Source organism: Gordonia otitidis NBRC 100426, assembly GCF_000248075.1.
Classification (GTDB): Bacteria; Actinomycetota; Actinomycetes; order Mycobacteriales; family Mycobacteriaceae; genus Gordonia; species Gordonia otitidis.
In genome coordinates, this window is the sequence record NZ_BAFB01000036.1 from 1 (window position 1) to 56095 (window position 56095).

The 56095-nt window shown below is 65.3% G+C and carries 54 protein-coding genes, 1 tRNA gene and 1 pseudogene (1 of these 56 cut by a window edge); 22 read left to right on the plus strand and 34 right to left on the minus strand.

Going from position 1 to position 56095, the window contains the following annotated elements; all coding sequences use genetic code 11:
• The coding region (locus GOOTI_RS03840; protein WP_007237251.1) for an NtaA/DmoA family FMN-dependent monooxygenase at positions 1-909 on the minus strand (909 nt) is incomplete at its 3' end.
• Between the two features lie 104 nt (positions 910-1013).
• Here GOOTI_RS03840 and GOOTI_RS03845 point away from each other — a divergent pair.
• Positions 1014-1514, plus strand: a complete 501-nt coding sequence (locus GOOTI_RS03845; protein WP_007237252.1) for a mycothiol transferase — start codon at positions 1014-1016, stop codon at positions 1512-1514.
• A 45-nt stretch (positions 1515-1559) separates the two neighbouring features.
• Here the strand turns inward: GOOTI_RS03845 and GOOTI_RS03850 are convergent, their stop codons facing one another.
• From GOOTI_RS03850 to GOOTI_RS03875, 6 genes are all read right to left on the minus strand, one after another.
• Positions 1560-1979 (minus strand): DUF6764 family protein, encoded by a 420-nt coding sequence (locus GOOTI_RS03850; RefSeq protein WP_007237253.1) that lies wholly within the window; start codon positions 1977-1979, stop codon positions 1560-1562.
• A 94-nt stretch (positions 1980-2073) separates the two neighbouring features.
• The gene (locus GOOTI_RS03855) at positions 2074-2688 is read right to left on the minus strand and encodes a response regulator transcription factor (RefSeq protein ID WP_007237254.1); all 615 of its coding nucleotides are present in this window, start codon (positions 2686-2688) and stop codon (positions 2074-2076) included.
• Positions 2685-3791, minus strand: coding sequence for a sensor histidine kinase (locus GOOTI_RS03860; RefSeq protein WP_039993346.1), 1107 nt, complete (start codon positions 3789-3791; stop codon positions 2685-2687). Before GOOTI_RS03860 ends, GOOTI_RS03855 begins: the two co-directional genes overlap by 4 nt.
• A 67-nt stretch (positions 3792-3858) precedes the next feature.
• Complete coding sequence (locus tag GOOTI_RS03865; protein ID WP_007237256.1) at positions 3859-4665, minus strand: ABC transporter permease; 807 nt, start codon at positions 4663-4665, stop codon at positions 3859-3861.
• Between the two features lie 45 nt (positions 4666-4710).
• Positions 4711-5655, minus strand: a complete 945-nt coding sequence (locus GOOTI_RS03870) for an ABC transporter ATP-binding protein (RefSeq protein WP_007237257.1) — start codon at positions 5653-5655, stop codon at positions 4711-4713.
• An 84-nt stretch (positions 5656-5739) separates the two neighbouring features.
• On the minus strand, positions 5740-7611 hold the full coding sequence (locus tag GOOTI_RS03875; protein WP_007237258.1) for an APC family permease: 1872 nt from the start codon (positions 7609-7611) through the stop codon (positions 5740-5742).
• A gap of 382 nt (positions 7612-7993) precedes the next feature.
• On the opposite strand from GOOTI_RS03875, the gene GOOTI_RS03880 reads away from it, so the two are divergent.
• The 3 genes from GOOTI_RS03880 to GOOTI_RS03890 all read left to right on the plus strand — a co-directional run bounded on the left by GOOTI_RS03880 (position 7994) and on the right by GOOTI_RS03890 (position 10506).
• A complete protein-coding gene (locus tag GOOTI_RS03880; RefSeq protein ID WP_007237259.1) occupies positions 7994-8674 on the plus strand; it encodes an MspA family porin in 681 nt (226 codons plus the stop codon).
• Between the two features lie 36 nt (positions 8675-8710).
• Positions 8711-9391, plus strand: a complete 681-nt coding sequence (locus GOOTI_RS03885) for an MspA family porin (RefSeq protein WP_007237260.1) — start codon at positions 8711-8713, stop codon at positions 9389-9391.
• 122 nt (positions 9392-9513) lie between these two features.
• Complete coding sequence (locus GOOTI_RS03890; protein WP_007237261.1) at positions 9514-10506, plus strand: cation diffusion facilitator family transporter; 993 nt, start codon at positions 9514-9516, stop codon at positions 10504-10506.
• Positions 10507-10530: 24 nt separating this feature from the next.
• Here GOOTI_RS03890 and GOOTI_RS03895 read toward each other — a convergent pair whose 3' ends face one another.
• Positions 10531-10980 (minus strand): nuclear transport factor 2 family protein, encoded by a 450-nt coding sequence (locus GOOTI_RS03895; protein WP_007237262.1) that lies wholly within the window; start codon positions 10978-10980, stop codon positions 10531-10533.
• A 93-nt stretch (positions 10981-11073) separates the two neighbouring features.
• On the opposite strand from GOOTI_RS03895, the gene GOOTI_RS03900 reads away from it, so the two are divergent.
• Entirely contained in the window at positions 11074-12000 is a 927-nt protein-coding gene (locus GOOTI_RS03900) for an LLM class F420-dependent oxidoreductase (protein WP_007237263.1), read from the plus strand.
• A 16-nt stretch (positions 12001-12016) separates the two neighbouring features.
• Here the strand turns inward: GOOTI_RS03900 and GOOTI_RS03905 are convergent, their stop codons facing one another.
• The 6 genes from GOOTI_RS03905 to GOOTI_RS03930 all read right to left on the minus strand — a co-directional run bounded on the left by GOOTI_RS03905 (position 12017) and on the right by GOOTI_RS03930 (position 17644).
• Complete coding sequence (locus tag GOOTI_RS03905) at positions 12017-12817, minus strand: pirin family protein (RefSeq protein WP_007237264.1); 801 nt, start codon at positions 12815-12817, stop codon at positions 12017-12019.
• A gap of 7 nt (positions 12818-12824) precedes the next feature.
• Entirely contained in the window at positions 12825-13328 is a 504-nt protein-coding gene (locus GOOTI_RS03910; protein WP_007237265.1) for a MarR family winged helix-turn-helix transcriptional regulator, read from the minus strand.
• A complete protein-coding gene (locus GOOTI_RS03915) occupies positions 13325-14299 on the minus strand; it encodes a pirin family protein (protein WP_007237266.1) in 975 nt (324 codons plus the stop codon). Before GOOTI_RS03915 ends, GOOTI_RS03910 begins: the two co-directional genes overlap by 4 nt.
• A gap of 176 nt (positions 14300-14475) precedes the next feature.
• Positions 14476-15669 carry a CoA transferase gene (locus tag GOOTI_RS03920; protein ID WP_051997853.1) on the minus strand — a complete coding sequence of 398 codons (1194 nt, stop codon included), beginning with the start codon at positions 15667-15669 and terminating at the stop codon, positions 14476-14478.
• Positions 15666-16412 (minus strand): 3-oxoacyl-ACP reductase FabG, encoded by a 747-nt coding sequence (fabG, locus tag GOOTI_RS03925; RefSeq protein ID WP_007237268.1) that lies wholly within the window; start codon positions 16410-16412, stop codon positions 15666-15668. The genes GOOTI_RS03920 and fabG overlap by 4 nt, the downstream gene beginning before the upstream one ends.
• Before the next feature lie 41 nt (positions 16413-16453).
• Positions 16454-17644 carry an acyl-CoA dehydrogenase family protein gene (locus GOOTI_RS03930; protein ID WP_007237269.1) on the minus strand — a complete coding sequence of 397 codons (1191 nt, stop codon included), beginning with the start codon at positions 17642-17644 and terminating at the stop codon, positions 16454-16456.
• A gap of 143 nt (positions 17645-17787) precedes the next feature.
• Here GOOTI_RS03930 and GOOTI_RS03935 point away from each other — a divergent pair, with 143 nt between their 5' ends.
• On the plus strand, positions 17788-18474 hold the full coding sequence (locus GOOTI_RS03935) for a GntR family transcriptional regulator (RefSeq protein ID WP_007237270.1): 687 nt from the start codon (positions 17788-17790) through the stop codon (positions 18472-18474).
• 5 nt (positions 18475-18479) lie between these two features.
• On the opposite strand, the gene GOOTI_RS03940 is transcribed toward GOOTI_RS03935, so the two are convergent.
• Complete coding sequence (locus tag GOOTI_RS03940) at positions 18480-19379, minus strand: SMP-30/gluconolactonase/LRE family protein (RefSeq protein WP_039993347.1); 900 nt, start codon at positions 19377-19379, stop codon at positions 18480-18482.
• A 116-nt stretch (positions 19380-19495) separates the two neighbouring features.
• Between GOOTI_RS03940 and GOOTI_RS03945 the strand changes: the two genes are divergently transcribed.
• Together GOOTI_RS03945 and GOOTI_RS03950 are read left to right on the plus strand one after the other, a co-directional pair.
• The gene (locus GOOTI_RS03945) at positions 19496-20317 is read left to right on the plus strand and encodes an SDR family NAD(P)-dependent oxidoreductase (protein ID WP_007237272.1); all 822 of its coding nucleotides are present in this window, start codon (positions 19496-19498) and stop codon (positions 20315-20317) included.
• A 75-nt stretch (positions 20318-20392) separates the two neighbouring features.
• Positions 20393-21256, plus strand: a complete 864-nt coding sequence (locus GOOTI_RS03950; protein WP_007237273.1) for an alpha/beta hydrolase — start codon at positions 20393-20395, stop codon at positions 21254-21256.
• On the opposite strand, the gene GOOTI_RS03955 is transcribed toward GOOTI_RS03950, so the two are convergent.
• Both GOOTI_RS03955 and GOOTI_RS03960 read right to left on the minus strand, forming a co-directional pair.
• On the minus strand, positions 21249-22484 hold the full coding sequence (locus GOOTI_RS03955) for an SAM-dependent methyltransferase (protein ID WP_007237274.1): 1236 nt from the start codon (positions 22482-22484) through the stop codon (positions 21249-21251). The genes GOOTI_RS03950 and GOOTI_RS03955 overlap by 8 nt on opposite strands.
• 126 nt (positions 22485-22610) lie before the next feature.
• Positions 22611-24035 (minus strand): aldehyde dehydrogenase family protein, encoded by a 1425-nt coding sequence (locus tag GOOTI_RS03960; protein ID WP_007237275.1) that lies wholly within the window; start codon positions 24033-24035, stop codon positions 22611-22613.
• A 152-nt stretch (positions 24036-24187) separates the two neighbouring features.
• Between GOOTI_RS03960 and GOOTI_RS03965 the strand changes: the two genes are divergently transcribed.
• Entirely contained in the window at positions 24188-24508 is a 321-nt protein-coding gene (locus GOOTI_RS03965; RefSeq protein ID WP_007237276.1) for a putative quinol monooxygenase, read from the plus strand.
• 178 nt (positions 24509-24686) lie between these two features.
• Complete coding sequence (locus tag GOOTI_RS03970; RefSeq protein WP_007237277.1) at positions 24687-25838, plus strand: TDT family transporter; 1152 nt, start codon at positions 24687-24689, stop codon at positions 25836-25838.
• 6 nt (positions 25839-25844) lie between these two features.
• On the opposite strand, the gene GOOTI_RS03975 is transcribed toward GOOTI_RS03970, so the two are convergent.
• The 4 genes from GOOTI_RS03975 to GOOTI_RS03990 all read right to left on the minus strand — a co-directional run bounded on the left by GOOTI_RS03975 (position 25845) and on the right by GOOTI_RS03990 (position 30151).
• On the minus strand, positions 25845-27386 hold the full coding sequence (locus GOOTI_RS03975; protein WP_007237278.1) for an alkaline phosphatase family protein: 1542 nt from the start codon (positions 27384-27386) through the stop codon (positions 25845-25847).
• A gap of 139 nt (positions 27387-27525) precedes the next feature.
• Positions 27526-27750, minus strand: coding sequence for a hypothetical protein (locus GOOTI_RS03980; protein ID WP_007237279.1), 225 nt, complete (start codon positions 27748-27750; stop codon positions 27526-27528).
• Positions 27751-27766: 16 nt separating this feature from the next.
• The gene (locus tag GOOTI_RS03985) at positions 27767-28582 is read right to left on the minus strand and encodes a PE-PPE domain-containing protein (RefSeq protein WP_007237280.1); all 816 of its coding nucleotides are present in this window, start codon (positions 28580-28582) and stop codon (positions 27767-27769) included.
• Between the two features lie 81 nt (positions 28583-28663).
• Positions 28664-30151, minus strand: a complete 1488-nt coding sequence (locus GOOTI_RS03990) for an alpha/beta hydrolase (protein ID WP_007237281.1) — start codon at positions 30149-30151, stop codon at positions 28664-28666.
• A gap of 90 nt (positions 30152-30241) precedes the next feature.
• Here GOOTI_RS03990 and GOOTI_RS03995 point away from each other — a divergent pair, with 90 nt between their 5' ends.
• Both GOOTI_RS03995 and GOOTI_RS04000 read left to right on the plus strand, forming a co-directional pair.
• Positions 30242-31690 (plus strand): dihydrolipoyl dehydrogenase family protein, encoded by a 1449-nt coding sequence (locus GOOTI_RS03995; RefSeq protein ID WP_007237282.1) that lies wholly within the window; start codon positions 30242-30244, stop codon positions 31688-31690.
• A 51-nt stretch (positions 31691-31741) separates the two neighbouring features.
• Positions 31742-32572: a sulfurtransferase gene (locus GOOTI_RS04000; protein WP_007237283.1), complete on the plus strand. Its 831-nt coding sequence runs from the start codon at positions 31742-31744 to the stop codon at positions 32570-32572.
• 66 nt (positions 32573-32638) lie between these two features.
• Here GOOTI_RS04000 and GOOTI_RS04005 read toward each other — a convergent pair.
• Positions 32639-32712 (minus strand) — tRNA-Leu (locus GOOTI_RS04005).
• Between the two features lie 71 nt (positions 32713-32783).
• Complete coding sequence (locus GOOTI_RS04010) at positions 32784-33236, minus strand: hypothetical protein (RefSeq protein ID WP_233425414.1); 453 nt, start codon at positions 33234-33236, stop codon at positions 32784-32786.
• 94 nt (positions 33237-33330) lie between these two features.
• Here GOOTI_RS04010 and GOOTI_RS04015 point away from each other — a divergent pair, with 94 nt between their 5' ends.
• From GOOTI_RS04015 to GOOTI_RS04025, 3 genes and pseudogenes are all read left to right on the plus strand, one after another.
• A complete protein-coding gene (locus GOOTI_RS04015; RefSeq protein ID WP_007237285.1) occupies positions 33331-35664 on the plus strand; it encodes an MMPL family transporter in 2334 nt (777 codons plus the stop codon).
• Positions 35618-36360, plus strand: a pseudogene (locus tag GOOTI_RS04020) (TetR/AcrR family transcriptional regulator). Before GOOTI_RS04015 ends, GOOTI_RS04020 begins: the two are co-directional and overlap by 47 nt.
• Before the next feature lie 31 nt (positions 36361-36391).
• The gene (locus tag GOOTI_RS04025; protein ID WP_007237288.1) at positions 36392-37255 is read left to right on the plus strand and encodes a Bax inhibitor-1/YccA family protein; all 864 of its coding nucleotides are present in this window, start codon (positions 36392-36394) and stop codon (positions 37253-37255) included.
• A gap of 77 nt (positions 37256-37332) precedes the next feature.
• Here the strand turns inward: GOOTI_RS04025 and GOOTI_RS04030 are convergent, their stop codons facing one another.
• Together GOOTI_RS04030 and GOOTI_RS04035 are read right to left on the minus strand one after the other, a co-directional pair.
• Positions 37333-38556, minus strand: coding sequence for an acetyl-CoA C-acetyltransferase (locus GOOTI_RS04030; RefSeq protein WP_039993349.1), 1224 nt, complete (start codon positions 38554-38556; stop codon positions 37333-37335).
• A gap of 10 nt (positions 38557-38566) precedes the next feature.
• Positions 38567-39241 (minus strand): TetR/AcrR family transcriptional regulator, encoded by a 675-nt coding sequence (locus GOOTI_RS04035; protein WP_007237290.1) that lies wholly within the window; start codon positions 39239-39241, stop codon positions 38567-38569.
• Positions 39242-39308: 67 nt separating this feature from the next.
• On the opposite strand from GOOTI_RS04035, the gene GOOTI_RS04040 reads away from it, so the two are divergent.
• A complete protein-coding gene (locus GOOTI_RS04040; RefSeq protein ID WP_007237291.1) occupies positions 39309-40700 on the plus strand; it encodes an MDR family MFS transporter in 1392 nt (463 codons plus the stop codon).
• Here the strand turns inward: GOOTI_RS04040 and GOOTI_RS04045 are convergent.
• Positions 40693-41454 carry a LamB/YcsF family protein gene (locus GOOTI_RS04045; RefSeq protein ID WP_007237292.1) on the minus strand — a complete coding sequence of 254 codons (762 nt, stop codon included), beginning with the start codon at positions 41452-41454 and terminating at the stop codon, positions 40693-40695. The two genes, GOOTI_RS04040 and GOOTI_RS04045, sit on opposite strands and share 8 nt — an antisense overlap.
• A complete protein-coding gene (locus GOOTI_RS04050; RefSeq protein WP_007237293.1) occupies positions 41451-42371 on the minus strand; it encodes an SGNH/GDSL hydrolase family protein in 921 nt (306 codons plus the stop codon). Before GOOTI_RS04050 ends, GOOTI_RS04045 begins: the two co-directional genes overlap by 4 nt.
• Positions 42372-42433: 62 nt before the next feature.
• On the opposite strand from GOOTI_RS04050, the gene GOOTI_RS04055 reads away from it, so the two are divergent.
• From GOOTI_RS04055 to ilvA, 3 genes are read left to right on the plus strand one after another with little or no spacing between them, the layout of a single operon-like run.
• Positions 42434-43834 carry a cystathionine beta-synthase gene (locus GOOTI_RS04055; protein ID WP_007237294.1) on the plus strand — a complete coding sequence of 467 codons (1401 nt, stop codon included), beginning with the start codon at positions 42434-42436 and terminating at the stop codon, positions 43832-43834.
• A 41-nt stretch (positions 43835-43875) separates the two neighbouring features.
• A complete protein-coding gene (locus GOOTI_RS04060) occupies positions 43876-45030 on the plus strand; it encodes a cystathionine gamma-synthase (protein WP_007237295.1) in 1155 nt (384 codons plus the stop codon).
• Between the two features lie 60 nt (positions 45031-45090).
• The gene (gene ilvA / locus GOOTI_RS04065; RefSeq protein ID WP_039993341.1) at positions 45091-46287 is read left to right on the plus strand and encodes a threonine ammonia-lyase; all 1197 of its coding nucleotides are present in this window, start codon (positions 45091-45093) and stop codon (positions 46285-46287) included.
• Positions 46288-46296: 9 nt separating this feature from the next.
• Here the strand turns inward: ilvA and GOOTI_RS04070 are convergent, their stop codons facing one another.
• Positions 46297-46812, minus strand: coding sequence for an SRPBCC family protein (locus GOOTI_RS04070; protein WP_007237297.1), 516 nt, complete (start codon positions 46810-46812; stop codon positions 46297-46299).
• Positions 46813-46882: 70 nt separating this feature from the next.
• Here GOOTI_RS04070 and GOOTI_RS04075 point away from each other — a divergent pair, with 70 nt between their 5' ends.
• A complete protein-coding gene (locus tag GOOTI_RS04075; protein WP_007237298.1) occupies positions 46883-50158 on the plus strand; it encodes an AfsR/SARP family transcriptional regulator in 3276 nt (1091 codons plus the stop codon).
• 73 nt (positions 50159-50231) lie between these two features.
• Here the strand turns inward: GOOTI_RS04075 and GOOTI_RS04080 are convergent, their stop codons facing one another.
• Both GOOTI_RS04080 and GOOTI_RS04085 read right to left on the minus strand, forming a co-directional pair.
• Positions 50232-51068, minus strand: a complete 837-nt coding sequence (locus tag GOOTI_RS04080; protein ID WP_007237299.1) for an ABC transporter permease — start codon at positions 51066-51068, stop codon at positions 50232-50234.
• Complete coding sequence (locus GOOTI_RS04085) at positions 51068-52129, minus strand: daunorubicin resistance protein DrrA family ABC transporter ATP-binding protein (RefSeq protein WP_039993343.1); 1062 nt, start codon at positions 52127-52129, stop codon at positions 51068-51070. The genes GOOTI_RS04080 and GOOTI_RS04085 overlap by 1 nt, the downstream gene beginning before the upstream one ends.
• Positions 52130-52292: 163 nt before the next feature.
• On the opposite strand from GOOTI_RS04085, the gene GOOTI_RS27185 reads away from it, so the two are divergent.
• Entirely contained in the window at positions 52293-52550 is a 258-nt protein-coding gene (locus GOOTI_RS27185) for a hypothetical protein (protein WP_233425417.1), read from the plus strand.
• Here the strand turns inward: GOOTI_RS27185 and GOOTI_RS04090 are convergent.
• Complete coding sequence (locus GOOTI_RS04090; RefSeq protein WP_007237301.1) at positions 52477-52806, minus strand: hypothetical protein; 330 nt, start codon at positions 52804-52806, stop codon at positions 52477-52479. The genes GOOTI_RS27185 and GOOTI_RS04090 overlap by 74 nt on opposite strands.
• Positions 52807-52973: 167 nt before the next feature.
• Between GOOTI_RS04090 and GOOTI_RS04095 the strand changes: the two genes are divergently transcribed.
• Positions 52974-53900, plus strand: a complete 927-nt coding sequence (locus GOOTI_RS04095; RefSeq protein WP_233425415.1) for a hypothetical protein — start codon at positions 52974-52976, stop codon at positions 53898-53900.
• A 55-nt stretch (positions 53901-53955) separates the two neighbouring features.
• On the opposite strand, the gene GOOTI_RS04100 is transcribed toward GOOTI_RS04095, so the two are convergent.
• The 3 genes from GOOTI_RS04100 to GOOTI_RS04110 all read right to left on the minus strand — a co-directional run.
• Entirely contained in the window at positions 53956-54843 is an 888-nt protein-coding gene (locus tag GOOTI_RS04100; RefSeq protein ID WP_007237303.1) for an SGNH/GDSL hydrolase family protein, read from the minus strand.
• 282 nt (positions 54844-55125) lie between these two features.
• Entirely contained in the window at positions 55126-55617 is a 492-nt protein-coding gene (greA, locus tag GOOTI_RS04105; RefSeq protein ID WP_005174949.1) for a transcription elongation factor GreA, read from the minus strand.
• Between the two features lie 206 nt (positions 55618-55823).
• On the minus strand, positions 55824-56095 hold the end of the coding sequence (locus GOOTI_RS04110; protein WP_007237304.1) for a queuosine precursor transporter. The gene runs 478 nt beyond the window's last position; only the last 272 of its 750 coding nucleotides appear in the window; the start codon falls outside the window, past its right edge; its stop codon occupies positions 55824-55826.

Here is a 56095-nt window from a genome sequence, read left to right on the forward strand (position 1 = left end):
GTCGGTGATGATCGTCAGCAGCGTATAGATCCGCGCGTCGTAGGGGTCGCGTCCGGCCAGCTCGAGTTCGTCCCTGATCCTGGCGACCGTGTCGCGCAGGATGTGCTTTGTCGGAGCTCCGACGAAGATGGCCTCGGCGTTCTGCGCCGCGAACCGTCGTCCGCGCGGCGACGCGCCTGCCTGGTAGATGACCGGCGAGCCCTGCGGCGACGGTTCGGACAGGTGGATTCCCGGCACGGTGAAGTGGTCACCGCGGTGACCGATGTGATGCACCTTCGACGGGTCGGCGAAGATGCCTGTGCCCCGATCGCGAAGCACCGCGTCGCGTTCCCACGAGCCCTCCCAGAGTTTGTAGAGCACGGTCAGGTACTCGTCGGCGTGGTCGTAGCGGCTGTCGTGCGCGAGTTGGTCGTCATCACCCATGTTGCGAGCAGCCGACGGTAGGTAGCCCGTCACGACGTTCCACCCGATCCGGCCCTTGGTGAGGTGGTCGAGTGTCGAGAGGCGGCGTGCGAACGGATATGGGTGCTCGAATCCGGTGCCCGTGGTGATCCCGAAGCCGAGGTGTTGAGTGGCGTGAGCCATCGCGGAGACGAGCAGCAGCGGGTCGTTGACCGGGATCTGTGCGCCCTGGCGGATGGCCGCCTCGTCGGTGCCCGCGTACACGTCGTAGGTGCCGAGCACGTCGGCGATGAACAGGCCGTCGAAACCCCCGGTCTCGAGCAGGCGGGCGAGGTCGACCCAGTAGTCGAGAGTGTTGTAGTCCCAGGACCGGTCGTCCGGGTGTCGCCACAGACCGGGCGATTGATGGGCCACGCAGTTCATGTCGAACGCATTGAAACGGACACGCCGCCGCGGGGAGGGGCCGGTTGACTCGGCGGGACGATGCGGCGCGGCAGAGTCGTGCACGGTAGAGAAATGATCACTGGTGGACACTCGGTCGATCGTGCGGGCTCCCGGCCAACCCCACCAGGTTTGTGCGCACGGCGGGTCGAAGGGGTACAGATGGGGAGATGAATGCCTCCGAAATTCTTCTCGACGGATTCAGCCGCATCAAGGACGGGGTGCACGGCGTCCTCGACGGGATCGATGAACAGCGACTGGGCCTCAGGGTGGCGCCGGACGCGAACACCATCGCCTGGTTGATCTGGCACCTCACCCGAGTCCAGGATGCGCAGGTTGCCGACGTCGCGGGTCACGATCAGGTCTGGACGACGGGCGGCTGGTACGAGAGCTTCGCCTTGCCGTTCGGTCCGGAGGCCAGCGGCTACGGGCAGTCACCGGAAGAAGTGCGGCGGGTCGTCGCAGAACCGGAGCAACTTCTCGGCTACTACGACGCCACGCACGAGGCAACGGTCGCGTATCTGTCGACGCTCGACGACGACGATCTCGACCGAGTCGTCGACGACAACTGGGATCCGCCCGTCACCCTCGGAGTGCGACTGGTCAGCGTCGTCGACGACGACGCCAAACACCTCGGGCAGGCCGAGTTTCTGCGCGGACTCGACGCCTGACAACAAGGCCTACCCGGTGTGCGAACTACTGGGATACGTTCTGGCTCACGGCTTCCAGCAGCCCTTGAGGGTCTGGAAGTCGCCCGCGAACGAGGTGCCTCCGACGCAGGTGGGTCCGTTCTTGCCGTCGACGGTGACCGTGGCGCCGGGCCCCGCGATGCCGATGGCGAGTCCCGGTTTGATCCCGGTCATGGTGACAGATGCTTTGGGCCCCACGGCAATCGCCGCCGGACCAGCGTAGTTGTCGGCCTTCGATGAAGCCGTGCCGCCGTTGTCCGTGACCGCGAGACTCAGGCCGGTCGCACCCGATTCGGCCGTGCAACTCGACATGGTCGAACTCTGACCGGGCAGTGCCGGGCACACCTGCGGTGCGGCCGCAGCATTCGGTGCGGCGGCGAATGCGATAGCTCCCGCGCCGGCGGTGGTGATCATGGCTCCGAGCGCGATACGGGCTGCGTTCCGCATGGAATTCTCCTTGGTTGTCGGTGGACGATCACCAGCGATTCGGAACAGCGTCCGACGCCGGATGGGAGCCGTCGGGCAGAAATATGGTGTCGGGTCAGATCCACCCGCGGTCACGGGCGATATGGGCGGCTTCACCGCGAGTGGCAGCACCGGTTTTCCCGATGGCAGACGACAGGTGGTTGCGCACCGTTCCAGCGGACAGATGTACCGTGGCCGCGATCGTTGCGACGGTTGCGCCGGACAGCGCTGCACGCAGTACGTCGGTCTCGCGCACTGTCAACGGATTCTCACCGCTGGTGAGGCTTTCTGTCGCAAGCATCGGGTCGACCACGCGCAGGCCTGCGTGTACCCGCCGGACGGCATCGGCGAGTTCGGCTGCCGGGGTGTCCTTGACGACGAAACCCGACGCTCCTGCGTCGATTGCCCGTCGCAGGTATCCAGGACGCCCGAATGTCGTGACGATCAGCGAACGTACCCCCGGCAGTTGTGTGCGAATGGCTGCTGCCGCCTCGATGCCGTTTGCTCCCGGCATCTCGATGTCGAGCAGGCACACCTGCGCATCGGAATCGCGCGCAGCGTCGATCACCTCGTCGCCCCGTCCCACCTGCGCCACGACCTCGAGGTCGGGTTCGAGGTCGAGAAGCGCAGCGAGCGCTCCGCGGACGAGCGCCTGATCGTCGGCGAGTAGTAGCCGGATCGGGTCACTCATGAGATCTGCACCCGCACCGTCATTCCCGTTGAGTCGGAGTCGAAGAGCACTGTGCCGCCTGCCGATTCAACACGTTCGCGTAGGCCGCGCAGCCCATTGCCGTGTTCGGCGTCGCCGAGCCCGCGCCCGTCGTCGTGAACGGAGATCGAGGAGGCGTCGATGCGCACATCGCAGTGCCGCGCTCCGCTGTGTCTGACCACGTTGGTGACGGTTTCGCGCAACACCCAGGCGAACAGTTCGGCGTGATCTGTGGCAACAGTAGGTTCGGGCAGTGTCGCCTCGATACCCGCGGCGCGTAGCGCGCTGTCGGCACCGGCGATGGTGTCGGGGAGATCGGGTGTCCGCATGCGGCCGACGGTTGCCCGTACCTGTGCGAGAGCATCGCGAGTCAGTTGGTTGATCTCGCCCAACTCGCGTTGTGCACGCGGCGGGTCGAGTTCGACGAGTCGCTGTGCGAGTTCGGTTTTCACGCTGATCACCGTCAGTGAGTGTCCGAGGATGTCGTGTACGTCGCGAGCGACGCGTTCGCGTTCGGCGACGATGGCCAGTCGGGCGTCGAGCTCGCGGCGACGTTCTTCCTCACGTTCGCGTTCACCCTCGCGAATGGCGATGAAACGAAAACCGACCATGGTCAATCCGACAGCGAGCAGTACGAGGACGATGCTGGCGTCGGTACTCCAGCCGAACAGGCGTGGCAGCGCAACCGAGGAGACGACGAGGGCGCCGATACAGAGCAATGCCCAGCGTGTGGGAAAGCAGAAGGCGGCGACGACCATCAGGAAAGGCGCTGCGCCGAAGGCATTCTCGTTGATGATGGGCAGCAGCGCCACCATCAGGCAGGTCAGCAGCACGAAGAAGGGTATGCCCCGCAGATCGGTGGCGTTGCGGCCGGTGAGTAGATAGACGCTCGCCCACAGGTATCCGCATGCGAAAACGGTGAGGATCGTGAGTCCGATCGTTTTCGTCACGGTCGAGTGACCGGAGGTGACGACGGCGGTGATCGGGTAGGCGAGGAAGATCATCCAGACAGCGGTGAACACCCAGCGCAGGTTGCGCCAGGGTGCCACCACGTCGCTGGCGAGACCGAACCGCTGCGCCATCATGGGCTCCCGATGGTCATGGGCCTCGTTCTCCTGCTTGTACATCGTTGGTCGGGGCTGCTGCCGTCTGCTACTGGCGTTGCGTACTGCGACTGTAGAAGACCGCGGCAGCAATGGAGAACACAGCGGCCCAGACGACCAGATTGGCGATAGCGACCCAGAGCCCGATATGCGTGCCGTAGACCGTGACACCGTGGTCGAGCGGGTAGCGGGCAAGCGTCACCACTCCGAACATCGGGGTGAACTGGGAGATGGTCAGCATGGTGCCCTTCAGCGGCACGAACACGTTGCCCGCAAAGGCGAGGAGAGCCAGCACGCCACCCATGACCTGCATGGCCCCGTCGGAGCGCATGATGCTTCCGACGGCCAGTCCCAGTGCGGCGAACACCGACGCCCCGATCCACCCGAGCAACAGGCACGCGATCGCGACACCGATGGGTGCGTGAGCGCCGGTGGCCACTCCGGCGATGCAGAGCACCACGATCGGTAGTGCTCCCATTGCCAGGGCCACACCGACTTTCGTGGCCACATAGCCCGCCGGCTGCAGTGGTGTCATCATGAGCGTTCTGGTCCAGCCGGCTTGCTGTTCGATCGCCACCGAGGCCGCGTTCGTGGCTGCGGCGAGGATTGCCCCGTAGACGGCCATACCGATGAGTACGTAGAAGGCGACATTGCCCGATCCCACAGTGTCGTTCGTCTTTTGGGTCGCACCGAAAACGAGATAGAGCAGAGCGGGCATCGCCACGGTGAAGATCATTGCGCGGCGATTGCGCAGCACGCGGCGGATGTCGAGGCGTAGATAGGTGGGTGAGGGGAGGAATCCGCGCAGGGAGTCCGAACCGGACGTGGTCGGAGCGTCGGAAGTGTGCACGTTCATGATGGCGCGCCTTTCGGTGTGCAGGGTGTGTGCGATGGTCGTCGGTCAGTCTGTGGTGAGCGCGACGAACGCGTCTTCGAGGTTGTGGGTTGCGATCTCGAGCTCTCGCGCGTCGGTCGTGGTGAGCAGGCACCGCGCGAGTGCGTCGGAATCGTTCGCGGACAGATAGGTTCGTCCACCACGTCGTTCGACGACCTCGAGGTCGGGAAACTCGCTGGCGACGACAGACACGCTGTCCTCGTCGAGGATCGCCGAGACCACGCGTCGACTGGCGATGTTGCGGATCTCGGCGGTGGAACCGTCGGCGACGATGCGCCCGTGCGACACCATCACGAGGCGGTCGGCGAAATCATCGGCCTCTTCCAGATAGTGGGTGGCGAAGACGACTGTGCGACCGGCGCCGGCGTCGGCGCGGATCGCCGACCAGAAGGCGCGCCGGGATTCGACGTCCATGCCCGCCGTGGGTTCGTCGAGAACGATGAGGTCGGGATCGGGAAGTGTCGCCAACGCGAACTTCAGGCGCTGCTGCTCGCCGCCGGAGCATCGGGAGACCTTGCGTGCCGCGATGTCTGCGACGCCGGCGCGAGCCATTGTCGCCCCGACGTCGCGCGTGCGGCCGTGCAGGTCGGCGATGATCCGCATGGTCTCCTCGACCGTGAAGTCGGGCAGGAGTCCGCCGCTTTGCAGGACCGCGGCGACCCGCCCCGTTCGCGCGGCCTTGCGCGCGGGCAAACCGTCCACCTCGACAGTGCCCGAATCCGGTTGTGTCAGGCCGAGAACCATGTCGAGTGTCGTGGTCTTACCTGCGCCGTTGGGGCCGAGGAAAGCGACGACCTCGCCGGGATCGATCGTCATGCTGAGACCGTCGACGGCGGTGACGTCCGAACCGTTTCCGCTGCGGAAGGTCTTGGTGACGTCGTCGATGACGAGTGCGGGCACGGAGCGAGTGGCGCTCGGTGCCCGAGTCGCGGAGGGATCGATGTTGTTCATGACATCAAGACTGTCGCCTCTGCGGCGTCCGGACTCAGAGCAGATGTCACGTTTCGCCCATGACAATCGTCATGGCCCAGGGGGTCAGCCCACGTGCACGACCGGACGCTCGGCGATGTCGGGCTCGGCTCGTCGAACCACTTCTCGTGTCACGGCGGCGACTTCGCCCTCGCCGATGAACAGGAACCTCAGGAGGTTGACCAGCGGATTGGTCTCGCTCCATTCGAAGTACACATTGGGCACGATGCCGGTCTGCTCCCGGATGGCGAGCAGCGTGGCGGCGATCGTGTTCGGCACCGCGGCGGAATCGACCCAGAGGATTCGGTAGCCGCCCTCCCGATAGCGTCCGTGGATCTCTAGATCGGTGGCGAAGTCCGACGAATCGGTCACGTTCACTTCGAGGAACACGATCTGATCTGCGTCCGGGATGTGGCTTTCGGCCCGCTGTTGCAGTTCTTTGTCGTGGTATTCGTGCAGCGATCGTTCGTCAGGATCGTGGGTGACGATCTGGATCTCGCCGGAGGCGGCGGCCTCGTCGATGATCCGCTGCGCTGTCTCGTCGAAAGTGATCGCGCCACTTCGTAGCTCAAACGATCGATTGATTCGTGATGCGAACGACACGATCAGGATGGCCGCGATGAAGAACGCCGCGACCTGCACTCCCTCTGGGCGTTCGATGATGTTCGCGATCGTCGTGTAGATGAAGATCACCGAGATCGTCGTGAACATCAGGGTGAGCCGCCGATTGCGCCGCTTGCGGACAGAGAGCGTGACAGCGATGGCCGCGGACGTCATCAGTACCAGTACGCCGGTGGCGTATGCCCCGCCCTGGGCGTCGACGTTTGCGTCGAAATAGATCGTGACACCGAAGGCGATGACGGCGAAGACGACGACGAGTGGCCGCGTCGCGCGGGCCCAGTCCGGGGCCATCCCGTAGCGGGGTAGGTAGCGCGGCACCAGGTTCAGCAAACCGGCCATGGCCGAGGCGCCGGCGAACCAGAGGATGAGAATGGTGCTGATGTCGTAGACGGTGCCGAATCCGCTGCCGAGGTAGTCGTGGCCCAGATAGGCGAGAGCGCGACCGTTGGCCTTGCCGCCCGGCTGAAACTCGTTCTCGGGGATGAGGATCGTGCATACGAGGCTGCTGGTGATGAGGAAGACGCTCATGATCAGGGCCGACGTCGTGAGCAGCCGTCGAGTGCCGCGGATTCGGGTGATCGGATGGTCGGGCGGGTCAGCAGGTGAACCGTCGACCTGCGGCATGACCGCGACACCCGTTTCGAAACCGGACAATCCGAGTGCGAGTTTGGGAAACACGAGGACGGCGATCGCGGCCACCATCCACGGATTGCCGTGTTCGGTGAACATTGCCGATTGCCAGTCGATGACCAGATGCGGGGCGTCGACGATGTGCCATAGTGCGGTGGCGATCACGACCAGGTTGAGGCTCAGGTACACGGCAACCAGCGCGACCGCGATGGTGATCGCCTCGGTGAAACCGCGTAGGAACACCGCGGCCAGCAGTGCCAGCAGGATCAGGGTGATCAGCACCGTGTGGTCCGAGAAACCCCGTGGGACGAGTGGATTCTCGACAAGGTGCGCCGTCGCGTCGGCCGCCGACAGGGTCATGGTGATCAGGAAGTCGGTGGCAGCGAATCCGAGGAGGACCAGCACGAAGATCTTGCCACCCCACTTGGGGAGCAGTCGCTCGAGCATGGCTATCGAGCCCTCGCCCTTCGGCGACTTACCTGCGACGTACCGGTAGACAGGGAGCGCCCCGAACAGGGTCAGTGCGACGAGTACGAGCGTTGCAACGGGAGCCACGGTTCCCGCGGCGAGCGCAGCGATACCAGGCTGATAGCCGAGCGTCGAGAAGTAGTCGACACCGGTCAGGCACATCACCTTCCACCAGGGGTGCGTGTGCGATTCCTCGCTCGGGATCCGGTGCGGACCCATCAACCCTGCGGGTTCCGGCGAGATGTCGGACAACAACCATTGCCGTAGCCGGTGTTCGGAAACGTCTGAACTCACTCGTGAACACTAACCGGGTGAGGGCTGGGACGGTATGACAAAGGCGACGTCCACTTTCGGTGATCCGCGAACTGTCGCATATGACCGCTCTTCGACGGGACAAATCGTACAAATCGAAAGTTCCTGTCGTGCAATGGATTCGAAGATCACAAGTTGGTCAATGTGCCGCGCTGGAGACAGCTCCAGTTCATCGGTCGTTTGCCGAGATCTCAGTACAGTTCGCGCGGAGTTGCCGCTGGGGCGACCACCGGCCGTGCGCGTCTGATGCGAGCGGGACCACGTGTGAACACATCTTTGAGGGGACTACATGACCACCAACGAGTCACGGATGCGGCGAGGTGCCGTCGGCGCACTGGCCATCGGCGCCGTCGCGACCGCAGTAGGCCTCGCCGCGGCTCCCGCGCACGGCGACGCCTTCGTCCGCTTGCCGGGAGGAACAGCTACCGGCGACGGGCTCACGCTGACCCGCAGCAACGAGTACGCGCAGATCTCGCCGTCACTCGCGGCCAACGGGCTGGGTCGTACCGCATGGGTGAGCGGCAACATCACCCTGAAGGCGCCCAATCTCAAGCCGTCTCCCGCAGGACCCAACAACGGTCCGCAGGGAGAGTCGGCAGCTCCCGGAACCGGAGGCGTCTCGACTGACGGTGCTGCCGCGACGCTGTCTGTGGGCTACATCGTGGGATGCCAGGTGAACATCGGGTCGATGACGGTTGGTGTCACCGGCAGCCTCAACGCGATCACCGGCGCGCCGACCGGTACCGGCAGCATCAGCCTGCCGATCAGCCCCGGGCAGGTCGTCTTCGCGCAGATCGACTACAAGGACGTCGAGAAGCCGGGTACGCAGTACTTCAACTACGACCGGGTCCAGCTCAACATCAACGGTTGCGCCGGCTACGCGCAGGCCCGCTCGTACGCGGTCGTGGAGACCACCGGCAGCGATCACCAGAAGGTCAACCTCTACGGCAAGCCCTTCTCGATCGGCTGACCGCCCCGCACGACACTCCAACACTCGAGGGAAGAAATGAACATCAGCTTGAAACGGCTCGTCACCATCGGGGCCCCTGCGGCATTCACGACTGTTGCCGCTCTGATGGCACCGGCCATCGCGCACGCCGACGTCCACGTCGCACTGCCGTCACAGACGGATCAGCAGACGCTGGGCGACGGCACCGTCGTCTCCGTGACGCGTAGCAACGAAACCGCCAACATCAATCCGTCACTCGGTGGCACGCCGTTGCACCGCAACGCCTGGGTGTCGGCCAGCTACGCGGTCAAGACCAGCAAGGACGCCAAGAAGATCAAGATCCAGGCCGGGTACATCGTCGGTTGCCAGGTCAACATCTCCGGAGTGACCGGGAGCGGCAACGGTTCGGGTACGGCGACGCCGAGCACCAGCGGCGGCGCTACGGTCACCGGCGCGAGCGCCGGTGCCGGCGGATCGCTGAGCATCGGACCCGGCCAGGCCGTGAACTACTACATCAACGACGTGGAGTCGGCCGACGACTTCGGCTCTGACAAGCACAGCAGCAAGGTCGGCTACAAGAACACCAACCACGCCAAGCTGAGCTACACCAACGAGACGATGCAGGTCAACGGCTGCGCAGGCTATGCGCAGGCGCGGTCGTTCGCCAACGTCTACGTCGTCACCAGCAACGCCGAGCAGGTCGTGACGTTCTATGGGAAGCCCTTCAGCCTCGGATAACCTCTCACCCGAGTCTGGATTCGACGGCCGCGCGGTGCACCTTCGGCTGGGGTGCACCGCGCGGTCATGTCCGGAGAGTGTGAATCGTCGCGGTTGCTCGCTTCCCGTGAGACGATCAGACGATGGCTGACACCGACGCGTCACTGACCGACGAACAGCTCGCAGCACCTATCGACGATGGGGATTCGATGCTCACCGTGGTCATCGCTTTCGCCGCGAATGTTGCAGTCGCCATTGCCAAGACGATCGCGGCAGTCATCACCGGATCGGCATCGATGACCGCGGAGGCCATGCACTCGTGGGCGGATTCGGGCAATGAGATCTTCCTGCTGATCGCGGAGCGTCGAGGTAACCGCGGGAGGACGAGAAGCCACCCGTTCGGTCACGGTCGAGAAACCTACATCTGGTCGATGTTCGCGGCCTTCGGTCTGTTCGCCGTCGGCGCAGCGGTCTCGGTCGTGAACGGCATCACGGCGCTTGTTCATCCCGAGGAGGACACCAACTACACGGTCGGTTACATCGTTCTGGCGGTTTCTGCAGTGCTGGAAGGTATTTCGTTTCTACAATCTGTGCGGCAGGCCAAGGCGGGTGGTCGAAGGCTGTCGATGCACCCGTTGCGCTTTGTCAACAGAACCTCGAACACCACGCTGCGCGCCGTGTTCGCCGAGGACTCTGCGGCGCTGGTCGGTCTCGCGATTGCGGCAGCGGGCATGGCGTTGCATCAGATCACCGGCAACGCGGTCTGGGACGCACTCGGTTCGATCCTCGTCGGCGTACTACTCGGGTTCATCGCCATCTTCTTGATCAGACGAAACAGTGAGTTCCTGCTGGGTCAGGAGGCCATGGCGCCGATCCGCGACGCTATTCTGGTGCGGTTACTCGCCATGCCCGACATCGACCGGGTGACCTACCTGCACGCCGAGTACGTCGGACCGATGGAGTTCTACCTCGTGGCTGCCGTGGACATCACCGGCGACCTGGCAGAACACGACGTGGCATTCCGGCTACGCAGACTCGAGTCGACGATCGAAGAGCAGGACGTGATCGTGGAAGCGGTGCTGACCCTGTCGACTGTCGACGAGCCCTCGCTGGTGCCCGCCGGACGGGTGGGGTAGCGCTCTCCCGAGCCGCCGGCGTTGTCACGGTGCTGCGGGCAGGGGAGTCACCTGGTAGGACAACATTCTCCAGCGGTCCGGGTGCCGGCGCCACACCACGAGCATCGACCACCGCACGCCTGCACTGGCGACTTGCTCAGCTACTTCGGGAGAGGTTCCAGGATCAGCGCCGTCGAGATGACCGCGCAATGTCTGCTTGCCCCAGCAGAGCGCGACGTCGCCGAAGATCTTGACCCGAAGGTCATCGAACTCCATCTCGAGGTCGCGCGAGTTCATGGTGGTGGTGATGTGCTCGTCGGCCGTGATCAGGGTGCCGGGTAATTCGGTACCCAGAAACTCTGGGTCGTGCAGATCGACGAGTTCTTCGAGGTTGCGGGTGAGGATCGCTGCCCGCATTCGCGGATACTCGGCGAGGACCTCGGACACGGCCACGGGATCGTCGACCGGGTTGGCTGACTCTGGATCTGATGACATTGTTTCCTCCGAATCGATTGCGGTGGTCGGGTTCTGGTGTCGAGCGCTGAGCGTCGACGTGGGTTCGGTACTCCGCCGCGTAAATTGGGGCCCATGGAACTGCGAATCTTCACCGAACCCCAGCAGGGCGCCACCTACGCGACGTTGCTCCGCATTGCCCGTGCGAGCGAAGATCTCGGGTACGACGCCTTCTTCCGCTCCGATCACTATCTCGCCATGAACGCGGAGGGGCTGCCGGGACCGACCGATGCCTGGTTGACGCTTGCCGCTCTCGGGCGTGAGACCTCGACGATCAAGCTCGGCACGCTGGTCACGTCAGCGACGTTCCGTCATCCGGGCCAGCTAGCCATCCAGGTGGCACAGGCCGACGAGATGAGCGGTGGAAGAATCGAATTCGGGCTGGGGGCGGGCTGGTTCGCTGAGGAACACGAGGCGTATGCGATTCCGTTCCCTGCCCTCGGTGAGCGATTCGAGCGCTTGACCGAGAACTTGGAGATCATCACCGGCCTGTGGTCGACGCCCGTGGGTGATCTGTTCGACTACAGCGGCAAGCACTTCGAGGTGAAGAACTCGCCTGCACTGCCGAAACCCGTGCAGTCGCCGCGGCCACCGATCATCATAGGTGGGATGGGCAGAAAGCGCACGCCTGCCCTTGCCGCGAGGTTCGCCGACGAGTTCAATGTGCCGTTCGCGCCTGTCGACACCGTGTCCGCACAGTTCGACGTCGTGCGCGAGGCATGCCGCGCAGCCGGTCGCGGACCCGATGAACTCACGTACTCGGCGGCGCTGACGGTGTGCGTTGGCCGCAACGACACCGAGGTGGCGCGGCGTGCCGACGCCATTGGCCGCGAGGTCGGCGAACTGCGCGAGAACGGGTTGACGGGAACGCCTTCCGAGGTCGTGGAGAAGATCGAGACCTACCGAGCCATCGGGGTGAGCAGACTGTATCTCCAGGTACTCGATCTCGACGACCTCGAGCATATCGAACTCATCGCGAATGAGGTCGCGCCGCACCTCTGACGTTCGTCGACGCCGATCAGTGTCGTGGGGCGTCGAAGGAGGTGTGCATCTCCCAGAACAGGATCTCGGTAGGGGCGTCGGAGGTCATCGAGAGTTCGGCGTTGTCGACCGTACGTAGCGCATCGCCCTCATCGAGGGTGATGCGCTCGTTGATCGCCGCCTGCTGGTCGAGCCCGGTGACCGAGATGGTTCCGGAGACGACGAACAGGTGGCCGAACGGTGCGCGCGGAAGCGTGACCGGATGACCAGGTGTGAGCCGCGCGGCATGTAATGCCACGTAGCTGTTGCCGATACGCAATGCGGGGCTGTCGATGTCGCGCTCGAGTCCGGACACGATGGTCACCAGATCGCCGCGTGTCAGCGCAGCGTTGACGTCTACTTCTGCGTAATGCGGAGTGCCCCCGGCGTATTCGGGAGCAATCCACATCTGCACGACGCGAAGTCGCTGGTTCTCCGACCGTGTCGACGCATTGCGTTCGGAATGCCTGATGCCCGAGCCCGCCGACATACGCTGGACGACGCCCGGGGTGAGCACCCCTTCACTCCCGTGTGAATCCTTGTGGTGCAGCGACCCTTCGACGACCCAGGTGACGATCTCCGCGTCGTGGTGCTGATGGGTGTCGAAGCCTGCACCGGCGTCGACGACATCGTCGTTGTGGACGAGGAGCATACCGTGTGCGTTGGCGACGAGGTCGAAGCTGCCCGTGGCGGGAAACGACTGCCGCGAGTCGATGGCCTCGTCGTTCCACATGTGGCGATCGGCCGCGCGGATCAGCCGCCAGGAGGAGGGGGCTTCGGTGGTGTGCTCTGCGCTCATGGTGTCGTCATCTCTGTGTGGAAGTGGATACAACATCGGTGTCATCGACGTTGTCGAGGTGTGTTGTGAGTGTTTCCATGATGCTGCCGAGGTCACTCGCCTCGGCGTCTGACAGCGCGGAGGTGAACAGTCTGTCGACGGCTGCGCCGTGATCGCGTGCGGCTGCGGTGAACGCTGTACGACCGTCGTCGGTCAGCACCGCGTAGCTGCCGCGCTTGTCCTCGGGGACCGCTTCGCGACGCAGCCATCCGCGACGCACCATCGCGTCGATCTGGTACGAGAGCCGCGACGTCGAGAAGACCATGCGGTAGGACAGTTCGCGCATGCGAGCGCGGCCACCGGGGCACTCATGGAGTATCAACAGAACGTGATAATCCGCCAGTGACATTCGGCAGTGCGCTCTTAGTTCGTCGTCGAGCATGGTCTGCATACGAGCGCTGGTCTCCACGAAGAGCCGCCACGCCTGAGCCTTCGACGCGGCGGTCTTCGTCGAGGATTGGTCGGTGGTCATCGATTGCTGGTGTGCGGCATGATCGCGTCGGGCGGCACGACGCCGAGACGACCGGCCTGGAAGTCCTCGATCGCTTCGACGAGTTGCTCGCGGGTGTTCATGACGAACGGTCCGTAGTGTGCGACGGGTTCGCGGATGGGCTGGCCACCTAGCAGCAGGACTTCGAGCGCCGGACGGTTGCTGTCCTGTCCGGGGTGCGCTGCGACGGTCAGTCGATCGCCCTTGCCGAAGACGGCGAGCTGACCTTGTTCGATCGGACGGGCCTCTGCACCAACGGTTCCGCGGCCCGACAACACGTAGGCGAGCGCGTTGAAGTCCTCGCGCCACGGCACCGACACGGACGCGCCCGGCGCGATGGTCGCGTGTGCCACCGTGATCGGGGTGTGTGTGGCGCCGGGGCCTGCGTGGCCGTCGAGTTCGCCGGCGATGATCCGGATGAGGGCGCCGCCGTCGGGGGAGGCAATGAGTTCGACGTTACCCGCCTCGAGGTTCTGGTAGCGCGGGGTGAGGAACTTGTCCTTGGCGGGCAGGTTCACCCAGAGCTGGATGCCGTGGAACAGGCCACCGGACTCGACCAGTTCCGCCGGAGGCGTCTCGATGTGCAGGATGCCGGAGCCGGCGGTCATCCACTGCGTGGCCCCGTTCTCGATCAGGCCTCCGCCGCCGGTCGAATCCTGGTGCTGGAAGCGGCCGTCGATCATGTACGTGACGGTCTCGAAGCCGCGGTGCGGATGCCAGTCGGTGCCCTTCGGCTCGCCCGGCTCGTAGTCGACCTCGCCCATCTGATCCATGTGGATGAACGGGTCGAGGACGGCTGCTGGGACGCCCGCAAAGGCACGGACCACCGGGAATCCCTCGCCCTCGTAGCCGCGCGGGCCACGCGTCAACGACTTCACCGGCCGTTCGGTGGCGTCGAGGGCAGCGGATGTCAGACGAGGCAGGGTAGTGGTATCGGCGGTGATGGCAGGCATCGGGACCTCCTGGTTGGCTGTTTGCTCAAATCTGAGCAACTGCGTGGGTCGACCAGCGGGGCGTCGGGGATATTCCACAGTCTCTCTCTGGAGTGCGCGCCGCGGTAGTTGCAGGCGAAAAGACCCTCCGGCACCGGAATCAGTAGCTGAGCCCGCGGCGCCGGTACCTGACGCACTCAGTCCGATCCGACGCCCGATGTGTGGGTGACCGGCGTATGCACGCCCAGCTGTGGCGCAGGCCCCACGAAGTACTGCTCGCCGTCGAACGTCGCGGGTAGGCCGGCGGCGAGGTATCGCCCGATACCGGGCTGGTCGAGCTCGGCGAACAAGGGATTCGCTTCGAGCGCACCGGACGCCACCACCTCGTCGAACGTGCGGTATCGCCCGGACAGTACCGACGAGGCGGCGAGCACGGAAGCAACCTCATCGGTGGAGCGCTCGGCAAACCACTTGCCGAACAGCGCATTCAGCACACTGCGATGAGCGAAGCGGTCGGCTTCGAGGGAGAAGTCGACGTCGAGCGCACGCTCGAGGGAGCCGATCGCCTCGCCTGTGTCGGTGAGCTGTACGAGATCGCGGAAATGGCGGGGCGTCAGTGCAACGATCATGAACCGGTCGCCGTCGGCGGTCGACACGTCGGTGCCATAGGTTCCGTAGACGTCGTTGCCGGTGGCCTCACGAGAGCGCGAATTCACCTGCGGCTCGGTGAGATATCCGAGGGTGCTGGCGATCGAGAGTGCTGTGTCCTCGAGCGGCAATCGTATTCGGCTGCCGACTCCGGTGAGTTCACGTCGACGCACGGCGGAGGTGATCGCGAGAGCCGCGTACAACCCGCAGATCACATCCCACGCCGGCAGGACGTGATTGACCGGGCCGGCGTGGTCGACCGGCCCGGTGATCAGGGGGAAACCGAGTTCGGCATTCACCGTGTAGTCGACGGCGGGAGAGCCGTCGGAGCCGCCGAGTAGTTCCAGCGTGATCACATCGGGGCGAACCTGCTCCAGCGCCTCGTGACTCATCCACTCCCGACCGCCCGAGTTGGTGACGAGAATGCCGCCGCCGGGTCCGGACTCGGTGATCAGACTCCTCACCATTGATTGTCCCTCGGCTGAGCGCAGATCAGCGGTGACCGACTTCTTGCCCTTGTTGAGTCCCGTCCAGTAGATGGAGGCGCTGCCGTCGTCGGTGAGCGGCCATCGGTTGACGTCCGCAGCGCCGCCGATCGGATCGACACGGATCACCTCGGCGCCCAACTGGGCCAGAGTGAGCCCGCACAGCGGCGAGGCGACAAAGCTCGAGATCTCGACCACACGCACACCGTGAAGTGGTCGACGGGTGTCAGACCCGGTCTGAGTATCCGCTGTGGTCACATGAATCGCCCGCCGGTGACCTCCATGACCGTCCCTGTCATGTACGACGACAGATGGCTGGCGAGAAACAGCGCGACGGTGGCGACTTCGCTGACTTCGCCTGCACGGCCCATGGGGATCTCGGCCATCTTCTGATCCCAGGCCTTCTGTGGCATGGCCTCGGTCATCGCCGAGCGTATGAGCCCGGGCTGGATGGCGTTGACCCGAACACCATGGTGTGCCATCTCTTTCGCGGCCGCTTTCGTCATGCCGACGACGCCTGCTTTGGCTGCCGAGTAGTTGGTCTGCCCGACCATGCCGACCTTGCCCGACAGTGACGACAGATTCACGATCGCACCGGACTTGCGTTCACGCATGATGGCCGCGGCCTTTCGGGTGCCGTTCCAGGTCCCCTTCAGGTGCACGTTGATGACCTGGTCGAACTGCTCCTCGGTCATGTTTCGCATCGTGGCATCGCGGGTGATGCCCGCGTTGTTCACCATTACATCCACGGGACCGAATGCGTCTGCGGCAGCTCCCAATAGCGCGTCGACGTCGTCGCTGACGGTGACGTCGCATCGCACCCCGATGGCACGCTCGGTGCCGCCGAGTTCGACGGCGGCCTTCTCGGCGGCCTCGGCGTTGACGTCGCCGATGACGACGCGAGCGCCTTCGTCGACGAACAGTTGCGCGATGGCGAATCCGATTCCCTGTGCGGCGCCGGTGATCACGGCGGTCTGGTTGTGCAGGAGTGGTCCGGGCATGGGCGTAGAATTCTCTCTCTCTCGATCGGGAAAGTGGAGTATCAGCTGTGTGTCGACGCTGCGCGAATGAGGTTGCCGCCGATGATGAGTCGTTGGATCTCGCTGGTTCCCTCGTAGAGACGCAGCAACCGCACATCGCGGTAGATGCGCTCCACGGGTACCTCGCGCATGTAGCCTGTGCCGCCGTGGATCTGCACGGCGAGATCGGCGACCTTACCGACCATCTCTGTGCAGAAGAGTTTCGCCGCGGACGGCGCGGTGCGCCGATCTTCGCCGGAGACGTACTTGGCGGCGGCGTCGCGCACCAACGCGCGTCCGGCCATCACGCCCGTCTGCTGGTCGGCGAGCATCGCCTGGACCAGTTGGAAGGTGCCGATGGGCTTTCCGCCCTGGGTGGCACTGGCTGCGTAAGCCACTGATTCGTCGAGCGCACGTTGTGCCTGGCCGACCGACAGGGCGGCGATGTGGACGCGACCGCGCGCCAGCGAGGTCATGGCGGCTTTGTAGCCCTTCTCCTCGTCGCCGCCGACGAGCGCCGACGCCGGCACGCGCACGCCGTCGAACGTGACGTCGGCGGTCCAGGCGCCCTCCTGGCCCATCTTGGAATCCTTCGGCCCCACCTCGACGCCTGGAGTGTCTGCGGGAACGAGGAACACCGCTATGCCGGTGCCGGATTCGTCTGCCGGACGGGTGCGTGCGAAAACAACGAACAGGTCGGCGATGGGGGCGTTGGTGATGAAGCGTTTCTGTCCGTCGATGACCCACTCGTCACCGTCGCGCACCGCCTTGGTGCGCAGTCCCGCAGGGTTGGAGCCAGCACCTGGTTCGGTGAGTGCGAAGGATGCGACAACCTCACCCGAGGCGATGCCTTCGAGCCACTGCTTTTTCTGCTCGTCGGTGCCGAAGTTGACGAGCACCTGCCCGGCGATGCCGTTGTTGGTCCCGAACATCGACCGTAGGGCGAGACTGGTGTAACCGAACTCCATCGCCAGTTCGACGTCCTGGGTCAAATCGAGGCCGAGCCCGCCCCATTCCTGCGGGATCGCGTATCCGAACAGGCCCATCTCGGCCGCCTGCGCTCGCAGGTCGGAAGGAATCTCGTTGGTCTGCATGATCTCCGCTTCACGGGGCACCACCTTGGTGCGGATGAAGTCGTGGACCAGCTGATGGATCTGTGCGAAATCCTCGGCGTCGACGGCTAGTCGGTGATCGTGTGCTGCTGCAGCGGTCATGTCTGGAAAATATCAAAAACACGCCGTCGACACCAGGGGTGTGAACATAGAAGCAGTGTAGAACCCCCTTTGCCCTGTTAAGTGCTGCGAAAATGATATTAATTGCTGGGCAGAGGTAACTGACGACGCGCTACCATCGACCGGTGACTGTCAAGCCTCACGAGAAGATCGACACCGGGTCCGACACCGTGTCGTCGGTGCGCAAGGAATCCGCAGCGCGTGAGATCCGCAGCCTCGTCTTCGCGGGAGAGTTGCGGCCCGGGTCGAAGGTCGACCAGGATGCGCTGGCGGAGCGCTTGGGGATGAGCAAGCTCCCGGTGCGGGAGGCGCTCATCGCACTCGCTGGCGAGGGCATCATCGAGACCATCCCGCGGCGCGGAGCATATGTCGCCGACCTCTCGCGGGAAGACATCCGCGACCACTATTGGATGCTCGGCGTCATCTCCGGCCTCGCAGCCGAACGTGCCGCGGCAAACCTCTCCGACGATGACTTCGCCGACCTCGACGCTCTGGCGGCGCAGATGGAGGCGACCGACGACCTCCTCGAGATGGAGCGGTTGAACTCTGCATTTCACCGCATGATCAACAAGGCTTCCCGGTCGCGTCGGCTCATCGCCGAGTTGCGACTGCTCAGCCGCGCGATCCCGCCGAACTTCTTCGACTCCCACCCCGACGCGGTCGCCTCCTCACTGCGCGACCACCGCGAGATCCTCGACGCCCTGCGTGATCGCTCACCCGGCATCGCCCGCACGCTCATCGAAGGTCACTTCCTCCGCGGCGGACACCGCGCCGTCGAACTCCTCGAAGAAGCGGGTTTCTGGAGAGAGTGAACCGGTCACGGGCGTCCCGCGTGACCCACGGCTACCCGAACCGCACGGATGGTGGCCTCCCGTGCTGCAGATCGTGCGTGCTCGTCGAAATCCGGCGCGCAACTGATGAACAAGGTGTCGTCGGCGCTTCCGCCGAGCATGCACGCGTATGCGCCTGTGCCGAGAGCGATCTCGTCGACGATCTCACCGCCCTCCCGCACTCGGATGACACGAGAACCGACAGCGTCGGCGACCCAGAGGCACCCCTGTGCGTCGAGTCCGCATCCGTCGGGGGCGACGACGGCCATGCCCAAGGCGTCGGCAAGGGAGGGAGACGACGGCTGGTCGCCGAACCGCGCCCAGTCCCGACGCTCTCCGAGCGAGCCGTCAGCATGAATCGTGAACGCACTGATGCGATTTCCGAAAGTCTCGTCGACGATCAGCGTCGTACCGTCTGGTGTCACCACGCTACCGTTCGGAAAGTAGAGTCCCGACGCGACGGACGTGACGGTGCCGTCCGGGTCGATACGGAGCAGTGACGCAGGTTCGATGTCGGCGCCTGCCATGAGGTCGAAACCGAAGTTGCCCAGCCAGGCGCGGCCCTCTCCGTCGACTACCATGTCGTTCGGATGGCCGGTGACGTGCGCACTGACATCGGCATGCACGACAACCGATCCGTCGTCTTCGAGCCGAAGGATCGTGCGATGTTTCATCGACACGACGAGCAGCCTGCCGTCGGGGAGCCAGCCCAACCCGGATGGCTGCGCGGGAACCTCGAGCTCTGTACGGAGCTCAGAGCCGTCTTCCTTCACCGAATAGACGGCATGCGTGTAGAAATCGACGAACCACAGCCGGCCATCGTGCCATCGTGGGCATTCCGTGAACGACATGTCGGAGACGACGGTGCGCTGCTGTGGTGTGGTCATGATCGGAGTGTAGGAACCCTCGACCGACGACCGTGGCCACTCCGCGTATTCGGCAGCAACGTGTAGACCTGAGTGCATGTGTTCACGCCGCGCGCGGCGACCGAGGAGGGGGCTCAGTGGCAGACAAACCGACGATCGTGATCACCGGTGCGAGCGACGGGATCGGCGCGGTGGCGGCGAGGGAACTCGCGGGTGACGATGCCGACCTGATCGTGGTCGGAAGGTCCCGTGAGAAGACCGAGGCCGTGGCCGAAGAGACAGGCGCGACATGGTTCACCGCCGACTACTCGCGGCTCGACGACGTCCGGAAGCTGGCAGACGAGATCGCCAGTCACACGGGATCGATCGACGTTCTCCTGAACAACGCAGGCGGAACCTTTTCGCCATCGCAGCGCACCGCCGACGGCCATGAGCCGAATTTCCAGATCAACCACCTCTCCGGCTTTCTGCTCACCACGCTGTTGAAGGATCGCCTTGCCGCCGACGGCGGTGCCCTGGTGGTCAACACATCGAGCTTCGGGAATCTCGCAGGCAGTGTCGACCTCACCGACCTCGACTACGAACGCAGGCGACCATTCGAGTTGCGCTGTTACGGAACGAGCAAACTGGAGAACATCATGTTCACCCGCGGTATCGCCGAGAGGTGGCGTGGGGACGGGATAGTCTCTGCCGCTGTGCATCCCGGAGTGGTCGCGTCCAGCTTCGGGAGAGACTCGGCATTCATCGGGTTGTTCTACCGCACACCACTCAAGCGGGTCGGCACCATCACACCGGAGCAGGGCGCGCAACCGCTCATCGAACTGGCCCGGCGTGGTGCCGATCCGACTATCAACGGTGTGTACTTCGATCGCTTCAAGCCCAACGGGAGAGAGAACAGACAGGCACGGCGCCGCGACCTCATCGACGGATTGTGGGCGGCGTCGGAGAGTCTGATCTGACCGAGGCGCTGGCGCCCGGTCATCAACCGTGGTGATCGTCGTCGTTCGAGCGGCCCGGTGAGCAATAATGGCGCAATGGCTGACAGCGCAGACGGCACGCCCGGCGTCACGACGGAGGAGCGCACCTTCTCCGGCAAGCACGGCGAACAGATCTTCTACACGACCCTCACCCCAGCGGAACCGCGCGCTCTTGTCGTGATCGCCCACGGGCTCGGCGAGCACGGCGGTCGATACGCGCACGTCGCCGAGAAGTTCACCAGCGCCGGGTACGCAGTGGCGATCCCCGATCACCTCGGCCACGGCAGATCGGGCGGAAAACGGCTGCGTATCAAGTCATTCAAGCAGTTCAGTGACGACCTCGACACCGTCATCACACAAACCGCGATCGACGGGTTGCCCACCTACCTGCTCGGGCACAGCATGGGCGGATGTATCGCGCTCGACTACGCACTCGACCATCAGGACATGCTCGACGGACTCGTACTCTCCGGCGCTGCCGTGATGCCCGGCGACGACATGCCCGGCCCGGTCATCGCGGTCTCGCAGATCCTCGGCAAGGTTGCCCCGTGGCTGCCGACGATCGCTCTCGATTCGACGGCGGTTTCGCGTGATCCCGCCGTCGTCGAGGCATACCAGTCGGATCCGATGGTCACGCGCGCGAGAATTCCCGCCAGACTCGGTGCGGAGATGCTGTCGACCATGCAGAGCTTCCCCGACCGGGTGGGGTCGCTGCGCCTCCCATTGCTGGTCATGCACGGTTCAGCCGATCGACTGACCAATCCCGCGGGCAGTGAGATGGTCGAGCGGCTCGCAGGCTCAGACGACAAGACCCTCGTCATCTTCGACGACCTCTACCACGAGATCTTCAACGAGCCCGAGCAGGAGAAGGTGCTGACCACGGTCGTCTCCTGGCTCGACGCGCACGTGCCCGCTACGTGAGCGGCCGTGTGGCGGTAATCTGTTCGACGCCCATGCGTCCGTCACGGAACGCCATGCGCCCACCGACCAGGTAGAGCCGCCATACCCGGGCCATCTCGTCGCCGACCAGATCGACGGCACGCGCCCAGTTCTTCTCGAATGTGTCGTACCAGCCGTCGACGGTGCGTACGTAGTGCTCCGCCATCTCCTCGACGTCGTCGACTCGTAGCCCCGCGTCGGTCAGGTACTGCATCGTGCGTTCGACCGGCCGCATGTACATGTCGGGAGCGATGAACGACTCGATGAACGGGCCGCCTCCCGGGTGTTTGCCCTCCGGTCGTGACATCTGCTGCACGCACACCATGCCGCCGGGAACGACCTTGTCGTGCAACACCTGTGCGTAGGTTGCATAGTTCTGCTCACCGACATGCTCACCCATCTCGAGTGATGCCACGGCGTCGAAGGGACGGTCGGGGATCTCACGGTAGTCCTGCACGCGGATTTCGACGCGGTCGGCGAGCCCACGCTGTGCGATGCGTTCGTCGATGAACGCCTTCTGCTCGCGCGAGATGGTGACACCGACCACCTCGGCGTCGAAATGTTCTGCGGCGTAGAGCGACAGCGAACCCCAGCCGCAGCCGATATCCAGGAACCGTTGTCCGGGTCGGGTATCGAGGCCCACTTTGCGGCACACCCGGTCGAGCTTGTCGGCCTGGGCATCGGCGAGCGTGTAGTAGGGATCGTCTGAGGTCCAGTAGGCGCTCGAATACGCCATGTGGTCGTCGAGGATCAGTTCGTAGAACTCGTTCGAGAGATCGTAGTGGTGACTGATCGCGGCCCTGTCGCGGGCGCGGGAATGCAGACGTCCCCGCACACGTGCTTGCGTTGCGGGTGGAGCCTTGGGAAGGCCGAGCAGCCTGTAGCGCAAGGCCAACCTCGCGGCGTCGACCACGATTCGCGGTGACGGTCGGATGCCGGCGAGGTGGCGTTCGCGCGCGACGCCCCACACATGGGTGAGCGCGTCGTCGAGGTCGTCGAGCACGTCGAGTTCGCCAGTGACGTACGCCTGCGCTGCGCCGAGTTCGCCGGGATGCCACACCAGTCGACGTAGCGCATCGGCGCTGTAGATCGCGACGTGCGGCGCGTCGTCGGGGCCGGCGACACTGCCGTCCCACGCCGTGAGGTGCACGGGAATCTCGCCGCGCACATGACGTTCGATCACGTCGGCGATGTCACGGGCAACGGTCATCGGAGCTCCTTGCGTGGTCGACCTGGTACGACTGTCACCGATTCTTCGTTGGCCGCATTGCATCCGGATGGGTGGCCGTGCCGGGTATCACCCATCCGGACGTTCCGACGTCTAGGCCTCATACATCTAGGACTCGTAGCCGAGCAACGACTTCACCTCGAGGAACTCGTCGAACGCGTAATCGCTCCACTCGCGGCCGTTACCGCTCTGCTTGTAGCCACCGAACGGCGCCGACGGGTCGAGTTGCGCGCCGTTGAGTGAAATCGATCCCGCCCTGATCCGTTCGCCGATTCGGCGCACCTCGTCGAGATCCTTGCCGGACACGTATCCCGCAAGTCCGTACTCGGTGTCGTTGGCGATTTCGAGTGCTTCGTCGATGTCGTCGTACCCGATGATGACGAGCACCGGCCCGAACACCTCGGTGCGCGCGATCTCCATGTCGTTGGTGACACCGGAGAACACAGTCGGTCGTACGTAGTAGCCGCTGGGCAGATCGTCGGGCCTGCCGGGTCCGCCGATGACCGGTGTCGCGCCGTCGTCGATGGCGCGCTCGATGAGTCCCTGGATCTTCTCGAACTGCGGCTCGGACACCACCGGGCCGAGACGCACCTTGCCGGTCGGATCACCCACGGTCAGCGAGGGTTCGACCGACTTCACGGCCTCGATCACGTCGTCGAGACGCGCGTTGGGTACCAGCATGCGGGTGGGGGCGTTGCACGATTGTCCCGAGTTGGTCATCACCGTTGCCACACCGCCGGCGACGTTCTTCGCCAGATCGTCGTCGTCGAGAATGATGTTGGGGCTCTTGCCTCCGAGTTCCTGCGCCACCCGCTTGACCGTCGGCGCAGCGGTTCGTGCCACCTCTATGCCCGCGCGCGTGCTGCCGGTGAACGAGATCATGTCGACGTCGGGATGTGCAGCCAAGGCCGAACCGACACCCGGGCCATCACCGTTCACGAGGTTGAACACGCCTGCCGGAACGCCTGCGGCGTCGAAGATCTCGGCGACGATCGCGGCAGAGAACGGGGCCACCTCCGACGGCTTGAGCACCATCGTGCAGCCGGTTGCCAGCGCGGGGGCGACCTTGCACATCACCTGGTTGAGCGGCCAGTTCCACGGGGTGATGAAGCCGCACACGCCGATGGGCTCCTTGACGATCCGTGAGGTCCGACGGTCCTCCGCGAAGCGGTACTCGGGCAGTGACGCCGCGGCGGTCATGAGGTGTCCGAGGCCGATCGGTACCTGGGCGGCGCGTGCCAACCCGGACGGGGCACCCATCTCCTCGGTCACGGCGTCGGCCAGTTCGTCGGCACGCTTCTGATACTCGTCGATGATCGCGGTGAGGACCGCGACCCTCTCGTCGACCGAAGTGCGACCCCACGTCGCGAATGCGCGTCGGGCCGCGGCGACCGCGGCGTCGACATCGGCGGCGGTGCCCAACGCCACATGTCCTGCGGGCTTTTCCGTCGCAGGGTTGATGACATCGATGAGATTGAGTTCAGCGGGCTCCACCCACTGGCCGTCGATGTAGAACGTGGTGATCTCGCGCATCGCTTCTCCTCCTGTGGTGCTGTGTGACCAAAGTTACGCCCGGGCCATTGGGGTGAGGTGACTCGCCTCCCGGTACGTGCTGTCGAAGCGGTTCTCACAATGAGACGTCGCGGCCATTCCGCCTTGTCGTGTGGTCGACCTAGTCTTGGTGCATGATCCACATCGTCGCCAAATGGCAGATCAAACCCGAATATGCAGACCAGTGGCCCGAGCTGGTCGCCGAGTTCACCGAAGCCACCAGGTCGGAACCGGGAAACAAGTGGTTCGCGTGGTCACGCAGCCTCGACGACCCGAACGAGTACGTCCTGATCGAGGCATTCGACGACGATGCCGCCGTCGCGCACGTGTCGAGCGATCACTTCAAGAAGGCGACGGCCGACCTGCCGCAGTTCCTCGTCGCCACTCCCGAGATCATCAACACGACGGTCGACGCCGACGGATGGTCGGAGCTAGGGGAGATGTCCGTCGACTGACTGCACAACGGGCTGAACACAGCGCCCACTCGACCACCTACCGGTCGAGTGGGCGCTGTGTGTTGCCGAGTGGGCGCTCTCCGGAACGCGGCCTGCATCGATAGTCACAAGTGAGCCTTGTGACCCCACAATTTCGAGCCATCTTCCGGCGGTATGCGTCACGGCCCATGCTCAGAGAATGACCGAGATCCTCGACCGCCAGCGTGCTCGCGACATTCGAGTCGACACGTCGTCGGCGGGGCGTCGGATCGGCGACGCCTTCGCGCACATCACCCCCAACTGGTTCGCGACGGTGATGGGCACTGGGATAGTCGCGACGTCGGCGATCAGTGTTGCCGGACAGCTGCAGACGGTCCAAGTGCTGGCGACCGCGATCTGGTTGCTGGCGGTGGTGCTGCTCGTATTGGTCTCCGTGGCATTCGCCGCCCATTGGCTCCGGCATCCCGTACACGCGCGTCACTACGCGATGGACCCGGTCATGGTGCAGTTCTACGGGGCCATCCCGATGGCGCTGTTGACCGTCGGGGCGGGCACGATCACCGTCGGATCGTCGACCCTCGGGTCCGAGACGGCGGTTACCGTCGACGCCGTGCTGTGGTCGGTCGGAACCCTGACGGGCCTCGGCACGGCGATCGGGGTGCCGTATCTGATGATGACGCGTCATCATCGACGCACGGATCTCGTCGCGCTCCCTGCCTGGCTGATGCCCGTTGTGCCACCGATGGTGTCGGCGACGACGGGAGCGCTGCTCGTCGACCACGTCCCGGCCGGCCAATGGCGGCTCGGCTTCCTCGCGCTGTGTTACATGCTGTTCGGGCTGAGCCTGTTCCTCGGGATCTTCACACTGACGCTCATCTATGGTCGGCTGCTGCGCGGAGGTGTGCCGACCGGGAGTGCCGCACCGACGATCTGGATCACGCTGGGTGTGATCGGCCAGTCCGTCACGGCGGCCAATTCTCTTGCTGCCCATGCCGACAACGCGTTGGCCGGGCGCACCGGTCAGCATGTGATCGGCATGGGTCTGATCGACGTCGGCGTCTGTTACGGTCTCGCCGCCACCGGTTTGGGTGCGGGGATGTTCGTGCTCGCGACCGCCGTCACGGTGCACAACGTGCGTCGTTCGATGCCGTTCGCCCTCACGTGGTGGAGCTTCACGTTCCCGATCGGCACCTGTGTGACGGGACTGGCTGCTCTGGGAACCGCGTTGCAGTCCACTATGTTTCGTGGTGCAGCCGTCGTGCTGTTCGCGGTACTCCTCGTCGTATGGGCACTTGTCTTCGCGCGCACCGTTGCAGCGGTTCTCGGCGGTCGCCTGCCGGCAGCCGCCTGAACGGGCTCAGACGACGCCGCTCGGTGACCTGCGTGTGCCCGGCTGCTGGCGCGGCATACGATTGGGCGGCACCGGATAGGGCTTGCCGTACCCGGCTGTACCGGCGGCGATGTTTGGACCGCATCTGACAAGCGCGTTCTGCGCCTTGGGATTGGGGTCCCCGAGCCGCGGTCGTGCCGAGTTGGGACGGTGTGCGAAATCGAACACCGTCGTCATGTCGCCGACGGTCTGTCTGCGCCAGGCGGTCAGATTCGGAACGTCCACCCCGAATCGCTTCTCGATGAGCTTCAGCTGTGACGTATGGTCGAACGTCTCGCGCGCAACGAGCCCACCGCGGCTGTACGGCGAGATCACGAAGCACGGCACGCGGTAGCCGAGCCCGATCGGACCGCGGATGCCCTTCGACGACGAGACCTTGTTGATGTTCGGCACGCTGACGTACTCGCCCTTGGTGCCGGGCGGTGCTGTCGGCGGGACGACGTGGTCGAAGAAGCCGCCGTTCTCGTCGTAGCTGATGATCAGAGCGGTCTTCTCCCACACGGCGGGATTGGACGTGAGGATGTCGAGGAGTTGCACGATGCCCACCGCGCCGAGAGCGGCGGGCAGAGCGGGGTGCTCGCATTCCATGGCGGGCGGAACGACCCATGACACCTTGGGCAGCCGGTTCGCTGCGACGTCGGCGCGAAAGTCGTTGGGGTAGGTGGGTGCGATACCGCGTCGGGCCAGCTCCGAATTGGGATCCTGTGCCTGCTTGAAGCAGCCCATCATGCCGTCGAGGACGACCGACGACACGGGGCCGAGATCCTTGTTGTTGTAGATCTTCCAGCTCACCCCCGCGTCGCTGAGGTTCTCCGGCATCGTGCGCCAGCTGTAGGCGAACTTCGGTATCAGCGTGGGTGTTTCGAGTAGTGGCCCCCCGTGTGCGCCCTCCGGGTCGAGCGTCGCGCTCATCCAGTAGAGCCGGTTGGGGTCGGTGGGGCCGAGAACGGAGCAGTGGTAGGCGTCGCAGATCGTGAATGCCTCGGCGAGAGTGCGGTGGATCGGGATGTCGTCGCGCTCGTAGTAGCCCATGAGTGCCGGCGCGTTGGCGGGACCGACCGATTCGATCGACATCGGAAGCCAGCCGTCGTTGCGCCCGTCGTTCCACGCCTTGTGCAGTCCTGCCCACGAGTGGTCGGGGTCGTTGATGCACTCGCCGTCGAGATTGGCGTCGTTCTCGGTGTCGAGGCGGAAGGGCATCGTGTATCCCGACTTCGTCGGCCCGACGCCCGGTGCCCATCCGTGCTGTCGCCACAGGGGCGTCGACTCGCCGAAGCCACGCACACCGGAGTAGGTGCCGAAATAGTGGTCGAAGCTACGGTTCTCCTGCATGAACAACACGATGTGCTCGATGTCGTCGAGTGAACCGGTGCCGGCCGGGTCTGCCTGGGCATATGCCTTGTCGATGATCGGTGCGGCCCACGACGTGAGCAGCGCGCCGCCGCCGACTGCGGCCACTCTCGACAGGAACTCCCGACGACTCAGACCGCCAAAAGGCATCTCCGACATACACACTCCTGGTGGATCGATGGTGCCGTGAGGTGTCCGGGCGCGTCCCCCGCGGCAGAGCGTAACCGCCGAAGTCTAAACCCGCACTGTGAATGCCGCCGAGCTTTCGTGCGTACGCCGAGCGTCGAGGAGGTGGACGTCAGTGGATGCTGCTCATGACCGCGACGACGACCCCGGCGATCACCAGGACCCCGACGCAGCAGGCCATCACGATCGCGAGTCGACGCCGCCCGCGGTTGATCGCGTTGATACCGACGCCGATACAGATCAGGATCGCCGCGGAGTAGACGGCGATGGCCAACGTCAGTAGGGCTACCGCGCCCTGATCTGCGGCGAGAACCAGCGGTGTCGAGGACGGCGTCATACGTCGAGTAGATCATTCAGCCGATCGGCAGCACCCTGGTGTCCCCGAGCTTCGCGTAACCGCTGCGGTCATAACCTCTGTCGACGACCGGCTTCCATGTGCTGTTGCCCTGATCTGCCAGCCAACCGAGTCCCATGTTGCGCATACGTTCATACCGGGGCAGATACTGCGTCGGGACGAGTACGAACGTGTAGTTGCCCTTGCGCGTGACGAGATTCGACGAGGCGTTGACGTCGACAGCGGTGTAGTTCGGATGGATCGACGTGTACCCGTCCTGCGCGTTGACCACTGCGAGCGTGTTCCCCACGTCGTTCGGGTAGTCGGACATGCCGTCGTACTCTCGGCTGATGTCGATGGTCTTGTACTTCGTGTAGGGCGTCGGGGTGCCGGTCCTCTGCAGCGTGTTGCGTCCGTTGAGCGGGTGCTGAGGGTTGCCGAACAGGACGAAGTACATGTCGGAGGCCGCAGGCGAACCCGCACTCCCCGCATTGCGTTTGAGCCATTCGGACGCGACGAGCGCACCCTGCGAGAAACCCATGACGGCCTTCTTGCCCGGGGAGGCGGCAATCGCCGTCGACAGTGCCGACACGCCGCTGTCGACGACGGAGCTCAGCAGACCCGACGTCTTGTACGACACCGACTTGCAGGTGTTGGGCGCCTTGCACATGACTCCCCGCAACTCACTCGACATCGGTGCCGACACCACGTTCGGGTTCGGTCCGACCGTCAGCACCGTGACGCCGGTGTCGGCTGTCGCGGTCGCCGATCCGAACCAGACCGCCGGCAGCAGCAGACACAGAGCACAGACAAACCCCACCAACTTCGACCGCATGCGATTTCCCCCCTGGAAATGTCAGATCGCGCTGTTGACCTTCGAGATGTTACTTCGGCCCCCCGACGCCCAGCGTTACCGTCACGGCGTCGGGACGGGTGTTGTCGTCGTGGTGGTCGTCGGCGCGTCTGGCGTCGACGTGGAGGTGGTCGAGTCGGCGGACGGCGACGGAGCAACCGACGACGACGGATTCTGCGTCGTGGTGGTCGTCGTCACCGACGAGGTGCCCGGCGTCGTCGATTCGGTAGCAGAAGTCGCCGATTCCGCGGACTCTGATGCCGATGGTGTCGTCGACTCCTGAGTGCTCCCGGAGAGTGCGGCGAGTACCGCGGGTGTCTCCACTGGTGCAGCCGCGGCGACGCGCGCGGCCGCGGTGGCCTTCGCGACGCCGTCGGGTTCCGGCGATCCCGCGGCGCTGACGAGTTGGGTCTTCGCGGTCACTGCGGGAGTCTTGTTGAGCGCAGCGAGTACGTCGTCTTTGCCCGCTCCGAGCCCCCGGTCCCAGTTGGCCCAGTTGTGCACCCCGTAGTTGGGCAGCGAGATCACCGACACACCGCTCTGCGCCAGCTGTAGCTGCAGCAGCACCGTCGAGACCGCCGACAGAATCTCCAGCGCCACCGCGTTGATCAGATCCGACTGCGAGAGCTTTGCCATGTCGGTAGGACTCGGGAACCCGTTGCCCGACGAGATGATCAACGTCTGGCCGTTCTGCTTGAGCTTGTCGATGTTCTTCGACGGGTCGTTCGCCGTCCATCGGGCGCTGCCGGGGACACCCCACATGTTGACGATGCCGTTGGTGTAATTCGACACCAGCGTCTGAGTTGCGAGTACGCCGAGCGCGCCGATCGGATTGTCGGTCTGGTAGTACCCCGACATCGCCTGCACGACCTTGAACTGTTCCGGGTGCCGCTCGGCGAGGGTCACCGCAGGCCCCGCCGACATCGAGAGGCCGACGATCGCATTGTCGGATTTACTGACACCGAAGTTGGTGGCGAGGTAGTCGGGCAGTTCCTGGGTCAGAAACGTCTCCTGCTTGATCGTGACGTTCTTGTCGCCCGCTCCGCCGTCCCAGTCGGTGTAGAACGACGACGCCCCGCCCGCGGGCATGACGAGCGTGGTGTCGCTCCTGCCGTCGTAGACCTTCGCAGCCTGGACGTCGGTGGTCCACGCCGAGCGGTCGTCACGCGCACGCATGCCGTCAAGCAGGTACACCCCCTTCGCACTGCCGTTGGATGCGCGTATCTGGACGATGACGAACTTGTGCTGGGACTCCGACCAGACCTTGCAGTTCTGCACGTAGTTGCCCGACGAATCCCAAATGCATCCCTCGCGCAGGACCTCGGGATGACCGACCATGGCCGACGCCCGATTGTCCTTGCCGACCAGTGTCCCGAGGCCGAGTAGTGCTGCGGTCAGCGTCAGTACCGTTCCGACGCCGATCAGGCGGCGTCGAATACGCCGTGGTCCACGAGCACGGGTCGGCGTCGGCTCGGCGGCCGTCGGAGCGTCGTCGTAGACAGTCCACTGGTCGCGCGGATCACTACTCGGTGAATGGGGTGGGATGGGCATGTGGCTCCTGCCGTCTGTGGTCCCCGATGTCTAAGTGGTCGGTTTGCGCATCGACTCCGTTACATGCGATCCGCGTCTACCGTGGATTTCATGGCAGATTCGGACAGTTACGACGTCATCGTGATCGGCGCTGGACCAGCGGGCGAGAACGCCGCCGACTATGCGATCCGCGGAAGTTCTCGCCGCGCGGTACTCATCGAGAGTCAACTCGTCGGAGGTGAATGTTCGTACTGGGCCTGCATGCCGAGTAAAGCGCTGCTGGGTGCGGGCGCTGCGCTCGACACGGCGACTGGGCTGCCCGGCTCGCGGCCCCGTGTGGTCGACGATCAGCCCGACTCCGCGAGACTTTTCGCCTGGCGGGACTCGTTCACCGAGAACCGCGACGATTCATCTCAGGTGGAATGGGCGCGCGGAGCCGGAATCGACGTCGTACGAGGTGAGGGGCGTCTTGTCGGTGAGCGGGAGGTCGAGGTGGCCGGCCGGCGCCTGCGGGCTGGCGAGGCCGTCGTCGTGGCAACGGGTAGTGAGGCGTCGATTCCGCCCATCCCGGGACTCGCCGATGCCGCACCCTGGACGTCACGCGATGCGACGAACCTCGTTGAGGTCCCGCCACGGATCGCTGTGCTCGGCGGTGGTGTAGTGGCCTGCGAGGCCGCGACCTGGCTGGCCGAGCTCGGCAGCGAGGTGACGATGGTGGTCCGCGGCAAAGCGCTGCTGCCGTCGATGGAACCGTTTGTCGGAGAGCGTGTCTCTGCGGGACTGCGCGACCGTGGCGTCGACATTCGATTCGGCACCACGTTCGCGTCGGTGGCACGCCCCGGCGTCGACGACACCGGCTACGGACGGATTCACGGAGGCCCCGCGGCGGTCGACCTCGCCAACGGTGACGGCGACGTCGTCGACAGGCTCGAGGTCGACGAGATCCTGGTAGCCGCTGGTCGACGGCCCCGCACCGTCGACGTCGGATTCGAGTCTCTCGGCATCGATCCGAAGGCCAAGCTCGACGTCGACGATCGTCTGAATATCGCGGGTCACGACTGGCTCTACGCCGTCGGTGACGTCAACGGCCGCGCGCCGCTGACGCACATGGGCAAGTACCAGGCGCGTGTCGCCGGTGATGTGATCGCCGCACGCGCGGAGGGACGTTCGCTCGACGGCGAGCGGTACGCGGCCACCGCCGATCATGCCGCCGTGCCGCAGGTCGTGTTCACCGAGCCGCAGGTCGGGTCAGTGGGACTGACCGAACACGCCGCCCGCGACGCCGGGCTCGACGTTGTCACATCGGAGCTCGACATCGAGGTCGCGGGATCGGCGCTCGCACGCGACGACTACAGCGGCCGCGCGAAGCTGGTCATCGACCGTGGACGAAATGTGTTGGTGGGAGCCACGTTTGTCGGCCCCGACATCGCCGAGCTGGTCCATTCGGCGACGGTTGCCGTTGTCGGAGAGGTGTCGATCGACCGGCTCTGGCACGCCGTCCCGTCGTACCCGACGGTCAGCGAGGTGTGGCTGCGACTGCTGGAGAACCTGCGCGGGTAGGGACTCGTCGGTCCGACGTCGCCGCGCGTACGGACCAGTAGCGTGGACTCCATGAGTACTCCCCACCTCATCACTGCGTCGGACCTGCGTGAACTCGGCGACGATCCCAAACTGCGCATCGTCGATGCGACTGTGCATCTTCGATTCGGCGACGGCGCTCCCCAGATCGAGTCCGGACGCGAGTCGTACCTGGCCGGCCACATACCGGGCGCTACATTCATCGATCAATTGGTCGCACTCTCCGACGCCGACGGTGAAGCGCCCTTCGCAGTCGTCTCGTCCGACGACTTCGCCGCGGTGGTGGGGGATGCCGGCATCGGCGACGATTCGCGCGTTGTCGTCTACGACACGGAGAACGGTATCTGGGCGACTCGTCTGTGGTGGCACTTCGGCCTCGAAGGGTTCGACGAAATAGCCGTGCTCGATGGCGGGCTCCAAGCGTGGGTCGACGCCGGCTTCCCTATCGACAGAGGTGAATCCGGCTATCCGCCCGCCGACTTCACCGCACGACGACGACCCGAACGGATCGAGTCGACCGACGAGGTGATTGCCGACGTCGACGACGATTCGGTGTTGCTGATCAACGCACTCGACCGCGACGCCTTCGCGGGAGGGCACATTCCGGGGAGCGTCAACGTCCCATTCGGTGAGTTGGTCGACGAGCGCGGCAGGCTCAAGGACGTGCCTGCGCTCCGCGAGATCTTCGACGCCGTCGGCGCGCTGGATGCCGGTGCCCGCCCGGTCACCTACTGCGGGGGCGGAATCGCAGCCACCGCGGCCGCTTTCGCGCTGTCGGCAGTAGGACGCGACGACGCCGCGGTCTACGACGGCCCGATGAACGCGTGGACATCTGATCCTGCAAGGCCGCTGGAGACGAGCTGACTCCACGTTGCGTGGGATCCAGGGGTACGAAAATGCCCCCCGGGATCCCACGCAACTATCGGCGGGTGCCCCCAGTCGGACTCGAACCGACACTGTGCGGATTTTAAGTCCGCTGCCTCTGCCGATTGGGCTATAGGGGCGCGCTGACAAGCATGCCATGCGCGTTCCAGCGCAAACGAGGGAAGTGCCCCATGGGGGTGACGTTCTGCACTCACCGATGCAGACCCGCCTGGCGTACCGCCAGGCGGGCGGCGCGTTGGACGCACCAGACGGTCCAGGCCGCTGATATCAACGCGATCACAAGCAGTTCGCTGGTCATCCAGACCAGGGCGTCGCCGCTGACGGTGTTCGACGGGTCCTGGACCATGAAGACCACAGCCATCACCGACAACAAGCCGATGACGGCTGATGGCCAGCCTGCGTGCGCCTCGAGGTGGTGCTTTTCTTCGATCACCTCGGCAGCGTGCCGCTGATGGTCGGCCCGCGAGTCGTTGAGCTCGGAAAGGGCGACGAACAGATCGGCACTACGGCGAGGCTGTGAGGATCGGTGGTAGGACAGCACCCAGGCTCCGACCGCGACGGCGGCGAAAGCAAGTGAGAGGTAGACCACACCCCATCGTAGCCCGTCGGACGGATGGCGCAGAGTGCGACGGCGACCGGCCAATGCGCATCTCCATCGAGCGTTACACCCTTGACGCTCTGACTTAATGGCGATAACTTAACGCGGGTAAGTGACCATCAGGCGCAAGGGGGACCGCATGCTGGCAAGACTCACCCGACTCGCGGTTTCGGCACCCAAACGTGTTCTGGCGGTGGCGTTTGTGCTGCTGGTGTTGTGCGGGATCTACGGAGCGTCTGCCTCGCAACACCTCCTCGCCGGCGGTTACTCCGACCCCAACAGCGAATCGGCGCAAGCGGCACAACAGATCAACGACACGTTCCAGCGTGGGGGATTACAAGTCGTTCTGAAACTCGACGCCCCCGCAGGCACCGACATGGAAAACGACCCGCGGGCGGCCGCGGTCGGCAAGTCGCTCGTCACCGAGCTCGATGGCATTCCCTATGTGCAGCAACCGATTCTGTCGGTGTGGCAGGACCCGACGCTCGCCCCCGGTCTGGTCAGCAAGGACCGCAGCTCTGCCCTGATCATCGCCACGCTCGACGGCGGCGAGGCCGACGCGCCCGCGCATGCGAAGGAGGTTGCCTCCCGCTTCGAGGGGACCCGTGACGGCATCTCGATCCGTGTCGGTGGCGGGGGGCTGGTTTTCCAGCAGGTCAACGAGCAGACGACCCGCGACCTCGCGCTTGCCGAGGGTATCGCGATCCCTATCAGTTTCCTCGTACTGATCGTCGTGTTCGGGGGAGTTCTCGCGGCCATGTTGCCGATCGGGGTCGGCATCATCGCGATCGTGTTGACGTTCGCCCTGCTGCGGTTGATCGGCACCGTCACGGATGTGTCGATCTTCGCGCTGAACCTCACCACCGCAATGGGGTTGGCGCTCGCGATCGACTACACGCTGCTGCTCGTCACTCGCTATCGAGAAGAGGTCGCCGACGGTCGGGACCGGCGGTCCGCGATTCTGCGCACCATGTCGACGGCTGGCCGGACCGTCGCCTTCTCGGCGATCACGGTCGCCCTCGCGCTCGCCGCATTGGCGATCTTTCCGATGTACTTCCTGCGTTCGTTCGCCTACGCCGGACTCGGTGTGGTTGCGATCGCCGCGGTGACCTCACTGGTGATCACTCCCGCCATCCTCATGCTCCGCGGCGACCGGATCGACTCGCTCGACGTGCGTCGCGGAGTTCGTAAGCTCCTGGGTCGACCCGAGCCGACACCGCGTCCGGTCGAGCAGGGCTGGTGGTACCGCGCGGCGTCGTGGGTTCTGAAACGGGCCGCGCCCGTCGGGGCTACCGTCGTCGCGATCTTGTTGGTGCTCGGCGCCCCCTTCCTGTCCATCAAGTTCGGCTTCCCCGATGATCGCGTCCTTCCGACGAGCGCGAGTGCGCATCAGATCCAGCAGGAGATACGCGACGACTTCGCCCAGAACCTCTCCTCGACAATCACCGTCGTCACCACCGGCGATGTCTCGCAGCAGACGAGGGCGCACTACGCGCAGGAACTCTCGCGCGTGGCCGACGTCAACTCGGTGTCGGGGGCGGGCGGCACCTTCGTCGACGGTCGGCCAGTGGGACCGGTCAACCCCGCGGACCTGCGCGGCGACGTCGGAGTGATCACCATCGCCACGAGCCTCGAACCGATGCAGGAGGCCGGCGAGCACCAGCTCGCCCAGCTGCGGGACGTGCCGGCACCGGACGGTCTCACAGCGAAATTCACCGGAACTGCTGCGACCAACGTCGACACCGTCGATTCGATCTACGCACACCTGCCCTGGGTGCTCGGGGTGATTGCGATCGCCACCTTCATCCTGTTGTTCCTGTTCACCGGAAGCGTCGTGCTGCCGCTGAAGGCGTTGGTGCTCAACGTGTTGTCGCTGTCGGCAACCTTCGGCGCCATGGTGTGGTTCTTCCAGGAAGGCCATCTCGGGGGACTGGGCACCACGGCAACCGGGTACCTCGCGGCCACGATGCCGGTGCTCATGTTCTGCATCGCGTTTGGTCTGTCGATGGACTACGAGGTGTTCCTACTCGGCCGCATCCGCGAATCGTGGCTCTCGTCGGACCGATCACGCGCGGCCAACGACCGGGCCGTCGCGCTCGGCATTGCCAGGACCGGCCGTGTCATCACCGCCGCAGCGCTGCTGATGAGCATCGTGTTCGCGGGAATCGCGGCGTCAGAGGTGTCGTTCATGCGTATGTTCGGTGTCGGGCTCACGCTCGCCGTGCTGATGGATGCCACCCTCATCCGGATGCTGCTCGTCCCGTCGTTCATGCGACTCGCCGGGCGCGTGAACTGGTGGGCTCCCGCGCCGCTGCGCCGTGTGCACGACCGCTTCGGACTCTCCGAGGAGGTCGAGGACGAGCAGCGGGGATCGCCCGCCCGCCCCGACGCGAACCCCACCCACGAAATCGAGACACAGGAGAACAGTGACGCCGACCTCTCGCAGGACCCGATCGCCCCGCGGATCAGGTGAGTTGCTGGCAGACGAGATCATCGACGCCGCCACGTCGCTTCTGCTCGACGCCGAGGCGGCCTCGGCAGTGTCGATCCGCGCGGTCGCCGAGAGGGTGGGCGTCACGCCGCCGTCGATCTACCTGCACTTCGCCGACAAGGACGCGCTGCTCGAGGCGGTGTGTGCACGGTACTTCGAGCAGCTCGACGAGAAGTTGGCCGAGGCGTCGATCGGGGTCGACGACCCGCTGGAGCGGGCTCTCCAGATGGGGATGGCCTACGTGCGATTCGCGGTCGACACCCCTGTGCTGTACCGCGAGGCCTTCCATCACGTATCCCGGCCGAGCAGCGGACCAAGGTCGACGAGGTTCTCGCGGCATCGGCGTTCGTCCGGTTCACCGGGACTGTCGGCGAACTCGCGGAAGCCGGTGTGTTCAGGCCCGCCGAGGTGGGCGACGTGGTGCTGGAACTGTGGACTGCCGCACACGGTCTTGCGTCGCTGATGATCGCAAAGCCCGGTCTGGGGTGGGGTGATGACTTTGCCATCGCTGAACAGACGCTGCGCTCGGTGTGTCTCGGACGCGCGGTGCTCTCGATCCGCGAATATCGTGCACCCGATGCGGTCCGAGGCTTTCTCGACGCATTGAGCGCCACGTCGGATCCCCCGATTGGTCAAGAGAAGGTAAAGTCGGAACCGAAACGGGCCGATCCCCGTTGATGAGACGTACACGTCCATATAAGGAGCACCTGTGCGAGACAGCAGTAACCCGGTGATGCGCGGCGTCGTCCGCGATAACCAGAATCCCGGCGGATACGCCGGCTTCGGTTCCAACATGGCCGGGGCCGGGCAAGCCGCTATGTACAACCAGTACGGCCAGCAGGTTCCCCCGCAGTATGCGCCGCCGCAGGCCGCCGGACGCCAGCTGACCATCGACGACGTCGTCACGAAGACGGCGATCACTCTCGGCGTCCTGACCATCTCGGCGATCGTCAGTTACGTCATCAGTAGCTACAACAACGCGCTGGCAGGCCCGCTCATGGGTATCGGTGCGATCGCTGGTCTGGTCCTCGTGCTGGTCGCGTCGTTCGGTCGCAAGCAGGACAACCCGGCGATCGTGCTCGCGTACGCGGCCTTCGAGGGACTGTTCGTCGGCTCGATCTCGTTCGTGTTCGCGAATTGGATGGTCAGTGGTGACACCAGCGCGGGTGCGCTGATCGGGCAGGCGGTCCTCGGCACGTTCGGCGTGTTCTTCGGAATGCTGCTGGTCTACAAGATCGGTGCCATCCGCGTGACCCCGCGCTTCACGCGCATGCTGTTCGCCGGACTGATCGGCGTGATGGTGCTCATGATCGGCAACCTGATCATCGGGCTGTTCACGGGCGGAGCGGGTGTGCTGCGCGACGGCGGTCCGATCGCGATCATCTTCTCGCTGGTCTGCATCGCGCTGGCGGCGTTCAGCTTTCTCGTCGACTTCGACGCCGCTGATCGGCTCATCCGTGCGGGCGCTCCGTCACGCGCAGGTTGGGGAGTGGCACTCGGACTGACGGTCACCCTGGTGTGGCTGTACGTCGAGATCCTGCGACTGCTGAGCTACTTCAACTCCAACAACTAGTAGTTCCAGCACGACATACATCGAGGCCCTGCACTCCGCTGGAGTGCAGGGCCTCGGTCGTCGAACCAGAAGTGCGGTCAGCTCAGGCGCTCGAGCACCATCGCCATACCCTGCCCACCGCCGACGCACATCGTCTCGATGCCGAAGGTCTTGTCGTGGGTCTGCAGGTTGTTGAGCAGCGTGGTGGTGATGCGTGCGCCGGTCATGCCGAACGGATGCCCCAGTGCGATTGCGCCGCCGGAGACATTCAACTTGTCGTGGTCGATGCCCAGCTCGTTGGCCGAACCGAGGACCTGCACGGCGAATGCCTCATTGATCTCGAAGAGGTCGATGTCGGATAGCGACATCCCCGACACCCGCAACACCTTGCGCACGGCCTCGATGGGGCCGAGACCCATGATCTCCGGCGACAATCCCGTGGCAGCAGTCGCGACGACACGGGCCAGCGGGGTCAGGCCGAGTTCCTTGGCCTTGGTGTCACTCATGACGACCAGTGCCGCAGCGCCGTCGTTCAGCGGGCAGGCGTTACCTGCGGTGACGGTTCCGTCGGGGCGGAACACCGGCTTGAGCTGCGAGATCTTCTCGTAGGTCGTCCCAGGGCGTGGGCCGTCGTCGGTGCTGACGACGGTGCCGTCGGCCAGGGTAACCGGGTCGATCTCGCGCTCGAAGAAGCCCGCCTTGATGGCTTCCTCGGCGCGGTTCTGGCTACGAACACCCCAGTGGTCCTGATCTTCACGCGAAATGCCGGTGAAGCTGGCGACGTTCTCGGCGGTCTGACCCATCGCGATGTAGACGTCGGGCAGCAGGCCGTCCTCACGCGGATCGTGCCACGCCGGAGCGCCGCCCTCCGCGGTGCGTTCGGTGCGGGCGAGGGCCTCGTCGAAGACAGGGTTCTTGGAGTCCGGTGCGCCGTCGGCTCCGCCGGAGATGGCAAAGCTCGACACGCTCTCGACGCCGCCGGAGATGAACACGTCACCCTCGCCCGCCTTGATGGCGTGCAGGGCCATGCGGGTGGTCTGCAACGACGACGAGCAGTAGCGGTTCACGCTGACGCCGGGGATGTGGTCGAACCCGAGTTCGACGGCGAGGACACGGCCGATGTTGTAGCCACCCTGGCCACCGGGCTGACCGATGCCCCAGTGGATGTCCTCGATGTCCTTGGGATCGAGTTCAGGGACCTTCGCGAGGAGTGCGGTAACCATCTGGCGCGAGAGTTCGTCCGGCCGGACGTCTTTGAGGGATCCCTTACCGGCGCGGCCGATCGGGGAGCGGGCATGGGCAACGATGACGGCTTCAGTCATGTGAAACACGTTACTGCACGTCGTCGACGCCAGATGAGCCGGATTTGTCACTCGAGCGCCGCAGGTTCCGCGCGGATGTCGGCGCGCCGCCGGGTTGGACGAGCGGAAGGAACACGTCGTCGACGATGCCACGCAACACGTCGTCGGAGACGGGCGCCAGCGACATGAGGACCTCGTACCGATAGAGGTCGGCTGGGAGTGCGACGGCGCGCTCGGTCACGTGCGCCGGATCGATCTCGCCACGTGCCACGGCGCGGTCGATGAGGGTGGGCATGATCGAGACGCGATCGCCGACGAACAACGCGCGGACCTCACGTGGACTGGTGTCCCCCTCGGCGAAGTACTCGCCGAGACTCGACGCCATCATCACCACGAAATCTGCGCGGGTGGCGTTCATGTCGCGCAGTGCGGCGAGCACGTCGTCGCGCAGGTTCCCGGTATCCGGCACGTCGACGGTGACCTGGCGCCCGCGGTGCGCGATCGCCGCGCGCAGCAACTCGCCTCGCGTTGACCACCGGCGGTAGAGCACCGGCCTACTGGTTCCCGCGCGGTCGGCGACCGCCTCGAACGTGAGACCGGCGTAGCCGCGCTCGAGCAATTGGTCCCACGCTGCGTCGAGGATTGCTGTTTCGAGTTCGGCGCCCCGGCGTCGGGTCACCGTAGACGCATTGTCCTCAAGGTCCACTTGCGTATCTTATCGCGCCCAGCTAGCGTCGCGATAAGATACATAACTGTTTCTTAAGGAGGTCGTCATGACTGCGACAGCGTCTCCGGCGCAGACCATCGACCCGGCGACGCGTCGCGTTGCGTGGGCGGTGATCGTCGGCCTGATCGCACCGATCCTCGACACGACGATCGTCACGATCGCGCTCGAGACGCTCGGCCGGGATCTCGATGTCCCGGTGTCGACGATCCAGTGGGTGAGCACGGGTTACCTGCTGGCACTCGCTGTCGCGGTGCCGCTCGCGGGTTGGGCGGCGACCCGATTCGGTTCGCGGGCGGCCTGGATCGCGGGGCTGATGATCTTCCTGCTGGGGTCCGTGCTGTGTGCAGTGGCGTGGAACGCGCCGTCGCTCATAGCTTTTCGTGTCGTGCAGGGTCTAGGTGCCGGGCTGATCATGCCGCTGATGACGTCAATCCTGGTCACGGCGAGTCGAGGCGTCGCACTCGGGCAGGTGATCGCCCTGGTGTCCATGCCGACGGCGTTGGGACCGATCCTCGGACCGGTGCTCGGCGGCGTGATACTGAACTGGCTCAACTGGCGGTGGCTTTTCCTGATCAACGTTCCGATCGTCGCCGTTGCGTTGTATCTCGCACGCCGCATCCCAGACGACCGCTCGACGGCCGACGCCGACGACCATCACGCACGACTCGATATCGTGGGGCTACTGCTGCTCGCACCGGGGCTTGCGCTCGTCCTTCTCGGGCTCTCCAACGCGCACACGGGCCTGTTGCGGGTGAGCGTGCTGGTCCCGGTACTCCTTGGCGCGAGTGCGCTGGGCGCGTTCGTGGCACGTGGCGTTGTGTCGCAGCGAGCCGGAATCGTCGATATCCGAGTTCTTGCCCACCGCGCGGTCGCTGCGTCGGCTGCTGGACTGTTCGCGTTCGGCATCGCCTCGTTCGGCGCAATGTTTCTGCTGCCGTTGTTCTTTCAACAGATATATGGCGACTCGGTGCTGCGCGCCGCGCTCTATCTGATCCCGCAGGGGGTCGGCGCCTTCGTGACCCGTGGGCTCGCAGGGCGGCTCACCGATCGTTTCGGCGGACGCTGGGTGGCGCTATCCGGATTTCTGATCGTCGCCGCTGCGACCGTGCCGTTCGCGGTCGCGGATGCTGGTACATCGCCGTTCTGGTTGATGGTGGCTTTACTCTTCCGAGGTTTCGGTCTCGGGTTGTTGCTGTCGCCGATCATGGCTGCCGGATTCATCGGTGTACCCGATTCCGCACGTCAGGACACCAGCATGCTCACCCGGATCACGCAGCAACTCGGTGGATCGTTCGGCACGGCGATTCTCGCCGTGGTGGTCGTGTCGGCGGCCTCGGTGGGTGCGGGGTTCTCCGCCGCTTTCTGGTGGTCGGTGGTCCTCGCCGTGCTCGGCGCGGTCGTCGCACTCGCGTTGCCGCCTCGGCCGGAACTCAGGTGAACGGAACTATCTCGACGCCCGCAGCGACCAGGGATGCACGGGTCGCGATCGACATCGCCACCGCCCCGGGGCTGTCACCGTGCAGACACACCGAGTCGACGTCGATGCGTATGGTTTCACCGTCGACGCAGTCGACGACGCCGTCGGTGATCATCCGGACCACGCGCTCGGCGACGAGCTCCGGATCGTCGAGGACGGCGCCGGGCTCGCGTCGGGAGACCAGCGTGCCGTCGGAGTGATAGGCCCGATCGGCGAAAGCCTCCCGTACCGTGCGGATTCCGCGTTGAGCAGCGATCTCGAGCAGCCGTGAGCCGGGGAGTCCGAGTATCGGGAGGGCAGGGTCCACCGCGGCGACCGCGTCGACGACGGCTCGCGCGTGCTGTTCGTGGTGCACGGCTGTGTTGTACAGCGCGCCATGGGGTTTGACATAGGTGACCGCACTGCCGGCAGCGTGGGCGATGGCTTGGAGTCCGCCGATCTGGTACACGACGTCGTCGGTCAGTTCGGTCCGCGTGGCGTCGACGAAGCGTCGCCCGAAGCCGGCGAGATCGCGGTAGCTCACCTGGGCGCCGATACTGACACCGTTCTCCCGTGCGCTGCGACAGGTCCGTGCCAGCGTGCTCGGATCGCCCGCATGGAATCCGCATGCGACGTTGGCGCTGGTGACCACCTCGAGCACGGCGTCGTCGTCGCCGAGTTGCCACCGGCCGAACGACTCACCGACGTCGCTGTTGAGGTCGACGTGCGCCGTCATGTGACGGTCCGTGCGCGCCGCAGTAGTCGGGTCATGAACTTGCTCGTCGGCACCGTCTCCGACATCTCCGGCGGCTCGGGCAGCGGTGCGGGGCCCCACTCGCCGATCTCCTCGAGTACCGGTGGCGTGAGTATCGCAGCGGCGAGCTCGTACCCGGCTGCCGAGGGGTGGTAGTGGTCGGGTGAGAACATGTGGTCGGGCTCGGCTTTGAATTCCTCGGCGAGCAGATCGGCGAGCGGGACGGCCACCCCTCCTGCGCCGCGTACCGCCGACGCCTGACGGGCCGCGAGACGCAAGCCCCAGATCCGTAGGACGGACCGCAGGGGTTGGGGGATTGCGGTGATGACACCGAAATCGGGACAGGTACCCACGACCACCACGGCGCCGGTGTCGCGTAGTCGGCGGACGGCGGCGCCGAGACGGTTCGCGGACGCCCGGATGCCGTTGGTCGCGGTGACGTCGTTGGCGCCGACGAGAATCAGTGCCACGTCGGGCTGATGTCCCGCGATGAGCATCGCGTCGATCTGTGCCGCGAGTCCCTTCGACGTGGCCCCGACGATGGCCTTGTTGCTATAGCGGATGACTCGGCCGGTGTCGGCTGCGACACGGCGCGCAACGCGCACCCCCGGGGTGTCGTCGGCCGAGTCGACGCCGAGACCGGCGGCGGTCGAGTCGCCGAAGACGGTCAGGTGCAGCTCGCCGGGGCTGTCGCGCGTGACGCGCAATGGTCCAACGCCGTCGGGGAGGTAGATGCCGTCACCGTTGGGTGCGTTGTCGGTGCGATGGGGAATGGTGGTTCTGGCCTGCTGTGCCTGCCAGACCAGCACGTTGTAAGCCGCCCACGTGGCGCCGGCTCCCGCGGCTGTCGCGGTTGCAGCGGCACCGACATCGCGGAGGACGTGACGCGAATCGGACACGATTGCCAGCTTAGCGGTAAGTCGATTGTGGACGTCTCGCGACGCTCTGGGACCATGGAGGCATGCGCATCGCCAATCACGTCGTCGACCTGGTGGGCAACACACCACTGGTCAAGCTCAATTCGGTGACCTCGCCCGACTCCGGGCTGGTCGCGGCCAAGGTCGAGTACCTCAATCCCGGCGGCAGCAGCAAGGACCGTATCGCCGTGCGGATGGTCGACGCCGCGGAGAAGTCGGGAGAGTTGCGCCCCGGTGGCACCATCGTCGAGCCGACGTCGGGCAACACCGGGGTGGGGTTGGCGCTTGTCGCGCAGCAGCGCGGATACAAGTGCATCTTCGTGTGCCCCGACAAGGTCGGCGAGGACAAGCGCAACGTACTGCGTGCCTACGGCGCCGAGGTCGTCGTGTGCCCGACCGCCGTCGCGCCGGAGCATCCCGACAGCTACTACAGCGTCTCCGACCGGCTGGTCCGCGAGGTGGAGGGCGCGTGGAAGCCCAACCAGTACGCCAACCCAGCAGGTCCGCAGAGTCACTACGAGACCACCGGTCCCGAGATCTGGCGTGACACCGACGGAAAGATCACCCACTTCGTCGCAGGGGTAGGTACCGGCGGCACCATCACCGGCACCGGCCGCTACCTCAAAGAGGTGTCGGACGGGAAGGTCAAGGTGGTCGGCGTCGACCCCGAGGGCTCGGTGTACTCCGGCGGAACCGGGCGCCCCTATCTCGTCGAGGGGGTCGGTGAGGACTTCTGGCCGCAGGCCTACGACCCGAGCATCCCCGACGAGATCATCGCCGTCTCCGACGCCGATTCGTTCGACATGACCCGACGCCTCGCCCGCGAGGAGGGATTGCTCGTCGGAGGCTCGTGCGGCATGGCGGTCGTCGCCGCGCTGCAGGTGGCCGAGCGGGAGGGACCCGACTCCGTCGTCGTGGTCCTGCTGCCCGACGGCGGACGTGGCTACATGGCCAAGATCTTCAATGACGAGTGGATGAGCAGCTACGGGTTCCTGCGCACACCGCTCGACGGCGGCAAACCCGAGCCGCTCGTCGGGGATGTGTTGCGCGGCAAGACAGGCACACTGCCCGACCTCGTGCACACCCATCCGCAGGAGACCCTGCGCGACGCCATCGAGATCCTTCGCGAGTACGGCGTCTCGCAGATGCCGGTCGTCGGTGCCGAGCCGCCGGTGATGGCGGGCGAGGTGGCGGGTGCTGTGACGGAGCGTGACCTGCTCTCCGCGGTATTCGAGGGGCGCGCGAGTCTCGCCGACCCGGTGTCGGCGCACATGGGAGATCCCTTCCCGCTCATCGGTTCCGGCGAGCCCGTGTCGGCAGCGACCAAGGCGCTCGGTGAGTCCGATGCCCTCATGGTGGTCGAGGACGGCAAGCCGATCGGCGTCATCACCCGACACGATCTGCTGGCGTTCGTCAGCACCCATCCGACGATCACCGCGGGCTAGCCGGCAAGCGTCCAGATTTCTACTCAGCGAGGAGTTCTCACGTGAAGAAGTACCAGCGGCCACGCGGCTTTTCGACAGACGCCATCCACGCGGGTTACGAGCCCGACCCGCAGACCGGAGCCGTCAACGTGCCGGTCTACGCGAGTTCGACGTTCGCACAGGACGGCGTCGGGGGGCTGCGCGACGGGTTCGAGTACGCACGTACCGGAAATCCGACCCGCCGGGCGCTCGAAGCGAATATCGCAGCCATCGAAGGCGGTACGTACGGGCGCGGATTCTCCTCCGGGATGGCGGCCACCGACGCGATGCTGCGCGCGTCGCTGCGTCCCGGCGACCACCTCGTCATCCCGAACGACGCCTACGGCGGTACCTTCCGGTTGATCGACAAGGTCTTCACACAGTGGGGCATCGACTACTCGGTGGCGCCGGTCAGCGACATCGACGCCGTGCGTGCGGCGATCACGCCCAAGACCAAGCTCGTGTGGGTCGAGACGCCCACCAACCCGCTGCTCAACGTCGGCGACATCGAGCGGCTGGCCGAGGTCGCGCATGAGGCGAAGGCAAAGCTGGTCGTCGACAACACCTTTGCCACGCCCTATCTCCAGCGTCCGCTGGACCTCGGCGCCGACGTCGCACTGCATTCCACCACCAAGTACCTCGGCGGCCACTCCGACGTCGTCGGCGGTGCGCTGGTCACCAACGACGAGCAACTCGACGCCGACATCGCGTTCCTGCAGAACGGCGCAGGCGCGGTGCCCGGACCGTTCGACGCCTACCTGACGATGCGCGGCATCAAGACGCTCGCGGTGCGGATGGAGCGCCACTGCGACAACGCGGAGAAGGTTGCCGACTACCTCAACCGTCACGAGAAGATCGAACGCGTCCTCTATCCCGGTGACCCCTCGCATCCGGGATACGACGTCGCTGCCAAGCAGATGAAGCGATTCGGCGGCATGGTCTCGGTGCTGGTCTCCGGCGGCATCGAGGAGGCCAAGAAGTTCTGCGCGCGGACCGAGGTGTTCACGCTCGCCGAGTCGCTGGGCGGGATCGAATCGCTGATCGAACACCCGGGTGCGATGACCCATGCGTCGACCGCCGGCTCGCTGCTGGAGGTTCCCGAGAATCTCGTCAGGTTGTCCGTCGGTATCGAGGACATCGACGACATCCTCGCCGACCTGGAGCAAGCGCTGCAGTAGGTCAGACCGGGTGCGGTCGTGCTGCAGGGGCCGCGGCGACCGCGTACGTTGACGCTCATCATGCTGATCACACAGTCCGAGATCGACGACGCGGTGGCCACACTCGCGCCCGTGATGCGGCGCACGCCGCTGGTTGCGTCGCGCGTGCTGTCCGAGCGCAGCGGCTCTGACGTCTGGCTCAAATGCGAGAACCTGCAGCGCACAGGATCGTTCAAGCCTCGTGGCGCGTTCTATCGGATCTCGCGGCTCTCGTCGGCCGAGCGCGCGGCAGGTGTCGTCGCGGCCAGTGCAGGCAACCACGCACAGGGGGTCGCATGGTCGGCCGCGCACCTGGGCATCACGTCACGCGTGTACATGCCGGTGGGTGCGGCGCTACCAAAACTCGCAGCCACCAAGGCATATGGGGCCGAGGTGGTGCTGACGGGTGAGACGATCGACCAATCGTTGGTCGCCGCACGCGAGTTCGCGGAGAACACCGGTGCCACCCTGATCCATCCGTTCGACCACCGCGACATCGTCGCGGGACAGGCGACGGTCGGCGTCGAGATCTGTCAGCAGATGCCTGACGTCGGATCGATCGTCGTACCACTCGGCGGCGGCGGACTGCTGGCCGGGATCGCGGCATCGGTGAAGGCCAGACGGCCACACGTGCGGATCGTCGGCGTGCAGGCGGCACGGGCAGCGGCGTGGCCGACCTCGCTGCAGGAGGACATGCCGGTCGCGGCCGAACACATGTCGACCATGGCCGACGGTATTGCGGTCGCGCTACCCGGCGCCGTTCCCTTTGCGCACGTCCGGGAACTGGTCGACGACGTGGTCACCGTCGACGAGGAGCAGTTGGCGACGGCCCTGCTGTTGATGCTCGAGCGCGCCAAGCTGCTCGTCGAGCCCGCCGGAGCCGCTGCTGTGGCTGCGCTGATGAACCTCGACCTCGACCTGCCGGGACCGATCTGTGTCGTTGCGTCCGGCGGCAACATCGATCCGCTCGTGCTCAGCCACGTGACCACGGCGGGGTTGACTGCGTCCGGTCGGTTCCTGACGGTCACCGCGACCATTCCCGACCGACCCGGCGGGCTGATCTCACTGCTCGAACTGTTGCGTGATCAGGGGGCGAGCGTCGTCGACGTCGTGCATTCGCGTGTCGCCGACGATCTGCAACTCGGCGAGGTACAGGTGACGGTCAGCGCCGAGACGCGGGGAGCAGAGCATCAGGAGGCGGTGCGCACTGCGCTCGCGGACGCGGGTTTCCTACGCTGACGTCGCGGATCAGACCTGTGGACGGAGCGTCGCGAAAAGACGGATGGTGTCGTTCTCGACGGTCTTGAACACCGACGCAGCAGTCGGACCGCTGAACAGCTTGACGGGTCTGGCGGTGGTGTTGAGTTCGAGAGCGAATCTCCACACGAGCCGACATCCGACGTCGGCGGCGCTGACTTCCGTCAGCTCGCCGAATCGCGTGAGCCCGGGCACCGTCACCGACGTTCCGCGGAAGGCGTTGCGGTAGTAATGATCCCCCGGCTCCTCGGTCCAGTCGAAGAAGTACTCGGAGAGCGCAACGCCCGGGCCGAGCTTGGCCTGACGGGTCGTGCCCACGCCGTACGGCGGCGGTGAGGTGAACTCGATACCTCTGATCGCCCGACACCAGTCGAGTGTGTGCTGGCGGGTCAGTTCGGCCCACGCACGTTCCGGCGTGACGGGGAGGTTCACGTCGATTCGATAAGTCACGGGTGCCGAGTCGAAGAAGTCGAGGTCGAAGGATTCGAGTGGGTAGCTGCGCGCCATCGTGCCATTCAAGCACGGCGCCACATCGTATCTCGGCGGTACGTGCGAGCGCGGGCGCTAACCTGGCACAGTGCCCGTCCCCGCAACCACCGTGATCGGTCTGCTCGGTCCCGTCGCCACAGGCGTCTCCGCGACACCCGGTTCGCCGGTGGCACCGGAGGACCTGGTGACGATCCCGGGTATCCGCGCGAAGCGACTGCTGGCGTCGTTGGCGCTCGGCGGTGGACGAACGAGGTCGGCCGAGCGCCTCATCGACGACGTGTGGGCAGACGAACCGCCCCGCTCGCCCGGTGCGGCCCTGCACACCCAGATATCGCGCCTGCGCACCATTCTCGGCGCCGGACGCATCGAGGCGTCAGGTGGTGGATATCGACTTGTGGGCGGTCGTACCGACATCGACATCGTCGATGAACTGATCGCCGAGGGCACTGCAACCGCGCTCGACGACGCGGCGTCGTGGTGGCGGGGTGAACCCGGTGACGACCTCGGCGACGACGCCGGGTCGCTCATCGCCGAGGTTCGTACGCGCGCAACCCGCGCCGAGAACGCCCTCGACCGCGCCAGGGGTGCCGTCGCGATGAACTCCGAGGATTACGCGACGGCCCGCGTGATCGCCGAAAAGCGCTGTGCTCGTGATCCTCTGGATGAGACCGCAGCACTGGAACTCATGCGTGCGCTTGCGGGTGAGGGCCGGGTCGCCGACGCGCTCGCCGTGTACGCCGCACTGCGGCGTCGGCTCTCGACTGAGCTCGGCGTCCACCCCGGCGCGACGATCAGCGAGGTGCACGCCGCTCTGCTCGCCGAGGGGGACCTAGATGTTCGACGGACCGCCCCGAACGCGCGACGGTCGACCATCCAGGTGGGCCTGTCGGTGGAGACGAGCGACCTCATCGGACGCGACGGTGACGTCGCGTCCATCATCGATCAACTGCGGACACATCGACTCGTCACCATCCAGGGACCCGGCGGCGTCGGCAAGACGCGGGTGGCCAACCGCGTAGGACACCGCCTGGTCGACGAGGGGGCGTCGGTCTACTACGTCCCGCTCGCGCCGATCCGCAACGACGACGACGTGGTGCCGGCCATCGCCGCAACTCTCGGCGTCGGCGAGTCTGATCTCGGCACCAACGCACGCCCACGCATCGCGGCGACCGGCGACCTGCAGGATCGGCTCGTCGATGCGCTGCGCGGCCGGGATGCGCTGTTGATCCTGGACAACTGCGAGCAGGTCATCGAGCGATGTGCGCGGCTCGTTGCAGACCTGCTGGCTGCGGACTCGTCGTTGAAGATCCTCGTCACCAGCCGTGCACCGCTGATGCTGCCCGCCGAGCAGATCTTTCTGCTGCCGACACTCGACGTGACAGACGACGGTGCGGCTGTGGAGTTGTTCACCACCCGAGCCAGCGCAGTGCGGCCCGACGCTGATCTGGCGCGCGACTCCGTCGCGCAGCTGTGCAGACATCTCGACGGCCTGCCGTTGGCGATCGAGCTCGCCGCGGCGCGAATTCGTACGATGACGGTCGAGGAGATCGCCGACAGGTTGGCGGAACGATTCGCGCTGCTGCGCGGATCGGACCGCAGTGCACCCGACCGGCACCGCACGCTGCGGGCGGTGATCGACTGGAGTTGGGACCTCCTCGACGACGACGCACGAGACGCGTTGCGGCGGCTGTGCAGGTTCCCGGCGGGGTTCACGGCCGAGGCCGCGAGAATCCTGTTGGGTCATGGAGGTTTTCGCCTCGACGACACACTGGCATCGCTGGTCAACCAGTCGTTGCTGACCGTGATCGAGGCCGACGGTCGGGTGCGCTACCGGATGTTGGAGATGGTGCGTGAGTTCGGCGAGGAGAAACTCGCCGCAGAACCCGGGCTGTCGTCGGCGGTCAACTCGGCGATGCGTGAGTGGGGTAAGACCGTTGCGGGCGAGATGGTTGCGAGCTACGACAGCGGTGTCGACGCCTCATTGATGAGCCGCGTGGCCGCGGATGTCGACAATCTCGTCTGGGTGCTCCGCCATTGCTCGGAGGTGATAGTGCACGGTGAGGACGGCTCGCCCAAGGTGGCGGACGCCGTTGACTGCGCGGTGCGCATCTTCCCGGTTCTGGCTGGATTCTGGATGGCCCGAGGTCTGCACGCGGAGGTCATGAACTGGGGTTCGCGGTTGCTCGAGGTGTTGCCGTCACCGCCATTCGAACTCTCCGATGAGCGCCGACGTGATTGGGAGGCAACCGTTCTCGCGTCGATGACACATCAAATGCTGCGGCAGGACCTCCGCGCACTCGCTCGTGCCCGATACTATCTGCGACGGCTGCACGATCCGGATCGGATCTACGTCGAGCCGACCGAGCTGATGACCGCCTGCGTGCTGAGTCGGAGTACGACCGAAGCGATCCGCTACGTGGTGCGTGGCACCATGAGTTCCGATGAGCGCGTGGCGACCACAGCACTCGGTGGACGCATGAATCTCGCCGAGAATCTGGGACGTCTCGACAAGGCCGAACGCGACGGCGAGACGTTGCGTCGGCGATCACGGCTGGGACGCGATCACTGGATGTCGGCAATGGCGAAGATCAGTCTCGGTGGCATACACAGCCAGCAGGCGAACTGGGCGCGGGCTGTCGGCTTCTATCGTGGTGGAATCGACGACCTCGTCCGGCTCGGCTCCTTCGAGGATGAAATGCAGGCGCGGGGCTACCTCGCGGTCACGCTGATCAATCTCGGGCAACTCGACGCCGCCGAGGACGAGCTCGCGCGGGTCGCCGACGGGTGGACCCCGGACGATCCGGATCCGCGCGGGTTTCCCGAGGTCTTCGCCGGAATGATGTTGGCGCTCGGTGAATTGCATTTCGCGCGCGGATATCACGCCGACGCCGCGGCGATGTTCGCCAGGGCAGCCGACCTACTGATGCGTGAGCATCCGATGGCCGCGCGAGACCCGGGCGCGTCGATGCTGATCGGCGTCGCCGCCATCGGTTTGATGCGTACCGGGCAGGCCGGCCGTGCCCGCGACCTGCTGCCGATTCTCGCGAGCAGCCTGGCCGAGACCCTGTCGCCGAGCGGCTGGAACGATATTCCACAGGCCGCCAACATGGCGGTGTCGACCGGTTATGTGTTGTGCGACAACAGCATTACCCGACGCGAAGGTGCCCGGCTGATGATGCTCGGGAAGCGACTGAACGCTCGCGTCGACTATCCGGGCTACTACGCCGTCCTGAGCGACCCGGTGGCCGCGTCGACGCTGACAAGACGCGAGTGGGACGAAGCCACCGGCGACATCCCCGCCATGCCTCGGCGCCGGGCGATCGACGAGCTCGTCAGCACGCTGGCGTCGAGGACGTCGAGCTGACGCTCGAACCGCTCACACAGACGCGGCGCGGGGGATACCGGTCGCAGGTGTCCCGCCGCGCCGCGTCGAATCGTCAGGCGTTGCGCATGTACGCCCGCACGGCGAGCGGTGCGAAGACGGCGGTGATCACGGCGGCTCCGACAAGTGCCCACACCACGTGCATTCCGGCGTGGCCGTTCACGGTCAGTTCGCGTACCGCCGATACGAGGTGGCTGACCGGATTGACCTTGACGAATGCCTGTAACCAGCCCGGCATGGTGTCGACAGGGACGAACGCGTTGGACATGAACGTGAGCGGGAAGACGATCAGCATCGAAACACCTTGCACCGCAGATGCTTTGCTCATCAGGCAGCCCATGAGCGCGAAGACCCACGACACCGCGAAGCTGCAGACCATCACCAGCAGGACCGATGCGATGACGCCCCAGGCGTTCGGGCGCCATCCCATGATGAGCCCCATCCCGACGGTGATGACGCTGGCGACCAGATAGCGGATCACATCGGCGAGCAGTGCCCCCGCCAACGGACTGATCCGCGCGATCGGCAGCGACCGGAATCGGTCGAAGACGCCCTTGTCCATGTCCTCACGCAACTGCGTTCCGGTCACGATGGAGCTCATCACGACCGTCTGCACGAGGATGCCCGGGATGATGACCGGCAGATAGGATTTGACGTCGCCACTGATCGCGCCGCCGAAGATGTAGGTGAACATCACGGTGAAGATGATCGGCATGACAGTGACGTCGAAGAGCTGCTCCGGGTTGTGCCGTAGCTTGAGCACCCCGCGGTAGGCCATGGTGATCGATTGCCGCACCGTTTCCGCCAGCGACACCGACTGCTTCGCGCGAGCGCGGATGGCTCCTGTCGTGATGGATCGCGCCGCGGGCACCTGGGAAAGTGTCGTGGTCATCAGTTGTTCTCCTCGTGAGTGCTGTCTGCGTCGGTGTTCGGGTCGCCGGCCTCGGCGGCACCATCGTCGGTCTCTGCCGGTTTGCCGGTCAGGGTGAGGAACACCTCGTCGAGACTCGGCTTCTGGACGTTGATCTCGTCGACCGTGATGCCCTCGGCCCGCATGGCGATCAATACGTCGGGCACCAGATCGGGACGGTGGAGGGGAGCCGAGATCCGCCCGGCCTCGGCCGAGAGGGTCGCGGGTTCGTCGAGGACACGCTCCACGATCTCGGCGACTCTCGGGGCGTCGGCCCGTTCGAGCGGGGCGAGCTGGGGCGTCGCCGCCCCCACCGAGCTCTTCAGGGCGTCGGCGGTGTCGTCGGCGATGACACGTCCACGGTCGATCACCGCGATGCGATCGGCGAGTTGATCGGCTTCGTCGAGGTACTGGGTCGTCAACAGGACAGTGGCGCCGTCGGCGACGAGTCGGCGAATGGTCTCCCACATCTGGGCGCGTGTCCGGGGATCGAGACCGGTGGTCGGCTCGTCGAGAAAGAGTAGCGGTGGCGTGTCGATGAGGCTCGCGGCGAGGTCGAGGCGCCGACGCATGCCGCCGGAGAAGTCCTTGAGTGGCCGGTCGGCCGCCTCGGTCAGAGAGAACTCGTCGAGCAACTCGTCGGCGCGGGTCTTCGCCGCCTTGCGGGAGAACCCGAGCAGTAGTGCGAAGACGACGAGATTCTGCCTCGCCGTGAGGTCTTCGTCGACCGACGCGTACTGGCCGGTGACGCCGACCAGTGAGCGCACCGCGGTCGAGTCGTGGACGACGTCGTAGCCGAAGATCTTCGCCGAACCCGAGTCCGGTCGCAGCAGCGTGGCCAGCATGCTGACGGTGGTGGTCTTGCCCGCACCGTTGGGTCCGAGGACGCCGTACACCGAGCCGGTCGGTACTGCCAGATCCACGCCGTCGACGGCGCGATTCGAGCCGAATTGCTTGACCAGTCCGCGCGCGTCGATGGCGAGGTCGGACCCCAGAGGGCTCGCCACGCCTGACATCGAACTGGTGGTGGTTGTCGTAGTCATGTCGTTGAGCCTGCACGAGGTCGCTGTCGTGCGGCTTACGTCATCTGTCGTGCGGTCACGTCACCGTTCGTCGTGTCACGCGGCCGCTCCGCCGCGACGATCGCAGGCTGCGGATTACGCGCGCAACGTCTGGGTTCGCATACTGGGGGCGATCTATCCCTCGATGATCGCGTTCGTCGTGATCGGCACAGCCAACCACTACGTGCTCGACGTTGCCGCGATCGCCGCAGTCATCGCGGTGGCGATGTTGATCGTGCACCTTCCGTGGTCGCGGGTATGGCATCGCGCCGCTGACAGGTCGCCGAGCACGGTGGCCCGGTGCGTGGACGACCGGGTTGGTACCGGTGTCACGCCGCAGTTGCGGGGTGACTCGACTCTTTTTGATGAGGAGCGGTCGCCAGATCGCTTTCATACCGGATGACCGATCCGACGTGGCCGAGTCGACGTTCGACGACAGTGATCGCCTCCGCGAGCTGGGTGATGTCGTCGACGTCGGCGACCAGCGCGACGGTGTGCCCGTTGTTGCGCAACATGAAAGGCACCACGTCGTAGTAGTTGCTGCCGACGATCGCCACCGGGGTGCCCTCGTCGAACAGCGCCTGCGCGTATTGCGCGACGCGCGCTTCGTCGTCGAGGACGACGAGCGGGATGTCGGGGCTGGGCTTGTGCATTCTCATGGGTCCGTCCTCCTTCGGATCGTTGTAGCTCTGACTACACGATGAACGCGCAGGTTAGCGACGGTCTGGGGCCAAGCTGTGGATAACCTGTGGCCCCGTGTACTCGATGCCGAGGCCTGTGGATGGACTCGGTGACTCGCCACCGGGATGCGTTTAGCGTGCAGCGCATGGGGAGACGAAATCACAAGTCGCCGAAGCCAACTGTCGGCCGACACACGCGCAACAGAACAACGGGAAGCGGGCGGCAGTATCACGCCGCAACGCGCCGACGACTCAATCGGATTCCATGGGCGTCGACCGGCGTACCCGACCTTCAGGCCGCACTCATCGACGCCTTCCGCGGACTCGCGGAGGAATGGGCGGGTTACATTCTGCCCGCCGGCGCGCGGATGCTGGATGCGATCGAAAGGGTTGACCGCCACAGACACGGACTCCTCGACCTCACCGATGAGGAGTACGTCGACCTCGCCGAGGAGTACTGCGACGTCGTCGACCTCTACACAATGCTGCGCGGCATGCTCGGCCGCGCCGATACGTCCGCAGAGGTTCTCGCGCGGGTGTCGCCGATCTGGGTGCCGGCGACGGTGACCGGTTCGACGGTCGCCGCGGACGAGTCGGCCGGTGGGGAAGTCGGCAGGGTAGATGTTCGCGTACTCCCCACGCTTGGTGCCGCGGGTCTGCTGATCTTCGAGAAGCCGCTGACACGAATGACCGAAGGGCCTCTACCCAACGGGATCGTCACACCGACCGTCGACGTCGACGCCGTGCTGTGGTGGTCGCACGCAGAGTTCGCCGACATCGGAGTAGGTGGTGCGTGCAAGAAGGACGACACAACGGAATGCACGTCGATCGAGGTTCAACCGCTGACCCGCAGTCGGGACCTACAACCGCTGCGCGGCGAGGCGTGGCGGCTGTCGGTGCTGACCGAGGTGACCAACTACAGCGTCGACCCCGCAGACGACATGTCGAGGGCTGGATCGGGCAGGTCGCTCTTCGAGATGCTCGGCACGTTGGGGGTTGCGTTGGAGCACAGCGACCTTCGCGTCACCGAGGAGTCGGGCACGCTCACGATGGGAGTCGACGACGCGGCATGAGCGACCCCTCGGCCGCCAGCAAGCGGACCCACATCTGGTCGAGTGGTCGCGGCTCTCAGCGTGCGAGAGCGAGCGTCCGGCTGACGATGCCCGCCATCTCGCGTTCGCCAAGAGTGTTGGGGTGCACCGGGACCGGCTGAACGGTGCCGAAGATCGGCTCCACCCATCGGACACCGACCGGTTGGCAACCGTCATGGCCGATCGACGGCGTGGTCGCGTCGACGTAGGTCACGCCGGTCGCATCGGCTGCGCGCTTGACGGCGTCGTTGAGCGTGGTCTGGATACCGTGAGCGTAGGGCAGGTCGCCCGCGGCGACAGGCAGGTTGGTGCAGGTCTGTGCCGTCGCGGGCATGATCAGCGGATAGCTCACGATCGCCACCCTCGCCCGCGGAGCCTTCGTGCGAATTGCCTTGAGCGCGTTCACGACCTTGGGGTAGGTCGCGGTGCGGACCTCCTTCTCGATCGACGCGCCGTACTGGTCCTTGCACGGAGTCCCGCGGAATCCCGCAGCGACTCCGGCAGCGATGCACTTCGCGACCGTGCCGGCGAACACATTGCCGTCGTTACCGCCGATCATGAGTGTGACCAACTGAGTGTCGGCACTCAGAGCGTGCAATTGCGGTGCTACGTCTGGATATTGGCGGGTGAAGAAGTCTTTTGTCTGTGCCCCGCCGCAACTGACGTCCCGCAGTGAGAAGCCGTTGCGTCTCGCGATGACGTGCGCGAAGTTGTTGCTCGACTGCGAGCAACTGCCTGGCTTGTCGGGTGCGGTGGGGGATACGCCCGAGCCGGCAGCGTAGCTGTCTCCGAGATTGACGTACCTCAGGGTGCCGGATGCCGGTGCGGCGTCGGCGAGGGCAGGTGTCAAGACCGAGGCCAGAAGTCCAAGTGCCGCAACAGCGGTGATGACCCCGACCCGGCGCGGTGAGAAGCGCGGTTTCATACCATGGTCTTAGCACTGCGAAGCATCGCTGGGAGACGTTTTGGACAAAGTCGTCTCAGATGGTGAACACTCCACGTGACTCACGGGACGCCGTGGATGTGATTGTTCGGCGGTGAAGGTCCGCCTCGACTGATGACCCTGCACTGGGGAGTGTCCCTACGCCACGAGGTGCGACGTCGGCCAGGACGCACAACCCTGGAATCTGTAGCGCAAAAGGTTGCTGTGGGGTGCGGAAACCGCACCCCACAGCAACCTTTCGATGCGCTGTGGTCCGGAGAGGGATCAGCCGTGGTACGGCTCGGCCTTGACGAGCGTCACCTTGACCACCGAACCGTTGGGAACGGTGTACTCGCGGGTGTCGCCGACCTTCGCGTCGATGAGTGCGGAACCGAGCGGCGAGCTCGGTGAGTAGGTTTCGAGCTTTCCGGCCTGTGCCTCTTCGCGCGTGGCGATGAGGAAGGTCTCTTCATCGCTCTTGTCGCCGTCGTAGTAGACGGTGACGACGGAACCGGGAAGGGCGACGCCGGACTGGGTCGGCGCCTCGCCGACCTTCGCGTTGTTGAGCAGCTCCTGAAGCTGCCGGATGCGTGCTTCCTGCTGACCCTGTTCCTCGCGTGCGGCGTGGTAGCCGCCGTTCTCCTTGAGATCGCCTTCCTCGCGACGCTCATTGATCTCGGCAGCAATGACCGGACGATTGGCGATGAGGGAGTCGAGTTCGCTCTTGAGGCGGTCGTGCGACTCCTGGGTCAGCCAGGTCACCTGGGTGTCGGTCATCGGTCACTCCTTTGTGTTGTCCGCTCCCCGGCAGTGTCTGAACCGGGGCACTGTCCCAGAGCGGGACATTTTTCCGAACCGGGGCAGTACCCATACCTGGACATCGCCTCGAACCGGAACCTGTGGACTGCTCTAAATGCAGCAACACGACCCCTCACGGAGCCGTGTATTAGGTCAGGATACCAAATCCGGACCGATGTGGCACATCACACGTCAGCCGTGTTGACCTCGGTCAGCGCCTGCTGATAGCTCGGTTCGGCCTTTTTCAGCCATGCGACCACCGCGTAGGTGATCGGCATGACGAGGATTTCGACAAGTGTCTTCCAGATGAATCCGACGGCGGTGTAATTGACGAAGTCGCCCCAGGTCGAAATCCCGAGTGCGGACGCGGCAATCGAACAGAAGACGAGTGTGTCGGCGAATTCTCCGACGACCGTCGATCCGAGTAGTCGCGCCCAGAGCCGCTTTTCGCCTGCGC

Coding starts and splice junctions, on each gene's coding strand:
- GOOTI_RS03845 (WP_007237252.1), top strand. CDS start 1,014: ATGAATGCCTCCGAAATTCTTCTCGACGGATTCAGCCGCATCAAGGAC.
- GOOTI_RS03850 (WP_007237253.1), bottom strand. CDS start 1,979: ATGCGGAACGCAGCCCGTATCGCGCTCGGAGCCATGATCACCACCGCC.
- GOOTI_RS03855 (WP_007237254.1), bottom strand. CDS start 2,688: ATGAGTGACCCGATCCGGCTACTACTCGCCGACGATCAGGCGCTCGTC.
- GOOTI_RS03860 (WP_039993346.1), bottom strand. CDS start 3,791: ATGATGGCGCAGCGGTTCGGTCTCGCCAGCGACGTGGTGGCACCCTGG.
- GOOTI_RS03865 (WP_007237256.1), bottom strand. CDS start 4,665: ATGAACGTGCACACTTCCGACGCTCCGACCACGTCCGGTTCGGACTCC.
- GOOTI_RS03870 (WP_007237257.1), bottom strand. CDS start 5,655: ATGAACAACATCGATCCCTCCGCGACTCGGGCACCGAGCGCCACTCGC.
- GOOTI_RS03875 (WP_007237258.1), bottom strand. CDS start 7,611: ATGGGTCCGCACCGGATCCCGAGCGAGGAATCGCACACGCACCCCTGG.
- GOOTI_RS03880 (WP_007237259.1), top strand. CDS start 7,994: ATGACCACCAACGAGTCACGGATGCGGCGAGGTGCCGTCGGCGCACTG.
- GOOTI_RS03885 (WP_007237260.1), top strand. CDS start 8,711: ATGAACATCAGCTTGAAACGGCTCGTCACCATCGGGGCCCCTGCGGCA.
- GOOTI_RS03890 (WP_007237261.1), top strand. CDS start 9,514: ATGGCTGACACCGACGCGTCACTGACCGACGAACAGCTCGCAGCACCT.
- GOOTI_RS03895 (WP_007237262.1), bottom strand. CDS start 10,980: ATGTCATCAGATCCAGAGTCAGCCAACCCGGTCGACGATCCCGTGGCC.
- GOOTI_RS03900 (WP_007237263.1), top strand. CDS start 11,074: ATGGAACTGCGAATCTTCACCGAACCCCAGCAGGGCGCCACCTACGCG.
- GOOTI_RS03905 (WP_007237264.1), bottom strand. CDS start 12,817: ATGAGCGCAGAGCACACCACCGAAGCCCCCTCCTCCTGGCGGCTGATC.
- GOOTI_RS03910 (WP_007237265.1), bottom strand. CDS start 13,328: ATGACCACCGACCAATCCTCGACGAAGACCGCCGCGTCGAAGGCTCAG.
- GOOTI_RS03915 (WP_007237266.1), bottom strand. CDS start 14,299: ATGCCTGCCATCACCGCCGATACCACTACCCTGCCTCGTCTGACATCC.
- fabG (WP_007237268.1), bottom strand. CDS start 16,412: ATGCCCGGACCACTCCTGCACAACCAGACCGCCGTGATCACCGGCGCC.
- GOOTI_RS03930 (WP_007237269.1), bottom strand. CDS start 17,644: ATGACCGCTGCAGCAGCACACGATCACCGACTAGCCGTCGACGCCGAG.
- GOOTI_RS03940 (WP_039993347.1), bottom strand. CDS start 19,379: ATGACCACACCACAGCAGCGCACCGTCGTCTCCGACATGTCGTTCACG.
- GOOTI_RS03950 (WP_007237273.1), top strand. CDS start 20,393: ATGGCTGACAGCGCAGACGGCACGCCCGGCGTCACGACGGAGGAGCGC.
- GOOTI_RS03955 (WP_007237274.1), bottom strand. CDS start 22,484: ATGACCGTTGCCCGTGACATCGCCGACGTGATCGAACGTCATGTGCGC.
- GOOTI_RS03960 (WP_007237275.1), bottom strand. CDS start 24,035: ATGCGCGAGATCACCACGTTCTACATCGACGGCCAGTGGGTGGAGCCC.
- GOOTI_RS03965 (WP_007237276.1), top strand. CDS start 24,188: ATGATCCACATCGTCGCCAAATGGCAGATCAAACCCGAATATGCAGAC.
- GOOTI_RS03970 (WP_007237277.1), top strand. CDS start 24,687: ATGACCGAGATCCTCGACCGCCAGCGTGCTCGCGACATTCGAGTCGAC.
- GOOTI_RS03975 (WP_007237278.1), bottom strand. CDS start 27,386: ATGTCGGAGATGCCTTTTGGCGGTCTGAGTCGTCGGGAGTTCCTGTCG.
- GOOTI_RS03980 (WP_007237279.1), bottom strand. CDS start 27,750: ATGACGCCGTCCTCGACACCGCTGGTTCTCGCCGCAGATCAGGGCGCG.
- GOOTI_RS03985 (WP_007237280.1), bottom strand. CDS start 28,582: ATGCGGTCGAAGTTGGTGGGGTTTGTCTGTGCTCTGTGTCTGCTGCTG.
- GOOTI_RS03990 (WP_007237281.1), bottom strand. CDS start 30,151: ATGCCCATCCCACCCCATTCACCGAGTAGTGATCCGCGCGACCAGTGG.
- GOOTI_RS03995 (WP_007237282.1), top strand. CDS start 30,242: ATGGCAGATTCGGACAGTTACGACGTCATCGTGATCGGCGCTGGACCA.
- GOOTI_RS04000 (WP_007237283.1), top strand. CDS start 31,742: ATGAGTACTCCCCACCTCATCACTGCGTCGGACCTGCGTGAACTCGGC.
- GOOTI_RS04015 (WP_007237285.1), top strand. CDS start 33,331: ATGCTGGCAAGACTCACCCGACTCGCGGTTTCGGCACCCAAACGTGTT.
- GOOTI_RS04030 (WP_039993349.1), bottom strand. CDS start 38,556: ATGACTGAAGCCGTCATCGTTGCCCATGCCCGCTCCCCGATCGGCCGC.
- GOOTI_RS04040 (WP_007237291.1), top strand. CDS start 39,309: ATGACTGCGACAGCGTCTCCGGCGCAGACCATCGACCCGGCGACGCGT.
- GOOTI_RS04045 (WP_007237292.1), bottom strand. CDS start 41,454: ATGACGGCGCACGTCGACCTCAACAGCGACGTCGGTGAGTCGTTCGGC.
- GOOTI_RS04055 (WP_007237294.1), top strand. CDS start 42,434: ATGCGCATCGCCAATCACGTCGTCGACCTGGTGGGCAACACACCACTG.
- ilvA (WP_039993341.1), top strand. CDS start 45,091: ATGCTGATCACACAGTCCGAGATCGACGACGCGGTGGCCACACTCGCG.
- GOOTI_RS04070 (WP_007237297.1), bottom strand. CDS start 46,812: ATGGCGCGCAGCTACCCACTCGAATCCTTCGACCTCGACTTCTTCGAC.
- GOOTI_RS04080 (WP_007237299.1), bottom strand. CDS start 51,068: ATGACCACGACACTTTCCCAGGTGCCCGCGGCGCGATCCATCACGACA.
- GOOTI_RS04085 (WP_039993343.1), bottom strand. CDS start 52,129: ATGACTACGACAACCACCACCAGTTCGATGTCAGGCGTGGCGAGCCCT.
- GOOTI_RS27185 (WP_233425417.1), top strand. CDS start 52,293: ATGATCGCGTTCGTCGTGATCGGCACAGCCAACCACTACGTGCTCGAC.
- GOOTI_RS04090 (WP_007237301.1), bottom strand. CDS start 52,806: ATGAGAATGCACAAGCCCAGCCCCGACATCCCGCTCGTCGTCCTCGAC.
- GOOTI_RS04095 (WP_233425415.1), top strand. CDS start 52,974: ATGGGGAGACGAAATCACAAGTCGCCGAAGCCAACTGTCGGCCGACAC.
- GOOTI_RS04100 (WP_007237303.1), bottom strand. CDS start 54,843: ATGAAACCGCGCTTCTCACCGCGCCGGGTCGGGGTCATCACCGCTGTT.
- greA (WP_005174949.1), bottom strand. CDS start 55,617: ATGACCGACACCCAGGTGACCTGGCTGACCCAGGAGTCGCACGACCGC.